This window comes from Streptomyces sp. NPDC054783, from assembly GCF_053611725.1.
The window spans coordinates 1-53,477 of the sequence record NZ_JBSHAY010000046.1 but is presented as its reverse complement, the minus strand read 5'-3'; the positions used below and the strand labels follow the sequence as shown (position 1 = coordinate 53,477).

Sequence of the window (53,477 nt, the reverse complement as noted above, 5' to 3'; positions counted from 1 at the left end):
GTGCCCACTCCCGTTGCAGCCCTCCATCCCGACGGCACTCGGCTGGCCGTCGCGCAGGCGGAGAGCATCGCCCTCATCACGCTGCCGTGAGCCGGCCGACTGTACGCACCGTGGTCATTGCTAACCGAACCCCGGATTTGCGCATTCGCTGCGCAATCTCAGCCGACATTACGCATCAGTTCGTGGAACCTGCATGCGCACCGCCGTGCCCGAGCCGTTGAGGAGCCCGTTGATGAGCTGAGTAGTCTCCATCTCCAGCGAGCAGTCCAAATCCCGATTGACTTGTTGTACGCGGGTGATGGCGGTGTGGAGTCCTTGTCGGTTCCCGCGCGCGGCTTCAAGGCGCATCCAGTCCCGATAGAGGAGTTCGGCCGTGGGGTCGACGTCGAGGCCGGTTGCGACGGCCTGGCGGGCGGCGTTGAGGTCGTGGCGGGGCCCTGCGGGGGTGCGGTGGGTGGCTACGGTGTGGGCGACGTCGGTGATCCGGGTGATCATTTCCTGCTGGTGGGGCTCGGCCCAGGGCAGCGGTCGGCCGCCGAAGGGCTTGCCCCGCACCAGAGTCAGCGCCTTCTCCAGATCAGGTAGCCCTGCCGGTCCCAGTGGCAGGGCGTGTTCGACGAGTTGGAGGAAGCGGGGCCAGTCGCAGCGCACGGTGGGGGCGAGCCGGTAGGGGTCTTCGCCAGCTTTGCGGCGCGGTACGTAGAGGTTGCCGGATGGGTCGCTGCCCAGACAGCTGCGCAGGCCCTGCATCCGTGCGTTGAGGGTGCTGGTCGACCACGGGTGGACGGGGTCCATGTCGGCACACAGGACATCCGCGCTCCGGCCGGGCCGGAAGTGCGACTTCTCGCTTCAGTGTCACCACGCCTTCTCACTTTGATGTCACGTATTGCTGCTGGTCCTGGCGGCATTCACTTGACACCTGATGAGGATTTCAAGTGACATCGAGTGAGAATGCCCAGCGCACCGAAATGACAAGGCCATAGGAGAACGCCTTTGACCTGCGGATTTCTTCCGTCGGCTACCTCGGTTGGTCTCTGAGGCGTCCTCGGTGAGGCGAAGGCGGAGCAGGTGGTGGATGGGTCAAAGGGTGCCCGATAGCCTGGAGTTGAGCACCTGTAGGCCTGGTCAGTCTGATCACCGCTGGAAGCGGGATATCGTCAGACCCCTACCTGTTTCCATGCAGGTCAGTTCCCCGGACGTGGGAGATGCAGATGAGTCAGCGGCAGCCGAGGAAGCAGCGGACAGATCCCTACGCCCGTGGGCAGCGCCGAGGACTCGAACTCCGATTCCGTATCCGTAGGACAGACCCCCACGAATGTGGGGAGCACGAACGTCACATCGTCGCTCTGACCGGCCCTACCGACAGACCCCCACGCGTGTGGGGAGCGCCGGATCGCGCCGCACTGGAGACCCCTCCAGCAGGACACACCCCCACGCGCGCGTGGGGAAGATTTCGCCAGGCCCCCGTCCAAGCTGTCCTCGAACGGCAGACCCCCACGCGTGTAGGGAGGACCTCGACACCATCCGCCTGGATGTGCTGGCCGTGGACAGACCCCCACGCGTGTGGGGAGCACGTCTGCCTTGTCGTCGCCATCATGATCCAGAAGGAAAGACCCCCACGCGTGTGGGGAGCATGCGTCCTCCCTGGACGAGGACACCGCATGGCAGGACTGACCCCCACGCGTGTGGGGAACACGGGCAGATCACCGACGCGCTGACGATCACTGCCGGACAGACCCCCACGCGTGTGGGGAACACCGCGGGGGTGGCCTCGTGTGCGGTCATGTCCACGACAGACCCCCACGCGTGTGGGGAACACCCTCATTCACCTGTGAGTCCCGAGATCAACAAGCTTGACTTTACTCACTCTACGCGAGTTCCTGTCTCGTCGCCCGACTCCTTGGCACAAGCTGCGAGGGGCAGATCCCATCCGTGCCAGCGGCATAATTATGGTCGGCCAAACCCCCGAAATCGCGGGGGAGTTGGGGACAGTCAAGGGGGGTGCTGCGTGGGGGTGCGTGAGGACGCCCGGTTCGGTGGGATCGATCTGACCCCATGGGGGAAGTTCGAACGAGGGCTGGTGGCGGTGTACGTGTACCCGCTGCTGTTCCACATGCTGGATACCGCGGCGATTGCCGGCGAGGTGTGGGACCGGTACTTGACCCGAGGACAGCGGCGGGTGATCGCCCGCGGCATGGAGGTATCCACAGCGGAGGCGCGCCAGTTGGTGATGTTCTTTGCCGGACTGCACGATCTGGGCAAGCTCTCCGCATTCCAGCAGCAGGAAGCACACCCTTGGGCGCGGGTCAGCGAGGCGCTGCGCGCGGATACCCGCGGCTGGCAGCGCATGCCGCATGAACGGGCATCCATGCACGCCGCGTTGCACCTGCTGGCCGAAGCAGGTTACCCGGTGGATGCCTCCGACAGTCCCGGGGTGAGGGCCGCCCAGATCCTCGGTGGCCACCACGGCCGGTTCCTGCAGATCGATCTAGCTGGGGCCGCCAAAGCCGCCCGCGTCGCTGTGACTCTGGGCGGCCCGGCCTGGCAGGACCTCCGCCGGCGCTACTTCGCGCTCGTGCGGCACCTGACCGGAGCCACCACGGTCCCAGACCAGCTGTCAGTGCCGGCCGCTGTGCTGATCACCGGAGTGGGCGTGATCGCGGACCGGCTGGCCAGCCAGCGCCACTACTGGCTGCCCAAGGCGCAGGCGCCCGCCTTCGGGGCGGCAGAACACTACGCGGAGGCCGTCAAGAACGCCCCGGCCGTCGTCGATGAGTCCGGACTGGCCCGCATCACGCTGCCTCCGGTGCCCTTCACCCAGGCGCACGCCGGTCTTGAAGACCCCAACGACTTGCAGGCCTCGGTGATCGACCAACTCACCCCGCTGGTGGGGGAGAAGGGGCCGGGAATCCTCGTCGTCACCGATACCACCGGCGGGGGAAAGACCGTCACCGGCCTGGAGGCAGCCCGGATCTTCAACACCAGTGGTGACACGGCCGGCATCATGTGGCTCTTGCCGACCACCGCGGTCGCCGACGCCGCCTACGACATCCTCGAGGCCTATGTCGCCGCCCACGGCCCCGAACACGCCCCGGTCTCCCTGGTCCACAGTCACAGCCATCTGAACACCGCCTACACCGATCACCGCATCGCACCCAGCGAGCCGTCCACCAGCGACGCATACTGGCCCGACGATCCCGACGATCCCGACGATCCCGATGATCCCGATGACCTGGACGGCCTCGATGATCTCGACGACACGTGGACTTCGGGGGAGCGGCCGCCGCATCGGGTTACGGTCCCGGATGGCTTTCTACGCGGCTGGGACAGGGCGCTTTTGGCACAGTTCACCGTCGCCACCCATGACCAGGCCCTCATGGCGGCCCTTCCCGTCCGCTTCAGCGCCCTGCGCCTGCTGGCACTGTCGGGCCGCCCCGTCATCGTCGATGAAGTTCACGCCATGCTGCCGTTCATGCGGCAGATCCTCGCCCGGCTGCTGCACTGGCTGGGGGCCCTGGGCTGCCCTGTGATCCTGCTGTCCGCAACCCTGCCCGCGCAGACCACGAGCGAACTCATGCGCAGCTACCTCGCCGGCGCCGGACACCCGCACAGCACCACTGCCCACACGGACTTCCGCCCTGACTATCCCGGCTGGCTCTTCGCCGCGGCCGCCGACGCCAGTCTCACCCGCATCACCCCCAAAGCGGCCGACGCCCATGCCGCACGCCATCGCCGCACTGCACAACTGCGCCTCCATGCAGTGCGCCACCACTCGTGCGCTGATCCCGACGGCACGCCCGCGAGGGAGAGCCGGCTGGACCGCATCACCAGCGAGATCCTCCCGGTCGTTCAGCACGGCGGCTGCGCAGCCATCGGCTGCGCCACGGTGGCCGACGCCCAGATCACCTACGACCACCTGCGTGCCCTGGACTGGCCCGAAGGGCCGGACGGCCGTCTCGTCCTGTTGCACGCCCGCATGCCCGGCCATGAACGTGAAGGCCTCACCCGCCGGCTCCGCGACCTCCTCGGCCGCAACGGAGAGCGCCCCAGCCGCCTGGTCGTCGTGACCACCAGCATCCTGGACATGAGCCTCGACATCGACGTCGACGTCATGATCAGCGACCTGGCCGCACTCCATACCCTGCTGCAACGCCTGGGCCGCCTGCGGCGCTTCGCCCCGCTGTGGGGTCCGAACACCCACCGACCCCCCTGGCTACGCCGCGCTGCGCACCCGAGCCTGATCGTCCTTGAGCCCACCGACCACGAGGGACACACACTCATCCCTCCCGGCTGGCGCACCCTGGAACCCTCGTTCCTGCCACACGCGACCGCCGCCTACCTCGCGCGGCAACCCGATAACACCCTCACCCTGACCCTGCCCGACGACGTCCAGCACCTGGTCGAGGCCGTGTACGGCGATGCCGAAGAACTCGCGCGCACCGATGCCGCGCTGCAGCGGCGCCACGCAGCCCATCAGGCACGCCGCCGCACCGAAGAACACCACAGCGCCCTTCACCTTGTCCCCGCCTGGCAGCACACCCTGTCACTGTCGGACCTGCACCGCCAGCACCTGCACCCCCGTGATGCCGCCACCCGCCTGGGAGCCATGCCGCGCCGCCTCCTGCCCGTCTACCGAGACCCCACCGGGGGCCTGTCCCTCGACGCAGCCGGCACCCGAACGCTGACCGTAGACCGGGAACCAACCGTGGCTCAGGTACGCAGAATCCTCCAGCACACTCTGCCTGTCCCCGCGGCCTGGGTCGCAGACCGAGACCGCAGCCACCGTCCGCCTGCCGCCTGGCGCGCCCACGCCCTGCTCACCGACCTGGTCCTGCTTCCCCTCAAGACCACCGACCCTGACGAGCCCGTACGGTTCGGCTCTCACCGGTTGCGCCTCGACGCCGCCCTCGGCCTCACACACGACAACGAGCCCACCGGCCGGCCCTGAGCGCGCATAGCAACTCTCGGCCAGGACCACGACTCAGCCGCCGAGGGGTCTCCATCGGCTGATTGTGTTGGGCGGCTGACGCGTCCGGGCCGGGACGCCTCGGCGGCTGCAACGCTCCCGCAAGTACGCAGTGCTGACGATACGTCGGATAGGACGGGCGACCCCCCTGTGGCCCCGGAGCCCGAGGGCCGCTGTGCAAAGACGATTACCCCTGCACCAAAACCGGCCGGTAATTAAACGGTCAATCGTATGGTCAGGAAGGCTGCTTGCCTGTGGCTAATATTGAGAGCAGTCACCGCGTGAGTGCTCTCATTCGGTGCTGACTCCGACCTGCCTGATGCACGGCCGTGCCTCACCCTCGGTGCCGCAGCGCGTCAACTCCGTGCTAACTGACCGGACTTCATGCGATCACGCTGGTCCGGACACCCTCTACACGCAAACCCAGCGTGCCTCACCAGCGGCAGGAATTTCGGAAGCTCATTTCACTTCTTCTGCCCGCCTCCTGGAGCCTGTACGTGTTAGCCCCGTTATACGCGACCGACAAGGAACGCTGTATCCCTGTGCTGTTCCTGGACGGACGCCAGGAATACCTGGGGTGGCGGGACGTACTGATCCATGCCCACACCATCGAGGACCTGGCGCTTCCCCTGCCGCCGGCCGCTTCCGCGGCACAGCGCATCCTGGTGGCGCTGGCTGCACGCGTAACCGGTCTGGACGATCCCGAGATGAGCGTGGGGGAGTGGGCGGCCCGGCGCCGCGCCTTACTCAAGGACCCGAACGGTTTCGATGCCGAGGCCGTGCACCGCTACTTCGACGCTCACATCTGGGACTTGTTCCATCCCCAACGCCCCTTCCTGCAGGATCCACGTCTGACCGTGCAGTGCAGCGAGCGGGCGGGCGTGAACAAGCTCGTCTTCGGCCGTCCCGAAGGCAACAACCTGGCCTGGCTCAGCGCCCACACCGACACCGATCCGCAGCCGGTGCCCAGCGAACGGGCACTGTGGCACCTGCTGATGCATCACTATTACGGCGCATCCGGCCAGTGCAGCATCCGCACGGTCGACGGACATGCCGTGGGCAATGCCAAGGCCGGACCGCTGCGCTCCACGCTGTCCTTCCACCCCCTGGGCCGCACCCTGTACGAGACGCTCCTGGCCGGCCTGCCCAAGCCCGCCGAGCCGTGGCCCGACGCCAAGGACCTATGTCCGTGGGAAGAGCCTCTGCCCGACCCCGGCAGCCCACCGCCACCCGTCACCTCCCCGGCCCGGCTGCTGACCGGCCGCTCCCGCCACGCCCTCTTGCTCATCCCCTCTCCGGACGGCCGGAACGTCACCGATGCCTACGTCACCTGGGCCAACCAGACCAGACTCCCGGCCGCCGACCCCTACCTCATCCACCGCGTCTTCCCGCAAAAGCCCCTCGACGAGCGGTACCAGCCACGCCGCGCGGACGCCGACCGTGCCCTGTGGCGCGACCTGGACGCCCTGCTGCTGGCAGGTGATGAGGCGTCCACCAAGAAAGACTTCGTCCAGCGGCCCGAGGCCTTCACCACCCTCAACGATCTGCCGCCCGAGGCACGTGAGAACCTGCGCGTCCGCGTCTACGGCTTCGACCAGGACGGCAAAACCCTCAACCGCACCTGGTACACGGCCATGACGCCGCCCCTGTGGCCGTGGACGCAGGAACACGATCCAGCTGCGGCCGAGCGGTTCGCGGCGTGCCGCAAGGCCGCGGAACACATCGGAGACCTGCTCGACGAGGTCTCCAAGACCGCCTGGCGCACCACCACCGGAACCGCCGCTCCGCGCCGGCTGCCGGCGTGGACCTACCGTGCCCGCACCCACTTCTGGCCGCGCGCGGAAAAGACCTTCTGGCGCTGTGTCGATAACCCTTCCGTCAACGTCCTCGCGGCCTTCGCCGCCGATGCCATCGCCGCCCTGCATGCGGCCACGGCACCAGCGATTGCCCAGTACTTCCACGCCGCGTCCGCCGTTGCCGATGCCGTAGCCCGGCTGCGCCGCGAACGCTGAAACACACGCGCCCGATCCCCGCGGACCCGTTTCCTCTTCTGCTTCCCCGCCCCAAGGAGGCCGTCCTGCTCATGCGCCCGACCACCGAAGAACGCCGCGCTCACTACGACGATTTCGTCACTCAGGTCATCGCCCTGTGCCAGGTCAACGGCGTCCGAGCCGACCTGGTCTCGGGCCGGGGCCGCCCTGTCGAGGACTGCGCCCGGATGCCAGAACACCTCACGCGCCACATCGCCGGTTTCGGAGCCCAACGAGCCCACTTCACAGTCGCCGGCCTGATCGCCATGCAACGTGACCTGATCGGCGAAGACGGCCCCTACCTGCCGGAGTCCGCCACCACCGCCGGCCACAGCAGCACGGGCTCCACGCAATCGGACTCCGCCGAGACACAGCCCGCTGAGGACACCACAGCCGCCAACACTCAGGCTCTCGAGAACCGCACTGCCCCCGCCGGAAAGGACGCGAGCACTGCTCGGACGTGGCGGGCCCGCCCCAACCTCGGCACCAGCCTCGCCATCGCCGTGGCCCGGCACGGCCTCGATCACACCCGCATGACCGCCCAGCTCAAGGTCCTCACCAGGTCTTCCACCCAGATGTTGCATCCGGCGCTGTGGAGGCTCACCGCGCGCTTGCACGGCCGTGATGCCGCCCGCCTCGACTTCGCCGTCCTCCTGGAGGACCTGGCCTGGTGGGACTACGACCGCAAGACCATCGCCGCCCGCTGGCGCGACTCCTACTTCACCGCCCTGCACACCCTCACCCCCGACGAGGACTGACATGGCTGCCTACGCCCCCGCCCGCTACATCGACCTGCACGCGCTCCACCCTCTGCCTGCCTCCCTGCTCAACCGCGGAGAGGACAACGAGCCCAAAACCGTGCTGCTCGGCGGGGTCATGCGCGCCATGGTCTCTTCCCAGGCCTGGAAGCGGCCGATTCGGCTGCGCCTGGAAGAAGACCTCGACGAGCATGCCGCCCGCACCCGCATGCTGCCCCTGCGGGTCGCCGAGGCCCTGCGAGAGGCCGGCTGGCCCGAAGACCTGGCCACGTTCGCCGGAGCGCAGGTGGTGCGTTCAGCCACCAAAGAAGGGCTGAAGACTGAACAGGCCCAAGGAGGCATCACCTCGGCCACCGTCTACCTGCCACGTGCCGTCCTGGGTGATCTTGTCGCCCTGTGCCAGGAGCACCAGCAGGAGCTGACCGAGGCCCTCGCCCAGGAAACCGCCGCCAAGGCCGAGGCCAAGAGCCAGAGCGGGCGCGGCAAGAAGACCAAGCCGCCGGCCGTGCTGCCCACCAAGGCGGTGGCCGCCCTCATCCGCCAGCGCACCGCCACCATCAACCTCTTCGGCCGGATGCTCGCCGAACTTCCCGGCGCCCACGTCGACGGAGCCGTCCAGATGGCCCACGCCTTCACCGTCCACGAAAGCGACCCCCAGCCCGACTACTTCACCGCCGTAGAAGACTGGGCCGACCCCGACGACTCAGGCAGCGCTCACCTGCAGACCTCCTTCTTCACCACCGGCCTGCTCTACCGCTACGCCACCGTCAACCTCACCGAACTCACCCGCAACCTGGGCGGCGACCATGCCGAGGCCCTCAACCTGCTGAGCCTGTTCACCGACGCGTTCATCGACGTCATGCCCGGCGCGAAGAAGACCTCCACAGCCCCCCACACCCTGCCTCACCTGGTCCACTACGCAGTACGCGACCGCCGCCCCGTCTCCTACGCCGCCGCCTTCGAAAAGCCTGTCAAGCACGCCCACGGCGGCGGCTACACCCAGCCCGCCGTCCAGGCCCTTGCTCAGTACGCCGGGGCCGTCAACCAGCTGCTCGGACAGCGCCGCCGCATCGCCCACGGCTACACCACCCTGCAGCCCGACGACGTCGACCTCGGGACCCGGCACGCCTCCTTCGACGACCTCACCGACGCTGTGACCGAAGCCGCCGCCCGGCCGTCCCCCGTCCGGGTCAGGGTATGAACGGCATCCTGCTTCGCGTGGCCGCACCGCTGATGTCGTTCGGGGAACACGCTGCCTTCCACTACCGCGACACCCTCGCCTTTCCCACCCGCTCCGCCCTGATCGGCCTGTTCGCCGCCGCCGACGGACGCCCACGCGAACACGCCCTCACCCCCGACCCCACCACCGGAGCCACCCCCTACGCGGACTGCGAGATCACCGTCCGCATTGACCGGCCCGGCACCCGCCACACCGACTACCACACCGTCGGCGGCGGCCGCCCCCACAAGCAAGGCCTGCGCACCAGCAAAGGCGACTACCGCGCCCAGAAGGACTCCACCCTCATCAGCCACCGCGTCTACCTCGCCGACGCCGTCTTCACCGTCGCAGTGTGCGCCCCCGATCCGCTCCTGGATCACCTCACCGACCGCCTGGAACAGCCGGCCTTCGCCCCCTACCTGGGGCGGCGCGCCTGCATCCCCGATGAGCCTCTCGTCCTTGGCGGCCCGCACCCCGACGCCGTCGGCGAGCTCCTGCGCCGGGTGCCGCTCAGCCTGCCCGCCCCGCCTCCATCCGGCCAGAGCACCGTGTCGGTGGACTTCGTCTGGGAGAAATCGCCCACCGACCCGGCCGCAGCCTTCTCCCATCGTGAAATCGCCGACGTACCCGTCGACTTCACCCCCACCCACCGCTTTCACCACACCCGCCGTGTGTGGCTGACGACCGAAACCCTTCCCGCCGACCTCTACGCCCCGCCGCCCGCACTGAGCGCGCTGGCCGCCTACATGCAGCAGGACAGCACCCGATGACCACTCCAGCGCCCCACCCCGCCACCGCGACACTGACCCGCATCCGCCTCAACCCCCACAGCCCCCGGGCCCGACACGACCTCAAAGACACCCTCAGCCTCCACAGAAGGATCACTCTCCTGACCCCCGACGACCTCGGTGACCATCCCCGCCAGAAGGCCGGGCTGCTCTTCCGCCTCGAAGAGGCCACCGACCACACACCCCCCACCCTGCTCATCCAGTCCCATCAGCCACCCGACCTGACCCGCCTGCCCGACACCTACGGCACTGCCGAGACCCGCGACCTGACGCCTATGTTCCAGGCACTCATTCCAGGCCGGCGCGTCCGCTACCGCATCATCGCCAACCCCACCCGCCGCCTCACCGGCCCCAATCCCACCGGCAGCAAGCATGGAAAACTCATCGCCCTGTACGGCGACGACGCCCTCACCTGGTGGCAGCAAAGGGCTCATCAAGCGGGCCTCACCCTGATCACCACCGACGCCACCCCGGTCCGTACCGCCTGCGCCCGGCCACCCCGAACCGACGACAACCGCTCGGACGGCGAACGCGTGTATGCGCTCACCCGCTTCGACGGCCTGGCCACCATCAGCAACCCCGAACGCCTCACCGACGCCGTCCTCAACGGCATCGGCCGCGCCAAGTCCTACGGCGCCGGACTGCTCACCCTCGCACCCGCATAACCCACCCCATAGGCCTCCGCCCAGAAACCCCTTCCTCCGCCATGCCCGCCACACCTGCACCCGACAGCTCCTACGACACCACCAGCCTGCGTGCCGCCGCCGTACGCCGCTTGCTTCGCCTTCGCGACGCCCAGCAACTGACCCACCACGACGTCCGCAGCATCGCGGCGGCCTTTGACGTCCACTGGCGCACCGTTCGCCGCTGGATGGACAACGCGGATGCCCACAACGGCACCTACACCCCCCTCGGGCGCCGCCACTTCACCCTCACCCCCGCCATGCACGAAGCCCTGGTGCGCTGGCACGGCAGCATCATCGCCGCCTACCGCGAACTGCGCGCCGACGGCCTCCTCGGTACCCCACCCAAAGCCTCCCCGGCCACCTTCTACCGAGCCGTCGCCCGCGAACTCAGCCCCGGCCAGCTCGCCGCCCTACGCGACGGAGAACGAGCACGCCGCCGCCACGACGTCCACCGCCTGCGCCCTCACGGCAACCGCAACGACGTATGGGAAACCGACCACGTCGAAGCCAGCGTCTTCGTCAACGTCGACGGCCACAGCCGAAAACCCTGGATCACCTGGTTCATCGACCACGCCACCTGCGTCATCACCGGCGTCGCCGTCACCCCGCACCGGCCCAGCCGCGAAGCCATCCTCGCCGCCGCCCGCGACGCCATCCTCACCGGCGGCCACCACCGGCCCTACGGCGGCATCCCCCGAAAAGTCCGCACCGACCGCGGCGCCGACTTCCTCAGCAAAAGCGTCGACGAGGCCTTCAAGAAATTCGGCACCGAACTCATCGCCCTGCCGCCCTACAGCCCCCACCTCAAAGGCACCGTCGAATCACTCAACGCCGCCGCTAAACACATGCTCTTCAAAGGCCTGCCCGGCTACGCCCACACCCCGGCCAGCCGCAGAGACCGCCGCGGCCGCCCCCTGTGGGCTCTCCAAGAGCTCCTCGAATACGAAACCTTCGTCACCCTCCTCCTGGACTGGATCGAGTGGTGGAACAACGAGCACACCATCGCCCGCCTCCACCGCCGCACCCCCGCCCAGGCCTGGCAGGACGACCTGACCCCCATCGACACCCTCGACCCGGAAGACCTCCACACCTACACCCTCGAACACGTCGCCCGCCCCCTGAAGATCACCAGCAAGGGCGTCCGATGGAACGGCGCCTACTACGTCGGCGCCTGGATGCACGGCCACGGCAGCGCCGGCGAAAGGGTCCGCCTTCGCCACGAACCCCACCACTACCACCGCATCGAGATCTACGACGCCGACACCCTCACCTACCGCGGGCCTGCCTTCCGCAGCGACGAGATGAGCCCCCGCGAGGCCCGCCGCCTCGAACGCGGCTGGCAACGCGAAGCCGACCACTACGCCGCCAAAGCCGCCCGCGCCCGCAAGAACGCCAAACCCCGCTACGCCGCCGCCTCCAGCGCCAGCATGCCCCAGCGTCTGAACCGGCTCACCGCCGGCCAGGCCGCAGCCCAACTACGCGACCTCACCACCCGTGAGCACGACACCACCGCCGAGGCCCGACCCGACCTACTGAACCGGCCGCGCCCGGCATCCACCCGCTGGACCAAACCGTTGCCCGCCCCGCAAACCCAGGAACAGGACGCGCCATGACAGCACCCACCGCCGACAACGCCACCCCCACCGCAGCCCGCCGCAACATGAACTACCATTTCAACGGGCTCCCCGGCGCCCGCGCCATCCTCACCCGGGCCAGCGAAGAGACCTACGCCAACCTCGTCACCACCTTGAACGCCAACAACGGCAACGGCGCCATCATGTGCGTCCACGGCGGCGTCGGCCTGGGAAAGACCTTCGCCGTCAACCTCCACCTCGACGAACTCGCCCCCCACACCACCCTGCACATCAAACTCAGTTCCTCCAGGATCCGGGCACTGCTCGAAGCCCTCTACAAAAAGCTCGACCTCCCCGGCGAGGCACCCACCCGCAGCACCCGCTGCGAAACCATGATCAAAGAAGCACTGTCCGAGACCTCCCGCGTCCTCGTCGTCGACGAAGCCCAATGGCTCGACACCCGCGCCTTCGAATTTATCCGGGAACTCTGGGACGACGACGACACACGCCTGGCCGTCGTCCTCGTCGGCGCCGAAAACTGCTACCAGAAGATCAAGAACCGACCCGCCCTCGACTCCCGCATCCTCATCTGGCAGCGCTACAAACCGCTCACTCCACAAGAAATCCTCGCCGTCATCCCCCAGTACCACCCTCTGTGGACCGACGTCCCCTCGGACGACCTGCTGTGGATTGACGACCTCATCTGCCACGGCAACTTCCGCCAATGGGCCAAACTTACCTACCTGATGCTGGAGAACACCGACAACGGCCCCTCCGCCACGGCCCAGCCCACGCCCAGCACGCCACCACACCCCGAGCCCGCAGCGGCGGCATCACCGCCAGCCGACGCAACGCCTCAACTCCCCACCTACAGCCGCGACCTCGTCCGCGCTGTCCTCAGCCGACTCGACCCCACCCAGCGCCACACGATGTGACGTCGGGCTGTCGGCTGCGCCCGGAACGAGGCGCGTGTTCCATCACGCAGGCCTTCCGGGCACAGTCAGCAGTGCGCGCAACGCAGCGGTCGCGTGGCTCCTGGCGGTCCGGCATGATCACTCGGATCGGTGGCGAGGGCTGCCGATGTCAGTGGGCACGGTGAAAGACGTCTCCTGCGCGCAGACCGCCTGGATCACCGAGGAAATCCCGGTCCCGCGTCTTGGCCAAAACATGGTGCGGCCTTCCCCCTGCACGAGGGCCCCTCGTCAGACGGACGCTGCCGAAGCCTGCTCGCTGTGTGCAGTAGGTTCGGCCGTGTCGGGGGCGGTGTAGAAGACGGACGCGCCTTGCTTGGCGCGTTGCGCCTGCCCCTTGGCCACGAGTCCTTCAAGGGTGGTGCGCACTACGGTTGTCTTGACGGTGCGCTCGGGGTACTGCCGTTCCAGTGCGGCAGTGATTTCGGCAGCGGAGCGAGGTTCGCTCTGGCTGGCCAGGTGTTCACGGACGAGGTCGACGAGCGTGGGCAGAGACGAGTGCGTGGCCTGCGCCTTGGCGGTGCTCTTCTTGCCGGTCCGCTTCCCGGCTGGGGCGCTGGGCTTGGTCTTCTGCTCGGCCGCACCTGATGCGGCTGCTCGCTTTTTGCGGGGAGCGGGCACGGTTGCGACGGGTTGGTCGGCGGGCGTTGCGGCTTTCGATGGGATGCCGAGGGCCTGCTGGAGACTTACCAGGACGCTGTGGTCGTGCCGCAGAGCGGCGAGCTGCCCCTGGAGGACGTCGATTTCACCGCTGAGGCGTTCTTGTTCTTTAAGATTACGATCAAGGTCGCTGGCTACCTGAGAGCTGTACTGTGAGGTCAACTCGGTAGCTGTGCCAGTGGTTTCGGACATGGTGTTCACACCCTTCCCGGACACCACGGCCAGTGAACCGCGGCGTATGCGAAACCTAACGTGTGCGCTTTCCCGCCTGGTGTCACGTGAGCAGTAGCAGTCACTACCGCACAGCTGTGTCACGGCGATGGTTCGGAAGACATGCGCCTTGTTCTCCGCAGTATGGCTGAAAACCAGCGGATCGAAGCCCGTTGTGGTCAAGTCGAACATCTTGGAACGGTGCCGCGAATGCCGGAGTGAGACGAAGCCGGCTGCCAGCGCACTTCGTCTGTGTCCCGCCGATGGTGCCACGCTGACAGAGTGCGTCTGGCCACGAGCCGGTCGAGAAGTTCTCCGGTCTGTTGAGGCGAGTATCCGCACAGGTGTGCAACGGTGGCCAGGTCGGGGGCGGGGCTGGCTGGGGCGGTGTGGGCAGCTAGCACGAGAGCGGTCAGGTGTTCTGCCGGTGTTGCCGCCGCTGGGGCCGCAAGCGGGGTGGGCCGTAGCGCCCAGTGGGCAGCCCGCCTGCGAGCGCTGCGACTTGGGGCCTGTTCCAACACGGTGTTGTCGAGTAACCGCACCTGCACGCATGTGGCACGAGGAGCGGGCAGGTCAAGCCAGCCACCCTGTGCGAGCTCTTGCCATACTTCCGTGCGCCGGTACAGGCGCATCCCTCGCAGCAGGCCGGCAGGCAGTCGGGCGGAGCCCTGTCTGCTGGCGCGCAGGGCGCACTGCAGGGCAAGCATTCGGGCAGCGGGGGAGGTGACGCAGGGGAGTGCGGATGCGAGGTAGGTGAGCATCTCCCGGACCCGTTTTCTGTGCTCGTCGTCCACCTGGGGCCGGTGTGGGCGGGCAGGCCTGCCCGCCTGGTGAGGGCCGAAGAGGGTGTCCGGTACGACGGCGGTGTGGCTCATCGCTGCCGCACAGGCCGCGCAGGTATCCGCCAACCGCCACGCGCGGCCGCTCCGGTCGCGGGTGAGCGCGAGCAGCACCGGCCCGGTGCAACCGCGGTGCCGGGGGTGCCAAGAGCAGCCGTGTTCCCGGCATTGGCAGGTACGCAGGTGCGGCGGCAGTGTGTCGCTGCGGGCGTGGCGGGCCAGATGGGCCAGGGCGGCGGAGCGCGGGGAGGGGGCATAAAGGGCAGGGTCCTGAACGGGGCAGTACGGGCAGAGGAGAGTCAGCCCGCCCGCCTGCGGTCGCAGTTCCACCGTCCAGATGCGCCGCACTGCGGCATGCGCGCCGGCAAGCCTCATCGACTGGCTGTCCTCCCGTTCTGTCCGCGCCGTAGGCGGGGTGCATGACCGCAGGCACCCCCGGGACGCACGCACCGTAGTGCAGAAGCCTGCACCCCGGCCCGCGACCCCCAGAGGCAAATAGTGCAGAGGTCTGCACTGACAGGGCAGAGCTCTGCACCGTCGGATGGTGGGGTGACGATCTTCCCGCCCGACCCCAACTTCAGCGCCCTGCGAGTCGAACTCGCACGGCTGCGGGGCGAGCGCGGATGGACCTTCGATGAACTGGCCGAACGCAGCGGGCTGGCCAGGCGCACTCTCATCGACCTCGAACACGGCCGCACCACCGGCAGCCTCACCACCTGGCACGCCCTCGCCCACGCCTTCGACGTCCCCATCGAACGCTTTCTCACCTCCCTTTGTGACGGCCACCAGACCCCCGGCACGCCGTCCCCCTGATCCGGCACAGCCCGGGGCTAGCCTGCCGCCCACGAGAATCACCCGCACAGGCGAGACGTGATCGAATAACTGATCCCCTTCTCGTTCAGCCGTTCCCGCCAGCTGCGCCGATCGCGTGACATCAGCGAAAGCCGCCACCACCCAACGGCGTGGCACCTGGCACGGTCGCAGTCATGCGCCCCCACACCCCCCACGGTGGCCGTCACTGGGACGGCAGCCCCCGTCATCTGCCCTATCGCCGCACTCTGCGGATCGCAGCAGACAGCCCCAGCCGCCTGCTGCGCGCCGGGCAGACCGGCCGCTGCCGCCACTGCGGCAACCGCATCGACTGGTACGAGCGCTACGACGGCCGGCCCATTGACCTGTACCCCGCAGAGGTCATCACCAGCGACATCTCCGCAACCTGTCGCTGGCACGTCAGCAGCGGCATCGCCTATCCCCACGACGACGGCAGCGGATGGTGCCGTCTCCCACACGCCGTGCTCTGCCCCCGGTGGCCCCCGCACTGTCAAACCGACAGCCCCAGGCTCGTATCACTCCGCCGCGAACTCGGCATTCGCACCCGGCGCATGATCGATACGGGCGCCTTCACCCCGGACGCCAACACGCCCAACACCGAGGCACCAGAGGACGACAGCGGCCAGGAGCCCCCGCCCCAGAACAACGGCTGCCCAGGCGCACCCAGCGCCGCACTGCCCCGCCTTTAGACCAACAGCCGTGTACCTGACCTCGACTGCGCGGATGCCCTTCAGCCTGCTCCAGTGCCTCTTCCGCGCCCAGCTGCCCAACCTCGCACAACACCGTCCAGCCGGAGGCGACAGATGCCGCACCACGCCCTGGAGATCACGCTCACCCGCGCCGCGAGCCCGCCCGAACTCGCCGCCGCCTGCTGCCGGATGCCGCTCGCCCCCAACCACGACGCCACCCGCCTCATGGCCCTCATCAAGGCCGACGCCCCCGACCGGGCCGCCCACCGACTGCGTCGGCGGCTCGAGGACCGGCTGCCCATCGACGCGATCACCACCCACTATCGGGACGCGAGCGGCACAGTCCTGCTCAACATCGCCTTCCCGCCCTCCACATACGCCGCCTTCACCCGCGCGGCCCACCACGTAGGCCAGGAACCCAGACGCTTCCTGGAACTGGCCATCCACCGGGCACTGGCCGAGCACGCCGACCGGGAAGCCGACCGCCTCGATCGCGAGGTACACCGGCTCCTGGCCGGCACCACCCCCGCACACCTGCTCTCCGCTGTCGGGCACGCGCTCACCCGACTTCCCGAAGGACCCACACCGTGAAGCCCACCGACGAACAGACCGCCGCGGCCGACGCCTTCCGCCGCGGCGAACACCTGGCCCTGCAAGCAGGAGCCGGCACCGGCAAAACCACCCTGCTGGAGATGCTCGCCCGCTCCACCAAACGCCGCGGCCGCTACCTCTCCTACAACCGGTCCATCGCCCAGGACGCCACCGCCCGCTTCCCCAACACCGTCCAGTGCAAGACCACCCACTCCCTCGCCTACGCCGCCATCGGCCACCGCTACACCCGCCGCCTCAACGCCCCCCGACGCCCCGCCTGGAAGACCGGACGGATCCTCGGCCTCACCGAAGACATCTGCATCGGAGAACGCAAAATCTCCCAACGGGCCCTCTCCAACACCCTCCTGCGCACGGTCAGCCGCTTCTGCCACACCGCCGACCAGACCATCACCCACCGCCACGTCCCGAAACTGCGCGGCCTGGAAGACAAAGACCTCCACCGCGAACTGGCCGACCACATCGTCCCCGTCGCCCACAAAGCCTGGAAGGACCTGCAAAACCCCAACGACGGCTGCGTCCGCTTCGAACACGACCACTACCTGAAGATCTGGGCCCTCACCCAGCCCAAACTCGACGCCGACTACCTGCTCCTGGACGAAGCCCAAGACACCGACCCCGTCGTCGAGGCCATCTTCCTCGCCCAAAGCGACCACGCCCAACTCGTCATGGTCGGCGACTCCGCCCAGGCCATCTACCACTGGCGCGGCGCCAAAGACGTCATGACCGGCTTCAACGGCACCCAGCTGACCCTGTCACAATCCTTCCGCTTCGGACCCCACCTCGCAGCAGAAGCCAACCTCTGGCTCCACCTGGCCAACGCCCCCATCCGCCTCACCGGCACCCCCACCGTGCCCACTGAAATCGGCCCCGTCGCCTACCCCGACGCCGTCCTGTGCCGCACCAACGTCGGCGCCATGGCCCACGTCATCACTCTCATGACCGCCGGATACCGGGTCGCTCTGGCCGGAGGAGGGGAAGGACTGTGCGCCCTGGCCGAGGCAGCACGCGACCTGAAAGAAGGACGACCCACCCACCACCCCGAACTCGTCCTCTTCCTCAGCTGGGAAGACCTGAAGGACTACGCCGCCAACGACCCCGCCGGACGCGACCTGCAACCCCTGGTCAACCTCGTCGACAACCACGGCACCGACGCGATCCTCGCCGCCGTCGCCCGCCTCATGCCCGAAGAGCACGCACAGGTCACCATCTCCACCGCCCACAAGGCCAAAGGACGCGAATGGCCTCGCGTACTGATCGCCGACGACTTCCCCCGCCCCAAAGAACTCCAACCGCAGGACAACTGCAGCATCGCGCCGCCGCCCGAACCGATCGACGACGCCGAAGCCCGCCTGGCCTACGTAGCAGTCACACGCACCCGCCAGCGTCTGGACCTTGGGGGCCTGTCCTGGATCCACGACAGCTCTGGCACGCCGGGGAACAGTGGTGGTTCTACCGTGCGGCCGGCGACATAGCACTGTGACAGGGATTGGACGGGTTTTTGGAACGTTTGGACGAGGCGGCCGTGCCCCATCGGGTGGGATAGTCGGGGCCGCCGGGTGCGGCCGAAGTCGAATGAGGCAGGGTGAGCGGCATGGTGACCTTGGCCAGCCCGTCGGTGGGCACGTCGGTACGCGCAGCCTCCGCGGCACTGCTGGATCCTGCCGCGCTGTCTGTCTCGCTCCAGCTGATGGGCAGCCCGGCGCTGCTGTTTTACCGGCTTGACGAGGAAGAATGCGCACGCCGCGCCCGCGTGTCAGCGGCCCGTCTGGACAGCCTTGATGCGCTGCAGACTCTCCTGGAGCTGCCCGTCGACGAGCCCGTCGCACTCGCGTCGCTGCCCGCACGTCTACGTTCGGCGGTACGGCGGCTGCCGGCCGGCGCCGCCGAGGCCGACCGCCGTGAGGTCACCCGGCGCGCGGTGCGACCGCTCACCATTGATCTCGCTGTGGTCCGGTCGAGCGCCGCGGGATGGCGCGGAGGGCTGGAGCAAGCCGGCCGTTTCGCCCCCTTCTGTCGGCGCGCCCTGCTGCTGGACAGTGCTCCGCCGGCGGCTGAAGAGATGCTGATGGAAGCCGCCTTCTACGGTATCGGCATCCTGGTGGCCGACGGCGAGAGCGTGGACATGCTGCTGGAACCTCGGCCCTACACCCCGCGCCGTTACACCCCCGCAGCGTGGTGCTTCACCGAGGAGTTCCACCACCGCATCAGCTAGTCACGGTTCACTGCGCTCCGCACCCGCCACCGGGCGTGCCGCGGACGAAGCCTGCCGGGCGACGGGGGCCTGCGCCCACTGCAGCAACTGCAGGGGCACCTTGAAGGCGCTGAACCCGGGATGGTCGAGTTCAGCGTTGAGCACCGTGTAGCGGTCCACCGCACGCCGGCAGCGCTGCTGCCACCACGCGGGCCGCCCGGTCGGCTCGACAGCGTCCATGGTGCGCAGCCACTCCATCAGCACCGCCGCATTGTGGGCGGCCGCCGGCACCTGCCAGTGATTGCTGACGAACGTGTCCAGCACGAGTCCGTCACAGGCCGCACACCAGCACACCGGCGCCAGGCCCGCGGCGAACCTCTTCGCCAGCGTCTCGCCGAGGAAGAAGTCCATCAGCTCCGGCAGCAGCACGGAGGGCGAGTTCGGTCCGCCCGCGGATCGCTTGGCCGCCTGGCCGGGCGGCACGATGTGCCGCACGCTGCTGGTGGCGCCGAAGGCGGTGAACGCCGCCCCGTGGGCGAGGGCCCCGAACGCCGCGAGGTCGGCACGCAGCAGCGCCGTGCCGGGCACGTCCGCCAGCAGCCGCTTGAGGTTGCCCACCGCCTGGGAGAAGCCGGCCAGCGGGTCCATCTGTCCGCCGAGCATAACTGCCTTGGGGTTCGGCACGAGATTGAGCCAGGCGATCAGCTGCTCGACTGCGTCGTCGCGTAGCCACCCCACGTCCACGGGAACGCTGAAGAAGACGTGGGGGTCCTCCAGCTTGAGGACCTGGTGGACGGCGGCCTTGAGGGCGTCGGAGTCTTCCGCGTGCAGATACCCGGTGGGCGTCATGGCCGCCGTCGCGCCCACACGGTGGCCCACCTGCTCCTCGATCGACAGCCTCAGCGGGTCGCCGAAGGCCAGCTGCCCTTCCGAGACGTCGGGGAAAGGATCGTCCTCACTGGCCGCCGCCACGGTGTAAACGGCGGGATCAGCGAGCAGCGGTCCCGTGAACCCCTCCTCGCGCAGCTTGCGGACCTTCGCCGCCGCGCCGGGCCCGCTGACGACGAGCCCGCTGCGCACCGGATCCAGCTGTGCGCGGATGTAGCCGACCCGGCTCACTCCGGCCTGCAGTAGCATCCGGCCCCGCAACTGCACAGGTACGGCGGGCGGTTGGGTGAGAGGAGAGTCGGGAGGCTCCGCGGGATCGGAACCGGCGTCTGGGCGCGGGGAGGGGAGCGACTCGGTCATGGCCTCACCTTCGAAGCGGGATTCACCGCCGCGCCTTCGCGCGGGGCATACAGCAGCTGGAAGTCCTCGGGCAGCAGCCAGGCACAGCGGGCCAGCTCCTGCTCGCTCATCCCCGTGGCCAGAGCCGAGCGGATCAGCCCAGGGACGTACCGGGGCCGCTCCCGGTCTACCTCGACCGGTTCGGCCGTGCGGTAGCCCAGCGCGGACATCTCCACCATCACGCTGCGGTACTGCCAATCCGTCACGATGTTCAGACTCTGCGCCCGGCGCAGCAGCGCGGCCATCGACACCTTCCACTCCCGCTTCAGCCGGGCCAGCAGTTCCAGGTCGACGCGAGGCGTGAAGGCGGAGCGGATGTCACGCGCGGGCATGAGGAACTCGGCAGCGAATTCGTCGGCCTGCCGCTCCTGCGTGCCGCTGTCGCCGGGGGACTGGTGCAGGACCAGGTGCCCCAGCTCGTGCGCCAGACTGAAGCGGTAGCGGTCTGCGGGCGCGTGAGCGTTGGCCAGAACGAGCGGCGGCTGCGTTCCGTCCCATTGGCTGACCGCATCGAGCCGGTCGCTGCCCAGATCACGCGCGACCACCAGGGTCCCGGCCGCCTCCAGGGATGCGGTGATGTCCGGCGCCGGGCCCGGAGGCATGCCCCAGGCCTTGCGAACCTGTCGGGCTGCGTCCTTGGCCGTGGTCAGGGCATCGAGTGCGACAGTGGGAATGGCCGCGGCCCGCACGCCGAGACCAGGGCGGCACGCGGCGATGCCCTGCAACTGAACGCGTGTCAGGGCGAGGTGGGCATGCTGGCGCCGCAGGGCGGAGACGGTCAACGACGCACGCTTGCGGTGGTGGACGAGCCCCACGCCGATCCCGTGCACCTGCGGATTCAGACACAGCAGTTCCGGCGGATACCCCAACGCCGCCGCATACAGCTCCAGCCGCTCTCCCGAGACCGCCAGCCGGCCGCTCTCGGCGCGGCTCACGTACCCCTGCGACACCACGGCATCACCGCCGGAGGCTTTCACCATCGCCTCAGCCACGTCGGCTTGCGTCATGCCGCGGAACTCCCGGGCCACCACCAGCATCCCCGGCTGCGCCGGACGTACGTCACTCATGCCGTACCACCTCGGATCAGACCTCAAAAGATTAGCTTCAAATATTCCTACCTGTATCGAAGTTGACAAAAGTGACAGAACGTCAAGCTGTGGAGCCGGTGTACGCCGCCGGGTACGACACCTGGATCGAGCAGAAGGTCATGCCTGCTCGTCTGTTGGACAGGGACAACGAGCTGCGGGAGCTGGCCACGTTCTGCACCGGCGGAGATCTGTCGGGCGCTTCCCCGTATGTGTGGTGGCAGGCAGGCCCATGGGCGGGGAAGTCGGCTCTGCTGTCCGAGTTCGTGCTCCGGCACCGGCCCGATGGAGTGGAGTGTGTCAGCTACTTCATTGCCGATCGCTTCGCGCGCAACGACCAGGAGGGCTTCGCCGAGACGGAGGCATTACACCGGAGGAGGCGTCACCAGCTTCGTAGCGCGGGAGTCGACGTTTGCTGCGCAGCTCAGGACTGGCAGGTCGTGGTCGGGCAGGCCGTTCATTTCGACGGCGGCCCGGCTGAGGAGGTGAGCGGCCTGGACGGACTGGCCATCGGCGATGGCGGCGTAGAACCGGTCGGCGTAGGTGATGGCGGCGACGTCACCGATCGAGTCAGACATGCCGATGACGAACGGGACAGTGTCGACGAGGCGGGTGATCTGGGCTGTGGAGTAGGAGGCGTTGAGCAGCACGATCAGCGGCTTGTCGTCGACGGCCGCGATGGCCCGTGCGAAGGCATCGGCGCTGAGGATGGCTTGGTCGTGGAAGCCGTCCTCGTCCTGCTCGGAGGCGATCAGGTCCTGTGTGCTGTGGCCGGTGAAGTGCACGACGTGCGGGCGGAACTGGCTCAGTGCAGCCAGGAACACGTCTGTGGTTGCAGCCGTGTGAGCCTCGAGCTCGATCAGGTTGCGGTGCGCGGCACTCTGCACGGCCGCAAGGATCCCCTGCTCCCGTGCGACTCGCAGGTCGCGGTCAGCGGCGGCGTTCAGCAGCAGCACTCGCAGTTTCTCCGGTTTTGAGGTCTGAAGCGCCCTTAGCTCGGTGCGTACGTGCCCCGCGGCCGTCGACAGACGATTTTCGATCCCGGTCTGATCAGCCACAGCGCGACGCTCGGCCTGCTCCGCCTTGGTGAGCTTCGCCGCCAGGTCCGCCACCTCCTTGCCGTACTGGGTCGCCCTCGCGTGCCAAAGCTGCGCATCGCGACCGGCCTCGTCCGCTTGGTTCTCGTAGTGCTGTGCGGTGCGCAGTCTGGTCGACTGGGCGTTGGCGTTGTCCGTCCTGCCAGCGTCCGCCCGCTCTCTTGTAGCCATTGCTCGCTGGTCGACTTCCCTTCTTCGGAATTCGTCGGCCCTTTTCTCCGCGTCGGCGCGGGCCTTGTTCTTCGTATCCAGCTGGCTCCGGTAGTAACTGGCCGTTACGGGAGTACTCTTCTGTGTCGAAGCAGCGGCGAGCGCTTCACCCAGCAGTTCGATTGAACCCTCGTACAGCCAGCCGGCTTGGGAATCCGGTCGGACACGTGCTCCGAGCGGCACGAACCGGCCCGCCCAGGCCGGGTCGAGTATCTCCGCGATCAGGATGCGCAGGGTGTTGGACACGGCGAAGTGCACGGGTGAGTCGGCGAAGCTTGCCGCCCGGCGTGACTTCTCCCTGACGAACGTGTTGCTCGCAAGCAGGGCGGCCTCCGACACAGCTCCGCCGACAAGGCCCAGGCGGGTGTCCGCCACCTCACCAATGGAGGCCCCGACGCCGAGCATCACTTGATGCCTGACGGCAACTGTCTGCAGTTCGGCCAGCACTCGACCCATGTCCTGCACGGCCGTCGGGCCGTTCAGTATCACCAGCAGATCTGCTCTCGCATCTGTTGCCTCCTCGGCGACTACACCGTCGATACCGGCACGGCGCATGATCTCAGTCAGGGAATCCCTGATGTCATGCACCAACTCCAGTTCCCGGTGGGGAGTGTCTGTGCCCCATCGGCCGCTGACGGTATGCGCTTCGACGGCAAGGCATACGGCAGATGGCCACTTCCAGGAATCGGCGGCCGGCTCGATTCCTATGTCTTCCAGCTCGTACGGCGTCGTCATGTGTGTGGCCAGTGTCCGGCGGAAGCCCCGGTCTTGGAGGAGTAACGCAGCGGACACCGCTATGAGCTGGGGAAGCTGTCGGTGCCGCCGGGTGACCATACCTACGAAGAAGCCGTCGCAGGACACCAGTGCACCCGACGATCCCGCCAACGCGCCCTTTCTGAAGGGCTCTGTGCCTTCGATGGCGAGCCCCACGTTGGTAGGCCGAGCTTGCCCACGCAGCTCAGTCCGTCCGCCCAACTGCCCGAGGCCGGTGACGCGCACGGGTGACATGAACCCTTCGGGGACGCGCCCCCAATTCAACCGGGACGGCAGGAGCCGCTCCCAATCCCAGCTGTCGAGGATATTCTCGCCCGTGACCACCAGGGCGGCGTCCAGGGCCCCCGGCCCTTTCCACACGGTTCGGCAAGCGATCTCCTTACCGTCCGTGCGTACGATCCGCAGCAGCGCTTCATCCGGCATGTGGGCGCAAGTCAGCACGAGACGGGGGGTCAGCATGATGCCGGCTTCGGTGTTCGTGTCCGCACCGTGCCCCCCTCTCACCATGACGACGCGCTGGGACTGATCGAAAGTCCGCAATCGGTCCGTGGCCGGGGGGCCGGAAGCCGGTTCGGTGTCCGTCGGCAGATCCACAACCGGCGCCGCCGACCGCTCCCCGAAGGGCTGTTGTCCTTCACTCACCGGGAGGCTGCCGTCTGCCGCGTCGGTGGTGCTGCCCCGCATCTGCTCCCTGAGGCTGTCGATGACGAGAGACTTGGCCACCTCGTCGAGGGTGATCGCCAAGCCGCTGGGGAGTCGGGGGAAGTCGCGCTCGATATGGTCGAGCAGCTGGCTGTGCGTCAGATTCGTCATGGCCCGGAACTGGTTGTCGAGGCGGTACTCCTTTCGGTGGTGCCCGATGAAGTCGAGCACGGTGAGTACCCGCTTGCCCGGGGAGCGAGCAAGGCCGACACCCAGCTGCTGCAGGAACCGCGCGCCGCTCGACGTTGGGCGTAGGAGGAGCAGTGTGTCCACCTCAGGGATGCTGAAGCCGTGGCTGAGCATTTCGACGCTGAAGATGACCTGCAAGTCGCCGTTCCTGAGGGAGGAAAGTGCTCGCTCACGCTCTGATGCGGGAGTCTGCGACGTGAGAGCCCTGGCGTGGAAGCCGGCGGAGCGGAAGAACTGAGCCATGAATTCGGCGTGTGCCACGGACACGCAGAAGCCCACGGCGCGCATGGCCTTCGCATCAGGGATCCTGTCCCGGATAGCGTTGACGACCAGCTGCGCTCGTGCGTGGTTGCCGGTCAGCACGGCTTTCAGTGAAGCCGCGTCGTATCTTCCCTGCTTCCAGCCCAGTAGTTGAAGGTCGGTGCCGTCTGCAATGCCGAAGTAGTGGATGGGGCATAGGAGATCACTGGCCAGCGCGTCCCGAAGCCGCATCTCTGCAGCGATACGACCGTCGAAGAATGCATCGTGGATGCTCGAGCCGTCCGTCCGCTCGGGAGCCGACGAGAGGCCGAGCAACTCCATAGGCGCGAAGCGCTCCAGGACGTTGGCGAAGGCCGGCGATCCTGCCCCGTACAACTCGTCGATGACGATCACATCGAAGTGATCGGGTGGCAGCTCGTCCGGGACCCGTTCGAGGGAGTGCCAAGTGGTGAAGACGTGATTCCAACGTCCCGGGATCTCCCCGCTGTACAGGCGCTCCCCGAACTCTGGCGTCATGAGTACGCCTTGGTAGGTCCGGTGCGCCTGGTGCAGTGCTTCTATGGTGCCCGCGATAAAGAGTAGGCGCAGGTCCCGCTGGTGCTGCTCGCGCAGTTGCTGGTAGTCGAAGGCGGCCATGAAAGTCTTGCCGGTGCCGGGGGGAGCGACGAGGAGGTTGCGGTGCCGGCCGTGGATCTCGCGCTCAGCGCGCAGACGATCAAGCATGTCGCGCTGGTGGGCATGCACCATGACCGCCCCGTCGGTTTGGGGGCCGTCCGGGGCGGCCTCCCTGTCCGGTTCCGGCTCTGGGGGATCGCCTGGGATAGCTGGAGCAGATGTCTGCTGGGTGTCGTTGTTCTCGTCATCGGAGGACGCGACCGCGAGGCCGGCCTGCTCGTCGCGGCCGGAGCGAGGCTCGGTGGACTCGAGCCCGAGGAGGCGGGCCGTTGCCGCAGCCGCTTGGGCGACAGGCCGGAGTCCGGTGGGCAGCATTTCCTGGCTGGTGGGCGAGTGCAGTGCGGCGATGATTCCGTGTGGGGCCTGAGGGTGGGCTGCGAGATGCTCGGTGAGTGCGAAGTGGGTGTCCCACAGCTGGTCGCGGCTCAGGAACCCGCGCAGATGTTCCGCCGCGGCCGGGTGGAACCGGTACACGATGTCTGCGTTCTCGTGCCGTGCAGCCGTGAGCAGTCCGGCGGTGAGGAACTCCGCGGTGTCGGCCAGGGTGGCGTCGGGGACGATGCGCTCACGGATCACGTCGAGAACGGGGAGGGGGAACACGTCGAGTGACGAGGCGGCAATCGCCAGTCGCACAGCGGGCGAGCGCAGGTTGTCCGTGAAGGCCTCTGCCGCGGCTGTGACCTGCGTGTCGGTCGCCGGCGCAGCGGGCGAGGCAGCACTCGGTCGCGGACTGCGGTTCCTGGAGGGTACTCGCCCTGAAGCCGGGACGAGGACCGCCTCGCAGCCGCTCGGGTCGGTGCGCATCATCGCGCGTGCCCAGGTGAGGATCTGGTGGGCATCCATCTGCAGTACAGGCAATGCCTGCCAGGGCTGTGTCCCTGGGGCGTCGTCGCGGAAGAGGCGGGGACGGCGGTAGGCGAGGAGCCGTCCGGGGGATGCCGGGACGGAGGCGGTTGCGGTGGTCCGGGGCAGGTCGAGGCCGGAGCGTTGCCAGAGGCGTTCGGGAAGCGGGTTGATCAAGGCCACGGGGGCGGTGCGGCCCCAGGTGTGGAGCGTCTGCCACAGGGCGCTTCGGCGCCAGGCGGGAGCCGCGCAGTCGGAAAGGACGAGCAGGAGCCGGTGGGCCGGCTGGATATGCCGGGGGTCGGACGGGTCCATGGGAAGGAGCCGGCCGTGGTGGTTGTGGAGTACGGGCGGGGCCTCCGGCGGGTGCTCAAGATGCCATACGTGGACGCTGCGGAAGGCGGATAGGGTGCGCAGCATCTTGGTCAGCGCGAGTGAAGTCTCGTCCCAGACGGCCATGGAGGTGCCGCGGTCCACGACCACGACGACTTCCAGCCAGGGCTCTGCGGCAGGCGCGAGCTGGGGGACGAGTACACCGGTGCGGGTGTAGTGATCGACGGTGGCGCCCAGGTCGAGACGGCGGTGAACCCGCGACGGCCGAAAACGGCGCAGAGGGCGCAGAGCGCGGCCGATGTCGAGAGCATTTGGCAGGGCAGGGACGCGGCCGAAGCTCAGGGGGCGGCTGGGGATCGAATGGCTGCTGCCGTCGTCCTTCAGCCAGACCGAGGCGGTCCCGGGAGCGCTTGCCTGCGGACCGGGTTCAGGGACCGACGGATCGTCGCAGGAGTCGTCTGCTGCCGGTTCGGGCAGAAGGGACGACTCAGCCGGTCCTTCGTCGGTCGGAGGCGGATCCGTGGGGAGGTCACCGGCCCGACCGGCGCCGGATCTGGCGGCAGCGAGAAGAAGAGCATCGAGGGCTTCCCGGATGTCGCTCTCCGCGCTGCCGCTGAGGTTGCCCAGGTCGACATGGGCCAGGGCGGCCAGCAGCCGCGCGGCATCGTTTTCAGCCACGCCCGAGTCCTTGGAGCAGCAGCTCCTGCAGCCGCGTCCGCTGCTGGTCGTCCTGGATGCGGTTGCCGCGCAGGAGATGGACGGCGCTCAGCAACTGGTCGACGGCGAGGTTCTCGCCGCGGTTCAGCCTGTCCACGAAAGCGTTCACCAGGGTATGGGTGGTGTCCTGCTCGACCTTCTCCAGGTGGGCCTCGACGATGCTGGTAAGGGTCGGGACTGTGAGGGCGGGCATGTTGAACCGCACACAGCGCCGCAGAAACGGGGCGGGGAAGTCGCGTTCACCGTTGCTGGTAAGGACGATGACCGGAAACTCCTCGCACTCCACCAGACCGTTGTCGATGTCGTGCCGGGTACCCGGATCGGCGGTGCGGACGGTGACGTGCCTCTTTGAGTGTCGGGCAAGTTCGGGAATCTCGAAACGGCCGCGTTCCAGGACGTCGAGGAGGTCGCTCGGCAGGTCGAGATCGCTTTTGTCGATCTCGTCGATCAGGAGGGCGCGGGGGAGGCGGCCGGACAGCAAGGCAGTGCCGAGAGGGCCGAGTTGGACGAAGTCCCCGATGTCGTCACGCGCTGCACGGGTGGCGCGGCGCGCAGCCCGCCCGTTCCTGGAGGCGGCGGGACGGTCGATGGCGCGGAGGTTGTAGGCGTGGATGCGGCCCAGGGCGTCGTAGCGGTAGAGCGCGTCGGCGAGGGTGCTGCGGGAAGTGATGTGCCAACGCAGCACACTCCCGAGCCCGAGTTCGGCGGCGATCTGCTCGATGACGGAGGACTTACCCGAGCCGGCCGGCCCGGTCAGCAGCAGGGGCCGACGCAGATGGAGTGCGGCGTTGACCGCGTCGACCAGTCCGGGGTCCGCCTGGTAGGTGCTCGCAGGGGAAGGTGACGGCACTGCGTCTGCTGCGCCGGCCTTGCCCGTCGGAGCGCGCCACGGAGGCGGGGGAGGCAGCGGCTGAGGCTGCTCGGGGACGCTCCCCGTACCGGTGTAGTACGGCGTCCAGTTCATGCTTGCTCCTTCGGCGTCACGTCTTGTGGGGCGACGACCGCCCGCCCGGCGCGTCGCTGACAGAAGTCCTGCCAGTGCGCGTCGTGCCATGTCGTACGGATATCAGCCAGATGACCGGAAACACCCTCGCTCAGGCTGTTCTCCGACCGCTCCAGGAAGGCGCGGACAAGTTTCTCCGGCAGAGACTCCCAGTGCTCTGCGACCGCATCCTGAAGCGCCTGCACGTCGGGGACACTCTCACGCCGGGGCCAGATCAAGGCCGGGGTGTGGACGAGGAGTTCCTCCAGCATGAGGTCGAAGTCCTTCTCCGGCAGGGTGCTCACTCCCCATACGCAGCTGCCCATACGACGACGGTCGAGTAACTCCTGCAGCCTCTCAACGCTGCTGAGGTCATCGGAGTCGAGCCATGACGGGCCGGCCTGAGCCTTGGTCTGCAAGGAGGACAGCAACTGGCTCCCGGCGTGCAGCATTTCGTCGAGGCTGAAACCGGATGGGGGTGTCAGCAGACCCGACCAGCGTGTCGTGACGTCGTAGTCGACGCCCAGCATCCGTCTCTTGCGGACCACTCGCCACTCCTCTGGTGGGGATTCCAGCAGCAGAAAGGTCGGGACCGACACATCGACCTGCACCAGCCGCTCGCCCGCAGCCCCCAGCCAGGACAGTGCCCACTCCCGGGCATCATCCAGCGCCGACACCAGGCCATCCGGCCCCGGCGCGCACGGGAATTGCGCGGTGTGCACCACGGCTGAGCCGAAGAGAAGCGATGCCTCCACACGGACGACGTCCTCACCGCCGTCGTCGGCGGCCACCAGGACCAGGCGGGGTGTCGCCCCGCTCAGTTCCTTCAGCCGACTGTTCAGAGCGATGGTGGCTCCCGATTTGGCCGCCCAGACGGCCAGTTGCTGCGGAAGAACACTTGGTGGACTGATCAGGTGAGCTAGGGCGGCGACGAAATGCACCAGCGTCCGCTGCTGTCCTTCGGCGGTGACGGCCGTTTGGTTGAGAACCGCGTGCTCCACCAGGTCACGCAGGGAAAGGCAGGGCACCCGGACCACCACCTCCAGTGGGAATCCGGCGCGTGCCGCCGCCTTGCGGAGCAAGTCGTCCGTCAGAGCATCGCCGAAGGTCTCCTGGAGGACGGCGACGGCGCATGTGCAGATGCCTAGGTCACGCTCGAACTCCAGGACGCGTTGGACGGCGGGGTGGCCGAGATGTTCCTGTCCCGGCCCGCCGAGCCAGTCCGTGAGCTGTTCTCTGCTATGGATGCCTTCCGTGCCTTCCAGCGGACGCAGCAGCTTGCGCAGCCTCTCGCACGCCACGGATCCGAGAGAGCCGGCGGCGCGTCTCACGGTGGCCTGGGCGTTGTGGGCCAGCCACAGTGATTCACCGGACACAGGAGCGCCGTCGAATACGAAGCCGCCGGGCTCCTGGGTGCGGATACGGCCGCGCAGCTCCTTGATCAACTGGGCGTCGACGGCCAAGAGCTCCCCGGCATGCGCCACCCCGTTCTCCAGCAGCTCGGCAAGCTGGACACTCAGATTCATGTCCCATGCCGGCAGATGAGCGGAAGCGGCGAAGAGAACCGTAAGATGCAGACTGCCCTGCTGGAGCCCGGCTGTCGCGGACTGCGGATTCACCAGCGCGGCGGCCGCGTGGCAAGTGTCGACGATGGCTATCACACCATCGACTCCTGTCTCGTTCGCCACCGCACCGATCGTGGACGCCACATCCAGTTGGTGGATCGCTCCGTCCTGCGTGCTGCCCGAGGTGACGAAGTACAGCGGGCCACCGCAGCCACCTGTCCCATGGCCCAGCAACGCCAGGATGAGCGGGCCGCGGTCCTCGTTCGCCTTTCCGACTGCAGTAGTGATCGCCTTTCCGACAACCTCTTTGCCCAGGGCGGTGCCCACGAGCAACGACCCTGTTTCGCCCTCACCCCGGTCCCGACAGGCACCGAGATCCGGGTTCACGAGCACCTTGTGGAGACGGCGCGCCGCGTCTTCCAGGCCCGGAAGTTCCTCCGCGCCGCTGCACTGGGCGCCGACCACCAGCACATGGCGGAGTGCCGCTGATCTGACGAGGCCTGTCACGGCACAAGAGCCTTAAGGATCGGCCCGGCCACCTCCGCATGTTCCAGGTACTTGGTAGCTGTATGGGTCCACACCCCACCGGACTTCACGGGCGCGGTCTGCGCCTTCACCCCTCTGCTGCTCGGCGCGATCCAGTCCGCCAGCCGTGGACGCCCGACCACGACGTCGTTTCGGTCCCAGAAGTTGTGCCACGCCCCCACCCCTTCCGGGCAGGACGGCGGCCGCGGCACCAGACGCTGCAGGACCACGCCGCCCAGCGCGAGAGGTGAACCAAGCGTCACCCACAGGGCCACCGAGCCCTCGTACTCGTGCAGGGCTTCATAGGCTACAACGGTGCCCAGGGAATGTGAGACCACGACAAGGGGACGAGTGGGATCCAGTCCCTCCAGCACCCGGGAGCGGATGGCCGAACCCAGCGAGGCCTTGTCACCGCTTCGGTTCAAGTAGCGTGCGACTTGGGAGAGATGCAACGCGAACGCCTGACCAGTTGCCCAATGCGCACCTTGGCGAAGGCCGGGCAGCTGGAGCAGCGTTGTGGTCACCCCGACCAGTCGCCGCGCGAACCCGCCCACACCCTGCGCTCTGCTGCCGGATGAGAGCGCATCGACATGGTGCCGGGCCTGTTCGATGACCCTGCCGTCGCGCGTACCGGCATCCGGTGGATGCTGCTCGGCGAGCTCGTCCACCATCGCCTGCAACAAGCCTGAGAGCACCTGTTCGTCGGACGGGTCCAACTCACCGCCCAGCGCGCCTCCCTGGGCCCCTCGGGGGTTGAACAGATCGCTGTAGTCGGCGAAACGGGCCTCCGCCAGCCAGCCTTGGGTGAGCGCCGAGACCAACTCCGCCCGTCCGGCGGCCCGCACACCGGTGGCCAACGCTCGTAGCCATTGCTGCCGTTCCGCCTCCGCGCTGCGGAGTCCGCCGATCCCGTGAACGAACACGAGCTGCGGATTCGCCGTCCCCACCACGAGCCTCCCCCGGCCTTACTGTGCGAAGACCATCCTGCCTTGTGCGAGCCGAGGACGGTACTTGAAGCATCGAGGAACACGACGCTGGTAGCGGGTTGACGCGGTCGGCCGCGAACGCCGGGGAGTACGTGACCGTCGTGGAGCTCGGGAGCGTTGCACCGTCGCCCGTATCCCAGCACTGTTCCAACTCCAGTACAAGACCGGTGGCGTCAGGCTTCGACGTTGATGCCGTAGTCGGTGGCCAGGCCCGCGAGGCCGGTGTCGTAGCCCTGCCCGGCGCCGCGGGCCTTCCAGCCGGTTGGTTCCAGGCTGGGCCGACCATGAGCCCGGCTACGGGGGCGGGCATGCCGAGTGCCGCCAAAGCCACGTACTGGAACACCGCCCGCTCGGTGCTGGCGGCGCGCACCGAGCTGCGGCAGCTGGCCCGCACCGGGGAGCAGCCGGGCAGCGTGAAGGCCCGTCCGCACCGCCAGGAGGGGGGATTGAGGGCCTGCCCACGCCGACGGCCTCCAGTTGCTTCAGGATGTCGGCGACGTCCTCGTGGTCTTCGGTGAGGAACCGGACGGTGAAGTCGATGACGGCGCGGGCGATGCCCTCCGCAGCAGTCCGGCCCGGCCTGCGCCAAGGTGGGCGAGGGGTGTGGTTGCGGTCGGCGGCCCACAGGACGAAGCCGCGGCCCTTCTCAACCGCATCACGGTGCCTTCCGCGAGGCAGGCGTCGACGTCGTGCTGTCCGCATGTGGCGAGCGAGGCGCCGCGATGCCGTAGCCATCGGAGGAACTGAGCGGTCTGGCGTGGCAGCAGCGGACGCTGACTTATTCCCGCTGGCTACCACGGCTGGGATGTCTCGGTGCTGGCGGAGAAGGTCATGCTGGTCACGTGCCGTCCGATCGAGAATTCTCCCTGACTCGGCAGTGGAGCTGAGAGAGTCCGTCGTTGAGGACTGGGAGAGGGAGGGAGCCGATGGCGGCAGGTGAGGGGAAAAGCGGCAGGGCGGGAGGGTCGTTGCTGCTTGCGGAATTCAATCGGCTCGGATCGCTGTCGTCCGCGCACAGGCGGGGCTATCAGCTGGAGGTGCTGTTGGAGGAGTTGTTCCGGCGGGCGCACTTCCGGGTTGACCGTAACGCGTCGATCGCGAAGCCGCGGCAGACGGACCTGGTGGCCCGCTACGGGGACAACTGGTACTTGATTGAGGCTAAGTGGCACAACGGGCCAGTCGACGCCGACGTTTTCGATTCTGTCCGGTCACGGCTGGATCGGGCCGCCTCATCTGCTGTCTTCGGCGTCATCATCAGCGTGAACGGCTTCACCGAATCGGCGGTGGAGGATCTGCGAGTGCGTCGGGACCGGGGGCCGATCCTGCTGTTCGGCGAAGAGGAGCTGACGCAGGTCTTGCGCACGCCAAGGTCGCTGGTCAACCTCCTGCAGGTGAAGCGGGAGGAACTGATCACTCACGGTCGTGTGCACCTCGCCGCTGCTCCGAAGCCCCGGCGTCGGCGCCGTCCGGTCACGGACCTGCCAGGTGCGGAGGCGCGGTTGCTCGGCGCGGACCTGCAGCCGCTGTCATACGTCACGTCCGGGGGCGGCTTCGGGGAGTTCGTCTTCGTACAGGAGCTGCCCGACGTGGACTGGGCGTTCGGCAGCGGCAACGGCGTCTCCCTCGACGCGCAGGTCAGCGTGTTCAATGAAGACGGCATTGTGGAGTTGCTGTGCGGGCTGGACTCGATGGGGTGGAACAGCGGAGAGCCGCGATGGAACATCCAGCAGTCCAGCGCGAACTGGCACGGCGCCGGCGCCCGCGAGTTCGTTGAGGCGCTGCGTACCTGGAAGAAGCGCGAAGAGAGCCTGGACAACGCGCACCACACCGAACAGATCGTCTACTTCGACACCTGCCAGGGCGGAGGCTTCTACACCCTTACTGCCAACATCGCCAGCCACCGCTTCCGGTCGGTCTACCACTGCCATCTGTCGTTCCAGCTGCCCGGAATCCCCTTGGACCTTCAGCCGATCCGGCACCTGTTCGAGCAGTTCGATGCCGCTGAGTTCAGCTACTTCCGTCCGCTGACCAGCCCGGCCATCAATCGGCATCGCCTTGTCCAGAGGGTTCCGCTGGAGGTCGTCGGTTACCTCGTCTCGCACAGCGACGTGTTCTGGGACGAGGCGGAACCCGGCGGTGCGCCTCCTGAGTGGGTCACCGGCCTGGTGGTGAAAAACCCAAACCGCAGCCAGGACGGTATGCCGGTCCCGGAGGAGTGGCCGGGAAGGGTAGAAGAAAGCGAGCTGCTCGTCTGTGCACTGCGGTCGCACCACCAGCTCGATGAGCCCAAGGAGGCGTACCACCTGTACTCGTGGGAGTACGCGCGTACATCTGACGCCGTGGTCCTGCTGGCCGTGGCCGACTGGTAGCTGAGCGGGGCGCGCAGCGGCACCGTCTCATCAGCGGTGGGTCGGTCCTACGGGTGGCCCGCCGCCGCTTTTGGGACGCTGTAGTTGAGCGGCACCGTGGTCTCCTGGCTCAGAACCCATGCGCGTCAAGCTGGGCATCGCCGGATTCGGCGGCGGCCCGGGCCGTAGTGGCGAACCAGGCGCGCTCTGCGCCTGCGCGGGTAGGGGAACGGCTCGGATGGCCGCAATCCGAGGATTGCGGCCATCCGAGATTCACCGGCGGATCTGGATCGTGATGGCGGGCGCCGCCACGGCAAGCAACGCCAGTCCGACCGGCGCGGAGACCGTCAGGGCGATCGCCGTGCCTCCCAGGGCGCAGACCGCCGTGAAGCCGAAGGTCACCCACCCCAGGAGCCGGCTGGAGTTCGCACTGACTCCCTCCGGGAGCTCAGCTCGCGGGCTGGGCTCGATGCGCTTTTCTGTTGTACGTTCCATTGAGAGAGGTACCGCCTCTTTCGCGATTGGGAGGCCCGGAGCACCAAGTGCTTGCCGGCGTCGATGCTCCGGAGCCCCCGATTGGACGCGGCCGGAGAAGCCCTCCAAGCCGCCCGTGAGGCCCCGTTCAGCGCCCCACTCATCAAATGATGTAGCCCGTCTGAGGGGTCGTCCGGTACTCTCAACTACGCATTGATTCGCATGAACGCCAACTAGAGAAATCGAAGATGACTGAGTAATCGATGGATGACGGCAGCATGAGAATCAATCCGTAGTTTTCAAGAGGTAGATCAAGATGCGCCCGAAGGACGGCAAGGTCGACACGCGCCTTGCACACCTCCAGACCCTTCGCACCCGCATGCTCGGGGGCGTCAACCAGGTCATGCGCCAGGTCTGGGAGCACGGACAGAGGCCCGACTCCGTTCGAGTCCGTCAAGCCTTCTACCGGCTTGACGAGATAAGGATCTTGGAGGACGAGCGGAAGCCGCTCCCGACGGAGGAGCAGCCGTTCGCGGCCCGCATGGTCACCCCCAAGGGACTCCAGCTTCGGCTCATGCTGACGATGCTGTACGCCGCGCAGTGCGCCGTGGGGCCGGGTAAGCAGTGGGATGCCCCCTATCCCGTGGAGTCGACGGCGAAGCACCCCCTGTCTTGGATGAGCTTGTCGGCCTCCATCAGCCAATACGCCGGTCCCGGTATCCAGTTGGCGTCCGAGGACGTCAACCGCCGACGCCAGATCACGCAGGCCCTGAAGACGTTGGAGTCGATGGCGCTCGTCCGGGCCAACTCCGGACCTGGCCGCTTCAGCACCGGTTTGCAGCTGCTCTGTGAGAACGGGACCAGCACCGTCAGCTCGGCCATCCCGTACACCGCCGCCGACGACACCGAGCCGTACATCGAGCTCCCGGTCGAGTTCTTCACCCGCGGCTGGGTGCACGTGCTCACCAACAGCGAGATCGCCGCCCTGCTCATGTGGTTCGACCGCCTCAAGTACACCGGCGTCGAGGTCGGCGCCGAGGAGGGCGACCCGCTCACCATCACCTACGTCACCGGCGACGTGAGACAGGGCCTTTATGGGTTGGGGCGGAAGGCCTACGAGACACATCAGGCCCTCGACGCCTACCAGCTCCTCGACGTCATCAGGCCCGAGAAGCGCTACGACTCCGGCAAGTGGGAGGGATATTCGCAGGGCGAGTCGGACCTGCTGTGCCACCGCGTCTCTCTCGCCCCCGCCGGCTTCGACCGCGATGCCGGAGAGGTTGTGGAGGACGTACTGAAGCGCCGAGACACCGGCGGCTACTGGGGACGACCCATGTTCAGTGCGCCGAAGCGCTTCGACCGCTTCCGCATGGTCTCTGGTGCCGAGTAGAGCGGTGCCGAACCGCGTTCGGCCCCCCAGACCGGCGCCAGCTAAGACCGTGTCCTACTTGGTGAGGCGGACGTATCGTTGGTAGCAGCAGATGGCTGCGGCGAGTCCGAGAAAGGCGAGGACCGGATTCCGATCGTGGTCTGCAGCGCCCCGGCCGTCTCCTCGTCTGTGCCACCGCGCCTCGGGTCACAGGCTGGTTGTCTCCTCCTGCGCGGTTTTCCCGTCTTCGGCGGCATCGGGGGCGTCCTCGGTGCTCTGCGCGGTGCGGCGGTAGTAGGGGTGGGTGGAGTCCATCCTGCGGGCGAGGTGGAGGGGGGTGGGGGTGCTTTGGCGGACGTCGGAGGTGATGCCCTGGTTGGTCAGGACGGCGGCGACGGCTCCGATGAGGTCGCAGTCGGCGTCGGGGCTCTGGGCGATGACGGTGAACCGGGTGGCGGTGTGGGCGTAGCCGTTCTTGCTCTGGCTGCGGCTGTCGAAGCGTGTCTCGTCCTTGCCGAAGCGGCCGGCGGGGCCGGCGGCCCAGGTGCGGGGGACGTTGACGAGCAGGAGGTCGGGATAGGTGACGGCGCCGTCGTCGGTGGCGAGTTGGAAGAGGCTGTTGGTGGTGTCGGTGGCGCGCCAGGTGCCGTCGCTGGTGCGCATGTGGGCCCCGGTGGGGCGGCCGATGCGTTCCAGGTCGCCGATGACGCGGACGGTGGCCAGGGGGCGTTGGGCGCGGGGGAGGCTGTGGCCGGGCAGCCAGGACGCCGGCCGCAGGCCGGGCGGCGGGTCCTGGCCCAGGGCTTCGTCGGTGAGGCCCGCCCAGATGTACTCGGCGGCGTCACCGTCGACGTAGAGCACCGTGGGGGCTGGTGCGGGGAGTTGGGTGCGGGTGGCGATGAGGGCCTGCTCGACGATGTCCGCGGCGGCGCGGGCCTGGAGTGTCTCGTCCGCGGCGGCGCGGTATCCGCTGACGTCCCAGGCGAGGTCGGCGGCGTGCAGCGCGGTGGTGGCCGGGCTGCGGGGCTGCCACCTCCCGGCCTGGGCGCTGTAGGCCCAGTCCTGCCAGGGGTCGTCCTTTCCGCCGGTGGGGCGCATGGCGGTGAGGGTGGCGGTGATCGGTGCCGGTTCGGTGGTGCGGCGCTTGCCGGGTGTGCGGCGCTGGGTGTGGCGGCGGACGTGGATGCCGATGTGCCACCAGTTCTCGAGCGGCAGTTTGCCGAACGCGGCACCGAGGCGGTGGTCGGTGGCGCCGACGCCACTGAGGATCTCGCGCAGCACGTTCGCGGTCGAGCTGTCGAGGCCGCTCTGGCGGGAGGCGACCTTTTTCGCGCGGTACTTCTCGTTGTAGGGCTTGCCCTCCCGGGTGTGGGTGGGGATCGGCGGCGGGGCCTGCTTGATGTACTGGGAGGTCGCTGCGAGGCGCGCGAGAGCCTGCTTGGAGGGCCACTTGCCGTCCTCGGCCTCGGCTTTTTCGCGGGCTTCGACGCTCGGGTACCAGCGCTCGGGGTCCCAGTCGGTCTCGCAGATCGCTGCGACGAGCGTGTCCTTGCGGGTGTGGGGGGCGAGCATCTGCGCCAGGTCCCGCTCGCGCTCCGCGCTGGTGCGCGGTCCGTGGCCGAGGGCACTGGCCTTGTCGTGGAGGAAGACGACCTCGATACGCCCGCCGACGGCGGGTTCGGCGACGCCTTCGACGGCCTTCCAGTCCTCGCCGGGGCCCCACTGGGCGGCGATCGCGGCCTTCACCCGGGCGCGGACCTCGTCGGTGCTCCACAGGACGGGGACGAGGAGGGTGCCCACGCCGGCGGCGTCCAGGGCGGCGGGGATCCGTTCGAGGGGGATCGGTCCGCTGACGCGTGAGCCGCTCTCGGTGGGCGGCACCTTGATGCCGGGGACCTCGATGAACACGGGGCTGCGGTGGCTGTACTTCTCGCACCGGGTGTCGATGGCCTCCTCGAGGCGGCGGAAGAACTCCATGCCGTGTCCGCGGCCCAGGCCGGGGGTACGGGCGCTGGCCGGGGCGACGGCCCAGACCGGCCCCGGGGCGGTATCGGCCAGGGCGCCGTCGGCGAGGTGCTCGGGGAAGGGCGGCACGTTCGCGCTCAGGCGGGGCAGGGCGGCCAGGCGGCGGCTGGCGGCGACCGCAGGGACGTTCAGGCGGCGCTTCCACGGCGGGCCGTCGGTGGCCGCAGCGACGACGAGCGGCTGGTCGGGGTTGGCCAGCAGGACGGTGGCGACACCCTTCCAGGAGGTGGCGAGGAGGGTGGTGGTGGCGTTAACGGTCAGCGCGTGGCGCCGGGAGTGCCCGCTGGCGGCGGTATCGATGGTGATACGGGGCAGCAGGTGGCGCACGGTGCCCTTGCGGTCGGGTTCGGCGGGCAGTTCGTGGCCGATCGCGGCAAGGCGGCCGTCGGTGCACAGGGCGAAACGGACGGGGGCGCCGTTGTTGCGGGGCCACTCGAGCGCGGCGAGTTCCTCGGCCAGGCGCCAGCGAGCGAGTTCGCCCGGCCACCAGCCGCGCGAGCGCTTGCCGGCGCTCGGCGGCGGGGGCAGGACGACGCAGCGGGGTTCGGCCCGGGCGAGGAGTTCGGCCAGCTGTTCACCGATGCGCCGGCCGTCGGGGCCGGGGACCACGGCTTCGGCCCAGTAGCGGAACACGTCGCGCCGGTCCTCGGCGCTGATCGGCGCCGCGCACAAGAGTTCGTAGCAGCCGTCGTTCCACTGCCAGCGCGCCCAGGTGCCCGCCGCCGCGCGCAGGACACACTCCAGCGCCCGGTAGGGCGGCTGCACGTCCAGACCGGTGCCGACGTTGCGCTTGTACTCGCGCAAGAGCTCCATGGCCAGGTCCATGATGGGGGCGTCGGGCCGGTAGGCGATTACCTCGCCCAGGTCGGCGGGAGCGGTGCGGAATTGCAGCAGGCGGGCCTGCTTGCGGGCGACGCTGTCGAGCGGGCGACTCATGCGTACTCTCCCAGGTAGGCGTCAAAGCCCGCGCGCATCGCGGGGAGCAGGTGCTGGGCGTGGGCGTACTCGGCGATTTCCTCGATGGTGTGGCCGTAAGAAGCGCCGAGCTGGGCGAGGTCGTCCTGCGGGGACTGCTCGAGCAGCCCGCGGATCAGGGTGGGCAGGTCGGATCCCCAGGTGGGGTCGTGGAAGGCGCCGTCGATGAAGTGGAGCTCGACGTGGGTCTGCCCGCGGCGTCCGCGGCCTGCCAACTGGACGCTCTGCCCGAGGAGGGTGGCGACGAGTTCGTACTTCAGCTCGTCGGGCAGGGCGGAGAAGCGCTTGGGCGCGTTGAGGTTCAGGCGCAGGTGCGCGTCGGCCGCCGCGCGGGCCTGGGCCAGGACGGCGGCGGAGTCGTCGCCGGGCACGGTGTCGCGCCATGCCCGGGCGGCGACACTGGCCGCCAGCACCGCCGGGTCGTCGGCCGGCATGACCGGCCGCACACCCATGGCGATCAGGGTGATGGCCGACACGGCGACGCCCTCGAACACGGTCAGCACGTTCAAGCCCCGCTCAGTGCGCGGCAGCGGCGAGATGAGCACCTCGCCGTCGAGGTCCGCCAGCTCCGCGAAACGGTCGCGGGTGAGCTGGCCGATCGCGTCGCAGACCGGCGGCAGAGAGAGGTCGGGGGTGTCCGCGACGGCGACGTAGATCCGTAGCCGCCGCTCGAGGGCGAGCGCGGTGTCGTACAGGGTCTGGGCGAACAGGCGGGCCTGCCGGTAGGAGTTGACGGTGATCAGGGCCCGTGCGCGATGCCGGGTGCGCGCCTCCGCGGCAAGCCGGTCCAGGTCGCGCACCAGGCCCGGTGCGTAGCCGGCGGCCAGTGAGATGACCCGCTGGTCGCGTTCGCGGTAGGGGGTGCTGCCGACGGCCAAGAGCTTTCCGTCGGCGACGGGGGTGCTGTTGAAGATGGTCAGACCATCGCGAAGGGTGTCGGGCATCGCCCAGTCGGGGCGAGCGAGCAGGTGGGTGCGTGCCGCGCCCGGCATGAAGCCGGTGGCGGACATGCCCAGAACAGTACGCTGGCGGCCGCTCAGGGCGAGGGAGACGATGCTGCCGAGGAACTGCGTCTCGGTGTGGGGGTCGGCGCGCAGCACCTCCATCTTCAAACTCGCATGGGCACCCGGATCGTCCAGCCCCTCGAAGCGGAACCCGCCCAGCTGGCGGCCCAGCGGCCCGAACGGGACGACGGTGCCGGCGCCCTGGTGGCCGATCGCGTCGGCGAGCTCGGAGGCCGCGTCGATGCCGTGCCCGGCGAGTTCGCCGGCCCTGTCCGTCAGGTTGAACATCGTGTGGACGATGGCCGTCAGCCACGTCTTCATCATCAGCGCGTGCAGGACGCCCGCGGTGACCTCGGTGCGCGTGGGCGCCCGCACCGGCTCCGGCCGGTCGAGCCCGCGCTGCGCCGGCACCGTGGACTCGGCAGGTGCTCCGTCGTCTCCGCCCTCGGCAGCGCAGAAGGCGGGCAGCGCGGCGGAGATGATCTCCCGCAGTTCGTCCTTGAAGGGGGCAAGCTGCCACTCCCCGCCCTCGTCGATCGTGAGCATCCGCTCCAGCACGCCCGGGACGGGCAGCAGCCGATCCGGCAGGACGGCGCAGGAAGGGCGGTCACCCGGCCGGGTGGCAACGCGCGGGAGCAAGGCCTGCAGACAGTCGGCCTGCTCGGCGGTGGCCGCAGCATCAGGGTCCACCCCGATCAGGTTCTCCAGCAGATGCCGGTCCCACTGATGGGGCTGATACCAGCGCTTGCGGTCCTGCAGGACCTGCCGCGTCCGGCGCGGGTCCTGCCCGCGGGCCAGGGCCTGCGCCTGGGCGACCTCGGTGCAGACCTCCTCCCCGGCCACCAGGTCGAGCAGCTGCTCGGCCAGGAACACCGCCCGGGTCAGGGGCCGGCGCATGGCCACCGCCAGCCTCGGCGGCGCCTGGTGCAGGCTGTCGCGAATGCGCCGCAGCACCGTGGTTGGGCGGGAGCGGGACGCGAGCTCCAGCACGCCACACTCGTCGAACCCCCGCGCCTGGTAGGCGTCGACCTCGTCGACGACCACATAGGACGCCAGGCGCAGAAGGAACTCCCGCACGCTGATGCTGTTGCGGACCTCCCCGTCGACCTCCACCGGAACCTTGATCATCCCGGACTGGAAGCAGGCGTGGGTGGTCACGATGATCCTGGCCGTCGTCGCGGCCTCGACATGGGAAAACTTCCCGCAGGACGACACATATGGGCACAGCGCCCGCTCCGGCTGGCCGAAAGCATCCGACGCCGCGACCGTGCACGGCTCCCTGCCGGCCTCGAAGGCGTCGCGTCCCTCAAGCTGCGCCTGTGCGGCGCATCCGTAGGCGGAGTTGTTGACGAGGAAGGCGATGCTCGCCGAGGCCTGCGCCAGCGGCACGCCGGTGCCCTCCAGCTTCGCGGCGGAGCGCAGCGCGAAGCTGTACCGGCTGTTGGGGGCGATGAACGGCGTGGCCGTCTCCTTGACGCCCGCCGCCTGCAGCTCCTGCTGCAAGGTGGAGGCCTCGCCGTAGACGTCGCCGTTGTCGCTGACCACTAGCACGGTGGTGCGACCCAGGCCGGCCTGCTGGATCGCCAGCCCTCGGCCGAAGACGTTCTTGCCCACGCCCGGGGGCGCGCTCAGCAGGTGCATCCGGCCCGGCGGCAGGACAACGGGTTCCAGGGGGCGCTGCCCGCCACCGATGGTCCCGCGCAGCAGCAGCGCGATCTGCTTCTCGCGGAAGGCCGGGCCCTTCATGCCCTGGTCGGTGTCCCGGCTTTGCCAGCCGAGCTCATCGTCGTCCACCACCAACTCCACCGACGGTGCGGTCACGACCCGAGGCGGCCTGTACACCCCCTGCTCGTCGGGGAAAGTGAGCTGGACCCGCCCACGCGATGTCGGCGCCGACCAGCCCGATCCGCTCGCGACCCGCAGCAGCCGCTGGCGCCTGGCCGGTGCGAGCAGGCGTTCGGCGACGTCCGAAGGGTCCTGCCCGTGAGTCGGCAGCACTTCAAGCGCCCGCCCCCGCTCGCTGTACCCGAGCGCGTAGAGAGCGGGCAGCGGGTCGTCCGCGTCGGGGGTGTGGAAGACGTCGTAGACGGTCCGTTCGACGTTGTGCAGTAGCGCCTCCCCCCGATGGCGGGTGCCCAACAGCGCGCCGAGGCGCTGCTTGTCCGCCTCCGACCACTGCTCCCAGCCCGCCACGGCACGCGGCGCGTGCCCGCTCAGCAGGACATGGGCGTCCGCGACGCGCACCACCTGCCGCCCGTCGCGGAACCGGGAGGGAAGAAGATACTCGGCCAAGGCCAGAGCCCCGGCAAGCGTCCTGCTCACGCCCCCTCCACCTCCGCCACCAGGTCGGCATCGGTTAGCACGCGCGCCCCGCTGTCCCGCACCACCCGGCGCAGCAGCGGCAGGAACCCCCGCAAGTGCTCAGGCACCACGAAGCACAGCTCGCTGGGCCCCTCGGGATCCTCGCGCAGCTTCTGGGCCAGCCCGTACGGGTCGGCCCAGGTCTTGACGTCGACGCGCCACGCCCTGGACCGGCCGGGACGAGCGACATGCAGGTCATAGGCGTCGCCGAACGGCCACAGCCGCACTTCCGCGCCCAAGGCGACCAGCCGGTCGCGCAGCTCGACCTCAAGCAGGCCCGGGAGCGTCACCCACAGCCACAGGGCGTAGGGCAACGCCACGTAGCCCTCCACGGACAGCAGCTCCGGCACGGTGCGCAGTTCGCCGCACGGCGCCAGGCGCCAGCCCACCACCGCTGTCGGCTCGGCCCGGTACCGGGCGCCCAGCAGGCTGTGGCGCTCGTCCTCACACTCGACGTCCACCACGCCGTTGGGGCGGTAGGTGGCCCGCATCGTCCATCTGCACATCGGACACGCTGCCCACAGGCCGCCGAACTGCCGCGTCGGGGAGACACCGGTGTACGCGCCCAGCTCGACCAACGCGGTGTTCCGGGACAAATCGCGCCGTGTCAGGACGGGCGTGCGTACCATCGCCTCCCGGCCCCGCGTGTACGCCTCGAAGCCGGCGGCCCTCAGCGCGCGGAAGACGGCGTGCTGGACGGTCTCGCCGGAGATCCGCGACAGCCCGGTACTCACCGGCAACATCCCTACCGCCCGCAGCAGGCTGTGCAGATGGCGGATATCGGCACCGATCCCCGGGGCCTGGTGGCCGTGCTCAGAGGCCTCCACCGCGAGCCGGTGCAGCGCCGAACTGGGCATGCCGTCGTCATCGAGCAGCCACAGCTTGCCGAGCACTGATCCCTGGGGCCGTCCCGGCAGAAGGTCGGCCACCCGGCTTCCACGGAGCCGACGGGCGAACACCTCGTACGACGGTGCCTGCTCAAGGACCCCAAACGAGCGCACGTAGCGACCATGGCACTCCATCAGCAGCCGCATCCGCCCCTGTGCCTCGCCCTCACTGCTGCTCAAGGCCAGGGCCGCGACCACGCAGGCGTCGAGCGCTGCGCGCTGATCCCCGTCGAGTTCTTGAACGGCCGTTGCCGTCCCGGCCACCGCCGACACCCCGGTCCTCCCCCCACCGCATTGAGCCCATGCCACAACCTCAACCCCTCCGCCCTCTGGGAGGGCACGGGAGTTCGGGGGCCTTCCCTCGATCCGGTGATCCCGGTCCGACGTGCGCGGTGCGGTGGTCTTCGGGACGGACTGGTGTTCGGCTGCCTCCGGATCGGGGTCGGCAGCGTCGTGCCCCCAACAGCGCTCCATAGACGACGCGGAAGCTGCGCGGGCCCTGATCGGGTGTCTCGGCCCGATCCCGCCGTGTCCTGATGAGAAGGCAGAATCCGGATATGAGACTTAAGCCGGGCATCTCCCTGCAGTACGCCGAGGGCACTCTTCGTGATGCCGTCACCTTGTGGGGCAACGCCCGCAGCGCACGGGACTACTTCCGGGCCTTCACCGACTTCCAGGCCTTCACCGACGCCGTGGAGAAGACCTTCCCGGCCTTGGAATGCGCCTTCGCCGCCCCCGACCTCGCGGCCTGCGCTCCGGCGTACTGGCAGCTCCTGCAACTCGGCAGCCCCGAAACCGTCCTCGCCGCCAGCGGCTTCCCGCTGCCCTCCGCTCCGGCCTTGATAGGCGTGCCAGTGCCGAAGCCGGGGTCTGCCTCGGCTGACACTCGCAGAGAGCCGGACCTGTCGCAGGTGCCGTCGATCTGTGCCTGCCACCGCAACGCAAAGCCTTCAAAAGTCCCTGCTCGATGTCAGTGGCCTGCGAGATCATCATCCCGGCGTTCGGGTTCTGCCGGACAACGAGGGCTGAGGGGGACAGAGTGCCGCAGGAACTCTTCTTTGAAACCGTCCAGCGTGACCAGTACTCATATACGAGGCTGAATCGCGAGGCCATCAACGAGCTTCGCACCGCCCCGTCCGCCAGTGGTGACGAAGAGGCTGCGCACGCTCTCATCGACCTGCTGATCGACGACTTGCCCCAGCACCCTGAGCACGACGGACTGATGGACAATTCGGAGACGGGAGCGGTCATACGCTGTCTCAAGGCCGTTCTGCGCCGCCTCGGTATCGAGTTCGAGGTGCCCTTTCACGACAAGCAGGGCTACTACTCGTTTCGGATGGAGCACGACAACGGCCTCATTACCGACCTGACCAGGGTCTTCGCCCCTGCGCGCGCAGCGCTGGAACGACGCGAGCAGACCACCTTCACCGGAGGCTTGCGGGGGCTGCGCGGCGAGCTGCGCAACCTCATCTTCGCCGCCGCGCAGAAGCCAGAGATCGTCTGGAGGGACGTCGCGGGTGGTGTCATCGAGATCACGAAGAACAAGGACCACTGCCTGCTGTATGACCGCCCAGTGGGGGCCTCGGGCCTCACCTGGAGCGAACTCGGCAAGTGGTGGCACCTCCAGGACGGCATGTACGGGATGTCTGAGCATTTCAGGCTGCAGGCGCTCCTGAAGCGGCTGAGGGGGGCACTCAACGCCCCGGAGCAGCTGTTGCTGGACACCTACTGGGATCACGCGATGCAGCGAGGCTTCGGAGACTTTCCTGCTCTGTTGCCACAGGTGTATCTCCATTACGACCCCCTGGCGCAACAGCAGCGGAATCAACGGGCGGAAGGCAAGGTGCTGACGCGGCAGCGGATGGACTTCCTGATGCTCGCTTCCGGCGGTCGCCGATACGTTCTCGAGCTGGATGGTAAGGAGCACTACTCGCGTGATGGGAAGGCCGCACCCGACCTATACGCCGACATGGTCCGAGAAGATCGGCGGATCCGTCTTCAGGGGTATGAGGTGTACCGGTTTGGCGGCGCCGAATTTGTGGACCCACAGGCTGCCAAACTCATGCTGAGCGGGTTCTTCGACCAGTTGCTGGCTCCGTAGCTCCGACCCCCCGAGGAAGCCGCACAAGCTGCCGTCACCTCCAAAGCCGGAGCGGGTACAAGCTCGACAGCCCAGCTGCGGCTCAGCGCCAGACCGAGTCAGGCCCAGTCGACGCCGAGGTCCCGCAGGGCGGTCAGCTGTTCCTGGGTGAGTTTGTCGCGCCGGGTCTTGGTGTTGGAGACCCAGACGCCCAGCTTTACGGTCACCGGTTCCGTTTCGCCGTCGACGGCGATCTCCTCGGTGTGGCCGCGCGGTACCGGCCGGTCGCCCTCGCGTTCCACCCACTGTGTGAGGGCTGTCAGGCCGCGCTGGAACGCCTGCTGTGCCTTGCTCGGGCCCTTCACCGTACGCTTGGCCGCCGGGGGCGGGAGAGGGCTTCTCCAGCGGCTTGATGCCCAGCGTGGACAGTCGCTCCTGCTGCTCGGGTAGGAGTCGCGCCCAGACGGCCGGTTGCTTCTGCTGCTGGAGCCACTTGCCGAGGTCGTCGCCGTCCATGAACACGCCGGGCTGGATCTCGGGCAGGCTGCCGTCGGCTTCGACCAGGTCCGCGAGGACGCGGTAGTGCCGCTGCCAGTCCAGCGGCCACGGGCAGTTCCACTCCGGGTCGATCGCGGTGAGCTGCGCGGCACGCTGTTCCGCCCGCTTCGGGTCCTTGCCCAGGCCGTTCTTCGCGCCCTTCCGCCGGAGGTTGGCCATGTGCTGCCCGATGGGCACCATCGCTTCGCCCTCGCCCCACATGGCGTCCTGGCGGGGGGCGAGGTGTCCGGTGGCCCGCCGGTAGGACCGGAGCGCGGCGAGTTTGGCTTCCCAGGCTTCCTCGCCGGGCTCCCAGACCATCCCGGCCTCGGGCGCGTCGAGCAGTTCTTTGCGGTGGGGATCGAGTTCGCCGGCGCGCAGTGTCTTGCGCTGCTGGTGCGCCCACCGCCCGAGGGGGAAGTCCTTGGTGACGCCGACCTGGACCTCGGTGTCGTACGGGACGGCGTACAGGCCGGTGATCTGGTTCTCCCTGCGCCAGCGCAGCAGCGCCTCGTAGCCTTCCAGCCAGGCCAGGGATTCCGGCCGGTAGACCCGCGTGCGCAGGAACGCCGCGATCGTGGAGGCGTCGCGCGGGTTGGAGAAGTGGAGCAGCGCGGACTCGGCAGCGGCGTCGGCGCCGTCCTGCTCCTGGTCCTCGCCGTCACCCTCGCCGCCGGCCCCGACGATGCGCCCCTCTTCGTCACGCCGGACGTGGATCTTGCGCTTGCCGCTGGTGAGGGCGCGGGAGGCGAGCTGCTCGACCAGGCGCTCATCGTGCGAGCGCAGGCCCTGGAGGACCGCTACCAGGGGGCGGAAGCTGGCGGAGGCGACCATGTCCTGCGGGTCCTCACCGGGTTGGAGGAAGACGGGCACGACGAGGGAGGCGACCTTGCCCTCGCCGGGCTGCATCCGTAGCGCCCGGCCGACGGCCTGGACGAGGTCGGGCATGGAACCGCGGACGTCGGCCCAGTAGACGGAGTCGCAGTTCTTGGTGTCGATTATCTAGTTCTGAATGAAGTGATGGGTGTGTTTGGCGTGGTTCAGGGGCGGCTGCCGGCGTGAGGGTGTGGGGTGCTGTGGAGCTGTTACCGGAAGATCTGCTCGATGCCGAAGACAAGGTTGTGGGCTTGGGGCCATCCGGCGTCGATGAAGGCGTCGCAGATCTGCCGTAGGGCGGTGAGGTTGTCCGGGTTGTGGAGGAGGCCGCGGTGGTCGGCGAGGATGCGTTCCACGAAGGTGACGCAGGTTCCCACGCCGAGGGTGTCCGCGGTGTAGCCGCTTTGTGCGCCTACCTGGGTCACGATGTCGCGGACGGTCAGGAGCGTCTGCTGCGGGCGCTGGTCGATCATGCGCTCACACATCTCGACGAGGTGGTGGGCGATGCCCGCGACTGGGGTCGCCGCAAGGAGCTTGATCAGTGGCTCGGCTTCGTCGACGAGTCTGACTTCCGGCTGGATCGGGGGCTTGCTGTCGGTGCCGCCGCTGGCGAAGTAGATCTGTGACGCGATGTTGTCGAGGAGCCTGACGGTGTTCTTGAGTTGCTCCCGCTCGGCGTCGGTCGAGGTTTGATGCTGGCTCAGAGCGTGGCGGGTTTCGTCGAGGGCTGGTTCGGCGAGTTGCTGCATGAGTTTGAGGGCACGTTGCCGGACAGCTTCGTTGTCGTGGGTGAGTGCTCCGGAGACGCGCAGTTGGTGGAGGCAGTCGGCCCAGGTGCTGTCGTCCAGCCAGCGGGTGATCATGCTGGTGAGGGCGGTGCCTGCTTCGGGTGTTGCGTGGTGGACCCACAGGAGTCCTGCGGCGGTGGCGCAGGCGGAGGCGGCGGTCTCGCGGCCAGGGTGTGGGGTTGCGCGTCCCATGACCGTGGTCAGGATGGAAGCGCCGCGTTGACGGTCGCTCATACAGAAGCAGGCCGTGGTGACCGCGGTGGCGAGCACAGCGTCGTCGGAGTCCTGCGCAGCGAGGCGCTCGAGGATCTGCCACGCCGTGCCGGTGTCGCTGACTGCTATGAGTGGGGTGATTCGAGCCACTGTGTGCCTGATGGCTCCCACGGGGTCTGCCGCCAGGGCGAGCAGGGCTCGAGCGACTTCGGGGCTGTACTGCTCCGGCACGCTGGCGAGTTGGCCGAGGCCGCGAGCCGCATCGGCTCGGGGGCCCTGGGGGAGGAGCAGGTCGTAGTTGGCGTTCTCCGGGGTGGGTTCGGGCCGGGGGCTCGTTGTCGATACAAGAAGGAGGGTACGCGCGTGGGTCAAGGATGCCGGCGGCGTCTGTGTGCTGCGGGTCCAGATCTCCGCAGCCCGGGCGAGAGCGTCCTCCGCCTGCGCGCGGATGGGGGAGGATTGCGTCTGCTTCAGGGCTGCTTCCAGATTGGTGGCAGTGTGCTCGGCGGATGCGGTGTCTTCCGGTGTGGCGGTGCCGTTGAGATAGGTGCTCGCGAAGCTGCTCAGGGTTGCGATGAGCTTGCGTAGTTCGGCTTCCGCAGGGTCTTCCTCCTTGGTCTCGGTTGGCTCCGCAGCAGGCCACGGCAGGTGCCCTGCGGCGGCTTCGGTGTCCCGTGCGTTCTTGTCCGCTGTCAGTGATGGATCGGTGACGTGTTCCACGGAGAGCGCGTCGACGAGCATCTGGTACCGGCGGGCCTGCTCCTGGCTCCCCTCCTCGTGGGAGGCGTCTGGCTTGAGCGAGACGATCGCTGCCTCCAGGCGGGCAGCTTCGGCAGGTGTGAGGGTGGGGTGCAGCTTGCTGATCAGCTCGCAGGCGGGTTCGAGCAGATCCGGGATGAGCAACTGCGTCACGACGTCGGCCAGCTCGCTGACCAGGGAGGTTGCCAGGGCTGGGTTGGCGGCAGCTGCGCGTAGGGTGCGTCGCCATACAACACCCGCTTGGGGAGCCGAGGTGAGCGCCTCGCCCAGCGCCTCCGCTTCGGTTGCGGTGGCAGCGGAGGCGAAGTCCTGATAGGCGTCGAGTAGGGCTGCCGGGTCATTATGGGCGTAGCTGGAGCCGAAGTCCCATGCGCGTGAGTCGTCTTTGATGACCACGATCGTGCGGCCCCGCAGGACAGCCGAATGCTTGGGTAGATCTTGGCTAGTGAGTGTCAAGCGGGTGAGGATCGCCAGGGCACGAGGGAGGTCCGAGCGCAGGACGGTGGGGAAGTACTTGACCAGGGGGTACTTGGCCGCGTCGAAGTCCTGTCGGCGATTGGACACGAGAGTCAGCACGGAGCCGCTGCCCATCTGGGTGTCGGCCGAGGACGTCTCGGTGTGGCTCAGCACAGCCACGTAGAGGTCTTCTACGAGGCCCGGCAGGAGTTCCAGCAGCTCTGAGACCTTGCTGGTCATGGAGAGGAGGTCGTTGTAGCCGCGCTCTTCGAGCTGGGGCGGCTCCACAGTGCGCCTGAGTAGTGTCTCGGTCGTGGTCAGGTCACCTGCTGCCGTTTGGATCACAGCGGTGATGGCCAGCCGTGAAGCGGGGGCTGGAGGCTGGGTCCACAGGTACTCCAGCAGGCGCCGCGCCGCTGACGCGCAGAGCCGGAGCTGCTGTTCGTTCAGCATTGCCCGATGGGAGGCCAGGTCGGTCACCAGGACACCCAGCGCCGTGAGGAATCGGGCAGGTGTCCGGCTGAGACGCTCAGCGACCTCGGTCCAGACACCTGGATGCTGGAGGCTGCTTTCCTTCAGCTTGAGGGAGACAGCGACGGCGATCGCTGCGAGTATCCGCTTCGCTCCCTCCTCGGTGCCCGGATCCGGTGCGAGCAGCGGCTCCAGGTCAGTCGCCTGATCGCAGTCATCCGTGACGACGTCTGCGATTGCTGTGGCTGCCATCCTGGGGGAGGGCAGTGCCATCAAGGCCAGAGCCAGCGCCCAGAACACGCCGGGACCTTGCGCCCAGGCCGTCCGGAGGTACATGTCGATGCTGGGGCGGGCGAAGAGCAACAGGTCGGGGTCGGCGTTCAGCCTTTCCTGCAGTCCGTCGGGGGAGTGCGAGAGGTAGGTGATGGCAACGGCGTAGTCGAACAGCACGTGGTGCGCGAACTGCAGGGGGCCGTTGGCCGTGGGGCCCATGATCGTCGGGGCTTGCGTGAGGACGGAGCTGGAAAGGAGGGTCCGCAGGACGTCTGACGCTGCGGTGTCGCCCTCCAAAATCTTCTGGGCGGGCACGGCAAGTCGTCTCTCCTGTACTGCGGCTGCGCACAGGCGGCCGAGGAAGGCTGCTTTCGCGATGCCCTCGGTTCCCCGGGTGACGCGCGCCTCCCAGTAACGCTCCAGCAGGCCCAACCTGCTGTCGACAGTGCGTAGCTGTGTTGCTGCTGCGCCGGCCAGCATGAGTTCGGCAGCCAGGCGCAGGTTGAACGGGTTGCGCATCAGCTGTCGCTGCTGGTCGGAAGCCTGGCTCAGAAAGCCACGCAAGGCGGGGAAGACATCGGTGACCTGGGCGACCTCTTCCTCCGTGAGATCACCCACCTGTATTGCCTCGCCTGCAAAGAGGGCACGCAGCTGTGGGGAGTGCTGTAGGTCCCAGGTGCGGATGGAGGCGACCACCTGCCAGTTCGGCAGCCGGCGGCTCACATCCGCGATGATTGATCGCCACAGCTCGGTGGAGGCATCGACTCGTGCGGCATCCAGGGCATCGATCGCCAGGAGCCCGGTGCTGCCGGGCTGCCACTGCTCGAGAACGTCGACAAGCGGATGCTGCAGCCTGAGTTCTGCTTGAAGCATGCCGGCACTCCGGGCATCCACGCCGGCTACCGATAGGAGAAGTACGGGCCGGCCTTCTGCACTGGCTTCCCGGGCCAACTCGTGCACGACCACGGTCTTGCCCGCACCCGGCCCGCCAGCCACGAGGATCGAGCCCTTCTGGGTCCTCGCTCCGATGCCTGTGACCGTGCGCGCAATGGCCACAGGCCCCTGCGGTGTGGGGACGGTAGTGAGGCCATGGCCCAACTGGTCGAGGGTGTCGTGCGTGGTCCTGGCCAGGAGCTGGACATCTGAGGTGAAGTCTCGGACGGTGGCCAGCGCGATGCCAGCCGATGACAGCGACTGCTGCAGTTGCCTCATATCGGCACCGGAATGGTGGATAGCCAGCTGTGCACAGGCGCTGAGCAGTACGTGCCACGCCGCGTCCGCTTGGGCAGGATGAGTGATCACGGACGTCCGCAGTGTCTGGAGGGCCTCCCGTTCTTCCAGGCCGCCCTGTTCGACGTCGAGGACCCATATGTGGCAATGGGCGAGGAACCCCCTCAGTTCCGCAGCTGAGGGCGTGTCGCCGCGCTGCTTTGCCCACTCCCGGGTCGCGTGAGCGACGAACTTGTTGTAGGCGTCAGTCTGGTCGCTGTTGAAGGCGAGCGACGTCACGTTTCGCTCGGCGGGAGCGTTACGGAGACGATCAAGAACTTGCGCGAGGTCGTTCCGCACCGGTTTTGAGGCGTCGCGGGAGGTGACGAGGACCAGCCGGTCCTGCTCATGGCCTGGCATGAGGTGCTGCTGAACGAACTGCGCGACAGTCTTGCTGAGTTCGCTCTCCTCCGACTGAGACAGCGTGATTGATCGCTTAGCTTGGAGCGCCAGTGTCCGCCCGTCGGAGGTGTGCACTCGGCAGTCGTCGACGGGTTCGCCGGTTTCGCAGGCGATCCGCTCCACAGCTCCGCTCCACAGCCCCTGGACGCCCGGAGACGCGGAGCCCGCTACAGCGGCGACAGCCAGCCAGGCGGCCACGCGATGCTGGTAGTCGAAGCCGCCCGCGCCCGCACTGCCCCCGGCGTCTGCCCGTGCTGCCTCACTCACCGTGGCTCTCCTCGCTCACGCCGACCTGCAGCGCTTGTTCAACTCAGGCGCGGATTTTATCTCTGTGTGGGGTAGCTTGTGTGGTGTGTTTGGTGTGTTTGGTGTGGTTGCCAGCCGGTCGTGTGGTCTGTTTCGGGAAGCGCTACTGGCTGGGGGTGGGGGTTGGTTGTTTTGGTGGGTGGAGCAGACCTATGTGGCTGAGCGCTCGATCTCTGCGTCGACTGGCGTGGAGCGATGGGTGGTGGCCGATGCACGCACCTACGACCTGCATGCCGAGGCGTGTGCGTTTCTGGCCGGGTTGCGTAGCAAGGGCCGCTCGCCGAACACGGAACGGGTCTACCAGGCCGTCTCGCCCTTTATCTGAACTACTGCGCAGGGCGCGGTTGTCGACGACGGCTGAAAAGTGATCCAGAACCACGATTCACGCGTCGCCGACAGCCGGTGACCGTGAAGTGCCCGGGTAGCTGATCGGGTTGCATGCCATACGCGGCAGCTACCTGGCACACGAGCGACCATGTCGTCTCACTGCTCACAGGCGTAACCCGCAGCAGGACCGGAGAAAGCGTCACCTCCTCACGGTCCCGCGCGTACGGACCCAGTGGGCGCCAACCGCAAAGTCTCACCTGAGAACATGGGGTGACTCCCAGTCAGCACACCGATCCACACGGGTGGTTCACCCGCACGGGACGTACCAGGCACGGTCTCCCCGGGCCTACCCTCTGCGGTGGTTGCCGGTTCCGGGCGCCGGCCGGTGACACGCGGGAGCGTCTCGGTGTGGATGCGGCTGACGGGCCTCCGGAGCCCGTTCGCGCCCGGTATCGCAGGAGCCGCGCAGCCCCGTTCGGACGCCGCCAAGCCGCTCCTGGACGGCTTGGCGGGCGTCTCCTGGTCCGGCGGCAGGGGCATTCTGAGGGCTCTCAGACGCTCACGCTGCCCCTGCGCCAGTCCTTGCCGGACGACGTGTTGACGCTGCCGCTTCAGACACCGCCTGACGTCCACGCCGCCCGGGGGCACCCTCAGTCTTCGACGGTGACAAGGAGCCCGGCGAGATGGGTGGCCGTGACCAGGGCGTAGGCGTTGTGCCATGCCGGACTCGATGCCTCATGGACGAGGTCGAGCCGGGCCGCGATTCTCACCGTGCCCAGGTGCTGCTCGATGGCCTCGGCCATCCGCAGCGCGCTCGCTTTGGCAAGCGAGCCGTGTCGGTCCGTCCGGGGGCGGGAGGCCGTCATCTCAAGGCTGCCGTGGAGGAGCTCGATCCAGCGCCATGGCGGCTTGACCGGCGTGACGGCGCGGATATGCGTACCAGGCAGGCAGGTGGCCGCGAGCTGCTCCAGCGGCCGACGGGGCGGGAATCCACCGGCCAGCGGCATGGTGGTCAACTGCACGTCGATCATGTGATCGGCAGCGTCGAATTCCCGCGCCACAGCGGTACTCACCTCGGCCACCGCCTCCTGCGCTGCGCGGCCCGCAGACATCGCGATCTGCCGGTCGGGCGATGGACAATCGCGGACTTCTGTCTTGCGTCGCATCAACCGAAGGTACAACCGTGGACGGGCCGTACGCCGAAGTGCCGTCCGGGGGATCGCACTCCGGGCTGCAGGCCGCCGTGTGGAAGCCGCTGCCACCGACCGTGTGGCCCCTGAGCACGCCCACACCACCACCTGCCCTGGACCATGCCCGAGGACATGCAGGGCTGCCCCCAACCACCCGGCTGCAAAGCCCCAACATGCGCCACGCGCCGAGGGGTGACTGCTGATCAGCAAGCCTGCCTGTCATGCAGTTTGACCGGACCTCATCCGCGTCAGGAGGCCAGGTGAACCGGTGCCGTGCCAGGAGGCCTGCCCAGGTGGCGCGGTGTGCGACCGCTGCGGGTTCACTCGTGTGGGAGTACCGGACACGGTCTCCTCGGGCCTACTCTCTACGGTGGCTGCCGGTTCCGGGTGCCGGCCGGTGACATGCTGCTCCACTTGTCCGGTGACAGCGGTGCGGAGATCCCGTTCCGGGAGCCATGATCTTTTCCAGAGTTCATCCGCAGCACATTTTGAAGCAGACAAGACCGCCCCCTGCACAGCAAGCCTGGCCTCCCGAACCAGTCTGCCACTCTGACGGCCAGTCACCAGCCTTCTCACCCCGACCCTCGCTGCCAGCCCGGGCCGTCAGGCCCGCAATCGGGCCGCGCGAAGCGTGGCACGCCCAGTGACGCGAAGCGTCACCGGTGGCTGGAGCGCAGCGGAGGCCACCAGCCGGCCGAAGGGCCGGCCCACGCCCCGCAACGCGGGGCGTGCTGCTCCCGAAGCGCAGCGCAGGGAGCGTCAACGAGACTGCGCAGCAGGCTCGTTGAGCGGGGAGCGCAGCGAGCCGCTTTCCGCTCACGCGGAGCGGGAG

At 68.3% G+C, this 53,477-nt stretch carries 30 protein-coding genes, 2 pseudogenes and 1 CRISPR repeat array; of the genes and pseudogenes, 17 read left to right on the top strand and 15 right to left on the bottom strand.

Annotated features, from left to right (window positions below):
* Positions 1-168 precede the first annotated feature (168 nt).
* Positions 169-837 (bottom strand): annotated as a pseudogene (locus ACWGJ5_RS42000) (bacterial transcriptional activator domain-containing protein); the annotation flags it as partial.
* 651 nt (positions 838-1,488) lie between these two features.
* A CRISPR array of direct repeats spans positions 1,489-1,819; the repeat unit is 24 nt; unit sequence GACCCCCACGCGTGTGGGGAACAC.
* A 195-nt stretch (positions 1,820-2,014) separates the two neighbouring features.
* Here ACWGJ5_RS42000 and cas3 point away from each other — a divergent pair.
* The 8 genes from cas3 to ACWGJ5_RS41960 all read left to right on the top strand — a co-directional run bounded on the left by cas3 (position 2,015) and on the right by ACWGJ5_RS41960 (position 12,956).
* Complete coding sequence (gene cas3, locus ACWGJ5_RS41995) at positions 2,015-4,948, top strand: CRISPR-associated helicase Cas3' (protein WP_453314879.1); 2,934 nt, start codon at positions 2,015-2,017, stop codon at positions 4,946-4,948.
* Between the two features lie 446 nt (positions 4,949-5,394).
* Positions 5,395-6,978, top strand: a complete 1,584-nt coding sequence (gene casA / locus ACWGJ5_RS41990; protein ID WP_453314878.1) for a type I-E CRISPR-associated protein Cse1/CasA — start codon at positions 5,395-5,397, stop codon at positions 6,976-6,978.
* 71 nt (positions 6,979-7,049) lie between these two features.
* Entirely contained in the window at positions 7,050-7,754 is a 705-nt protein-coding gene (locus tag ACWGJ5_RS41985; protein ID WP_453314877.1) for a type I-E CRISPR-associated protein Cse2/CasB, read from the top strand.
* A 1-nt stretch (position 7,755) separates the two neighbouring features.
* A complete protein-coding gene (gene cas7e, locus ACWGJ5_RS41980; protein ID WP_453314876.1) occupies positions 7,756-8,955 on the top strand; it encodes a type I-E CRISPR-associated protein Cas7/Cse4/CasC in 1,200 nt (399 codons plus the stop codon).
* Positions 8,952-9,743 (top strand): type I-E CRISPR-associated protein Cas5/CasD, encoded by a 792-nt coding sequence (cas5e, locus tag ACWGJ5_RS41975; protein WP_453314875.1) that lies wholly within the window; start codon positions 8,952-8,954, stop codon positions 9,741-9,743. Before cas7e ends, cas5e begins: the two co-directional genes overlap by 4 nt.
* Entirely contained in the window at positions 9,740-10,426 is a 687-nt protein-coding gene (gene cas6e, locus ACWGJ5_RS41970; RefSeq protein ID WP_453314874.1) for a type I-E CRISPR-associated protein Cas6/Cse3/CasE, read from the top strand. Before cas5e ends, cas6e begins: the two co-directional genes overlap by 4 nt.
* A gap of 41 nt (positions 10,427-10,467) precedes the next feature.
* On the top strand, positions 10,468-12,060 hold the full coding sequence (locus tag ACWGJ5_RS41965) for a Mu transposase C-terminal domain-containing protein (protein ID WP_453314873.1): 1,593 nt from the start codon (positions 10,468-10,470) through the stop codon (positions 12,058-12,060).
* Complete coding sequence (locus ACWGJ5_RS41960; protein ID WP_453314872.1) at positions 12,057-12,956, top strand: AAA family ATPase; 900 nt, start codon at positions 12,057-12,059, stop codon at positions 12,954-12,956. The genes ACWGJ5_RS41965 and ACWGJ5_RS41960 overlap by 4 nt, the downstream gene beginning before the upstream one ends.
* 267 nt (positions 12,957-13,223) lie before the next feature.
* Here ACWGJ5_RS41960 and ACWGJ5_RS41955 read toward each other — a convergent pair whose 3' ends face one another.
* Positions 13,224-14,054, bottom strand: a complete 831-nt coding sequence (locus tag ACWGJ5_RS41955) for a hypothetical protein (RefSeq protein WP_453314871.1) — start codon at positions 14,052-14,054, stop codon at positions 13,224-13,226.
* 1,196 nt (positions 14,055-15,250) lie between these two features.
* Between ACWGJ5_RS41955 and ACWGJ5_RS41950 the strand changes: the two genes are divergently transcribed.
* From ACWGJ5_RS41950 to ACWGJ5_RS41930, 5 genes are all read left to right on the top strand, one after another.
* The gene (locus ACWGJ5_RS41950; RefSeq protein ID WP_453314870.1) at positions 15,251-15,514 is read left to right on the top strand and encodes a helix-turn-helix transcriptional regulator; all 264 of its coding nucleotides are present in this window, start codon (positions 15,251-15,253) and stop codon (positions 15,512-15,514) included.
* 173 nt (positions 15,515-15,687) lie between these two features.
* Positions 15,688-16,221 carry a DUF6083 domain-containing protein gene (locus tag ACWGJ5_RS41945; RefSeq protein WP_453314869.1) on the top strand — a complete coding sequence of 178 codons (534 nt, stop codon included), beginning with the start codon at positions 15,688-15,690 and terminating at the stop codon, positions 16,219-16,221.
* Positions 16,222-16,335: 114 nt separating this feature from the next.
* The gene (locus tag ACWGJ5_RS41940) at positions 16,336-16,812 is read left to right on the top strand and encodes a hypothetical protein (protein WP_453314868.1); all 477 of its coding nucleotides are present in this window, start codon (positions 16,336-16,338) and stop codon (positions 16,810-16,812) included.
* Positions 16,809-18,305: a UvrD-helicase domain-containing protein gene (locus tag ACWGJ5_RS41935; protein WP_453314867.1), complete on the top strand. Its 1,497-nt coding sequence runs from the start codon at positions 16,809-16,811 to the stop codon at positions 18,303-18,305. Before ACWGJ5_RS41940 ends, ACWGJ5_RS41935 begins: the two co-directional genes overlap by 4 nt.
* A 110-nt stretch (positions 18,306-18,415) precedes the next feature.
* A complete protein-coding gene (locus ACWGJ5_RS41930; RefSeq protein ID WP_453314866.1) occupies positions 18,416-19,045 on the top strand; it encodes a hypothetical protein in 630 nt (209 codons plus the stop codon).
* On the opposite strand, the gene ACWGJ5_RS41925 is transcribed toward ACWGJ5_RS41930, so the two are convergent.
* The 6 genes from ACWGJ5_RS41925 to ACWGJ5_RS41900 form a co-directional block, all read right to left on the bottom strand.
* Positions 19,046-20,272 (bottom strand): hypothetical protein, encoded by a 1,227-nt coding sequence (locus ACWGJ5_RS41925; RefSeq protein ID WP_453314865.1) that lies wholly within the window; start codon positions 20,270-20,272, stop codon positions 19,046-19,048.
* Positions 20,269-21,348 (bottom strand): ImmA/IrrE family metallo-endopeptidase, encoded by a 1,080-nt coding sequence (locus ACWGJ5_RS41920; RefSeq protein ID WP_453314864.1) that lies wholly within the window; start codon positions 21,346-21,348, stop codon positions 20,269-20,271. Before ACWGJ5_RS41920 ends, ACWGJ5_RS41925 begins: the two co-directional genes overlap by 4 nt.
* A 413-nt stretch (positions 21,349-21,761) precedes the next feature.
* Entirely contained in the window at positions 21,762-27,158 is a 5,397-nt protein-coding gene (locus tag ACWGJ5_RS41915; protein ID WP_453314863.1) for an SAV_2336 N-terminal domain-related protein, read from the bottom strand.
* Entirely contained in the window at positions 27,151-28,161 is a 1,011-nt protein-coding gene (locus ACWGJ5_RS41910) for an AAA family ATPase (protein WP_453314862.1), read from the bottom strand. The genes ACWGJ5_RS41915 and ACWGJ5_RS41910 overlap by 8 nt, the downstream gene beginning before the upstream one ends.
* Positions 28,158-30,251, bottom strand: coding sequence for a vWA-MoxR associated conflict system protein (locus tag ACWGJ5_RS41905; RefSeq protein ID WP_453314861.1), 2,094 nt, complete (start codon positions 30,249-30,251; stop codon positions 28,158-28,160). The genes ACWGJ5_RS41910 and ACWGJ5_RS41905 overlap by 4 nt, the downstream gene beginning before the upstream one ends.
* Complete coding sequence (locus tag ACWGJ5_RS41900) at positions 30,248-31,216, bottom strand: hypothetical protein (RefSeq protein WP_453314860.1); 969 nt, start codon at positions 31,214-31,216, stop codon at positions 30,248-30,250. Before ACWGJ5_RS41900 ends, ACWGJ5_RS41905 begins: the two co-directional genes overlap by 4 nt.
* Before the next feature lie 965 nt (positions 31,217-32,181).
* On the opposite strand from ACWGJ5_RS41900, the gene ACWGJ5_RS41895 reads away from it, so the two are divergent.
* Positions 32,182-33,624, top strand: coding sequence for a restriction endonuclease (locus ACWGJ5_RS41895; protein WP_453314859.1), 1,443 nt, complete (start codon positions 32,182-32,184; stop codon positions 33,622-33,624).
* Between the two features lie 252 nt (positions 33,625-33,876).
* Here ACWGJ5_RS41895 and ACWGJ5_RS41890 read toward each other — a convergent pair whose 3' ends face one another.
* Positions 33,877-34,005 (bottom strand): hypothetical protein, encoded by a 129-nt coding sequence (locus ACWGJ5_RS41890; protein ID WP_453314858.1) that lies wholly within the window; start codon positions 34,003-34,005, stop codon positions 33,877-33,879.
* Between the two features lie 388 nt (positions 34,006-34,393).
* Between ACWGJ5_RS41890 and ACWGJ5_RS41885 the strand changes: the two genes are divergently transcribed.
* Entirely contained in the window at positions 34,394-35,467 is a 1,074-nt protein-coding gene (locus ACWGJ5_RS41885; protein ID WP_453314857.1) for a hypothetical protein, read from the top strand.
* 186 nt (positions 35,468-35,653) lie between these two features.
* Here the strand turns inward: ACWGJ5_RS41885 and ACWGJ5_RS41880 are convergent, their stop codons facing one another.
* From ACWGJ5_RS41880 to ACWGJ5_RS41870, 3 genes are read right to left on the bottom strand one after another with little or no spacing between them, the layout of a single operon-like run.
* Positions 35,654-38,407, bottom strand: a complete 2,754-nt coding sequence (locus ACWGJ5_RS41880) for an RNAseH domain-containing protein (RefSeq protein WP_453314856.1) — start codon at positions 38,405-38,407, stop codon at positions 35,654-35,656.
* Positions 38,404-41,772 carry a hypothetical protein gene (locus ACWGJ5_RS41875; protein ID WP_453314855.1) on the bottom strand — a complete coding sequence of 1,123 codons (3,369 nt, stop codon included), beginning with the start codon at positions 41,770-41,772 and terminating at the stop codon, positions 38,404-38,406. The genes ACWGJ5_RS41880 and ACWGJ5_RS41875 overlap by 4 nt, the downstream gene beginning before the upstream one ends.
* A complete protein-coding gene (locus tag ACWGJ5_RS41870; protein ID WP_453314854.1) occupies positions 41,769-42,971 on the bottom strand; it encodes a restriction endonuclease-related protein in 1,203 nt (400 codons plus the stop codon). The genes ACWGJ5_RS41875 and ACWGJ5_RS41870 overlap by 4 nt, the downstream gene beginning before the upstream one ends.
* Before the next feature lie 766 nt (positions 42,972-43,737).
* Between ACWGJ5_RS41870 and ACWGJ5_RS41865 the strand changes: the two genes are divergently transcribed.
* The gene (locus ACWGJ5_RS41865; protein ID WP_453314853.1) at positions 43,738-44,799 is read left to right on the top strand and encodes a hypothetical protein; all 1,062 of its coding nucleotides are present in this window, start codon (positions 43,738-43,740) and stop codon (positions 44,797-44,799) included.
* A gap of 98 nt (positions 44,800-44,897) precedes the next feature.
* Here the strand turns inward: ACWGJ5_RS41865 and ACWGJ5_RS41860 are convergent.
* Both ACWGJ5_RS41860 and ACWGJ5_RS41855 read right to left on the bottom strand, forming a co-directional pair.
* A pseudogene (locus ACWGJ5_RS41860) lies at positions 44,898-46,290 on the bottom strand (Helicase associated domain protein); the annotation flags it as partial.
* A gap of 110 nt (positions 46,291-46,400) precedes the next feature.
* Positions 46,401-51,089: a hypothetical protein gene (locus ACWGJ5_RS41855; RefSeq protein ID WP_453314852.1), complete on the bottom strand. Its 4,689-nt coding sequence runs from the start codon at positions 51,087-51,089 to the stop codon at positions 46,401-46,403.
* Between the two features lie 178 nt (positions 51,090-51,267).
* Here ACWGJ5_RS41855 and ACWGJ5_RS41850 point away from each other — a divergent pair, with 178 nt between their 5' ends.
* Positions 51,268-51,453: a hypothetical protein gene (locus tag ACWGJ5_RS41850; RefSeq protein ID WP_453314851.1), complete on the top strand. Its 186-nt coding sequence runs from the start codon at positions 51,268-51,270 to the stop codon at positions 51,451-51,453.
* A gap of 652 nt (positions 51,454-52,105) precedes the next feature.
* Here ACWGJ5_RS41850 and ACWGJ5_RS41845 read toward each other — a convergent pair.
* Entirely contained in the window at positions 52,106-52,621 is a 516-nt protein-coding gene (locus ACWGJ5_RS41845; protein ID WP_453314850.1) for a hypothetical protein, read from the bottom strand.
* Between the last annotated feature and the right edge of the window lie 856 nt (positions 52,622-53,477).

Coding starts and splice junctions, on each gene's coding strand:
- ACWGJ5_RS41940 (WP_453314868.1), top strand. CDS start 16,336: ATGCCGCACCACGCCCTGGAGATCACGCTCACCCGCGCCGCGAGCCCG.
- ACWGJ5_RS41955 (WP_453314871.1), bottom strand. CDS start 14,054: ATGTTCGACTTGACCACAACGGGCTTCGATCCGCTGGTTTTCAGCCAT.
- ACWGJ5_RS41885 (WP_453314857.1), top strand. CDS start 34,394: ATGCGCCCGAAGGACGGCAAGGTCGACACGCGCCTTGCACACCTCCAG.
- ACWGJ5_RS41985 (WP_453314877.1), top strand. CDS start 7,050: ATGCGCCCGACCACCGAAGAACGCCGCGCTCACTACGACGATTTCGTC.
- ACWGJ5_RS41880 (WP_453314856.1), bottom strand. CDS start 38,407: ATGAGTCGCCCGCTCGACAGCGTCGCCCGCAAGCAGGCCCGCCTGCTG.
- cas7e (WP_453314876.1), top strand. CDS start 7,756: ATGGCTGCCTACGCCCCCGCCCGCTACATCGACCTGCACGCGCTCCAC.
- ACWGJ5_RS41960 (WP_453314872.1), top strand. CDS start 12,057: ATGACAGCACCCACCGCCGACAACGCCACCCCCACCGCAGCCCGCCGC.
- ACWGJ5_RS41925 (WP_453314865.1), bottom strand. CDS start 20,272: ATGACCGAGTCGCTCCCCTCCCCGCGCCCAGACGCCGGTTCCGATCCC.
- cas5e (WP_453314875.1), top strand. CDS start 8,952: ATGAACGGCATCCTGCTTCGCGTGGCCGCACCGCTGATGTCGTTCGGG.
- ACWGJ5_RS41920 (WP_453314864.1), bottom strand. CDS start 21,348: ATGCTGGTGGTGGCCCGGGAGTTCCGCGGCATGACGCAAGCCGACGTG.
- ACWGJ5_RS41965 (WP_453314873.1), top strand. CDS start 10,468: ATGCCCGCCACACCTGCACCCGACAGCTCCTACGACACCACCAGCCTG.
- cas6e (WP_453314874.1), top strand. CDS start 9,740: ATGACCACTCCAGCGCCCCACCCCGCCACCGCGACACTGACCCGCATC.
- ACWGJ5_RS41845 (WP_453314850.1), bottom strand. CDS start 52,621: ATGCGACGCAAGACAGAAGTCCGCGATTGTCCATCGCCCGACCGGCAG.
- ACWGJ5_RS41895 (WP_453314859.1), top strand. CDS start 32,182: ATGGCGGCAGGTGAGGGGAAAAGCGGCAGGGCGGGAGGGTCGTTGCTG.
- ACWGJ5_RS41945 (WP_453314869.1), top strand. CDS start 15,688: ATGCGCCCCCACACCCCCCACGGTGGCCGTCACTGGGACGGCAGCCCC.
- ACWGJ5_RS41910 (WP_453314862.1), bottom strand. CDS start 28,161: ATGAACTGGACGCCGTACTACACCGGTACGGGGAGCGTCCCCGAGCAG.